Consider the following 56,609-nt stretch of genomic DNA (forward strand, 5'->3'; position numbering starts at 1 on the left):
TCGACTCGCTCTCCAAGTCGGAGCGCAAAGTCGCGCTGGCCGTGCTCGACCATCCCGGCCAGACCGTCAGCCAGAACATCACGGCGCTGGCCAAGAGCGCGCAAGTGTCGGAACCCACGGTGGTACGGTTTTGCCGCACGCTCGGTTACGACGGCTGGCACGAGTTCAAGCTGAAACTGGCGCAGGGCCTGGCGCTGGCCCTGCCTGGCCTGAACGAACAACCGACCCAGGACGATCTCGCGGCCGACCTGGTCAACAAGATTTGCAGCCGCTCGATCAACACCCTGCTCGACCTGCGCAACAATCTCGACCCCGACGCCATCCAGAAGGCGCTCGACATCCTGTCGAAAGCCAACAAGATCGAGTTCTACGGCCAGGGCACGTCCGGCATCGTCGCGGCCGACGCCCAGCACAAGTTTTTCCGTTCGGGCGTGCCCACGGTCGCGTACGCCGATCCGCACATCCACAGCATTGCCGCCGCCCTGCTGCGCACCGGCGATGCCGTGGTGGCCATTTCGCAGCGCGGCAACAGCCCGTCGCTGGTGCGCTCGGTCAAGCTGGCGCGCCGTGGCGGCGCCGACGTGATTGCGCTGGCGCCGTCGGGCACGCCGCTGGCCGACCTGGCCACGGTGCTGATTCCCATCGACCTGATCTTCAATATCGATCCCTATACGCCCATTTCGGCCCGGCTGGCCTACCTGGTGGTGATCGATGTCCTCGCTGTCGGACTGGCCCTGCAACGGGGTCCCGATTTCCGCAAAAAGATGCAGAACGCTCAGAAGGCTTTGCAAGAGTTCGACTTGCAATTCGACTCCTTCATCGGTTGATGTCATAATTTGACAAATCTGCACCGGTCCTGTGCGTCGGTGTGTTGTCGCACATGGCCACCGCCCCAGTACTCCTATACTTCCCTTATGCTACAGTGTGACTAATTCTCCAGGTGCAATATTGCATCTGGAGAATTTCATACGTGGCATGTAGTGCCCGTGAGAGTGGACATGACTACCTTTTCTGCCGCCAATTCTTCTTCCGATAACATCTTATCGGCCCGCATTCCGCTCTTGCAAACCGGCGTGCCGGGGCTCGACCAGATTTTAGGTGGCGGCTTTCCCTCGCACAGCCTGTACCTGCTGCAAGGCCTGGCCGGCAGCGGCAAGACCACGCTGGCGTGCCAGATCGGCTACCACCACGCGCACCAGGGCAAGAAAGTCCTGATCCTCACGCTGATTGCCGAAACCCACGGCAAGATGCTCAATCACCTGAGCAGCTTTTCGTTCTTCGACGAGCAACTGGTGGGCGACCGCATCGTCTTCATCGGCGCCTATCCCGACCTGCTCAAGGGCGGCTTGCGCCAGTTGCTCAAATCGATCGCCACCACGCTGGCCGCGCAGCAACCGGACATCATGATCATCGACGGTTTTCGCACCGTGCGCGACGCCAAGCCGTCCGACGTGGCGCTGTCCGAATTCATGCTGTCGCTGAACTCGCTGGTGTCCACCATGCGCTGCACCACATTTTTGCTCTCGCCCACCGAAGGCAATGTGGCAGACTCGGAAAACACCCTGGTCGATGGCTTGATCGAACTGAGCCAGTTCGAACACGGCCTCAACCTGATCCGCGAAATCAAGGTCTTCAAGCTGCGCGGCAGCAAGCACCTGCTGGGGCGTCACGTGTTCGAGGTGGGCGCCGATGGCGTTGCCATCTATCCGCGCCTGGAGGCGGTAAGCACGGTTACCGGCGCCACCCCGGTCGTGTCGCGCCAGCGGCTCGGCTTTGGCATCGAAGGCTGGGACCGCCTTACGCATGGCGGCGTAGCCAAAGGTTCGACCACCGCGCTGCTGGGGAACCCGGGCGTGGGCAAGACCCTGATGGGCATGCATTTCATTTACGATGGACTCAAGCGCGGCGAGCCTTGCCTGATCGTCGGCTTTTACGAGTCGCCCGAGGCTCTGCTGGAAAAGGCACGCAATGTCGGCCTCGACTTCCGCACCTACTACGACAGCGGCGCCCTGCAGGTGATCTGGAATCCGCCGCTGGAAATCCTGGTCGACAGCCTGGCCCACAGCGTGCTGCACAATGTCGGGGCACGCCAGGTGTCGCGCCTGCTGGTCGATGGCATCGACGGCCTGCGCGAAATCGTCATGCACCCCGGGCGCTCGCGCTCGTTCCTGGCGGCGCTGGTCAACGAACTGCGCTGCCGCAACGTCACCACGTTCTTTACCCAGGAACTGGCGTACTTCGGCCAGGCCCCGGGCGATGGCGAAATTGCCGCGTCGATGCTGTTCGAGAACATCATCCTGATGCGCTATGTGGATGTGAACGGCATCAACCGCCGCCAGATCGGCGTGCTCAAACTGCGCGAAAACGGCTACGACTCCGCCAACCACATCCTGCTCATTTCCGACCAGGGCATGAGCATCGAAGAAGCTGTCTCTGGCCCGGTCCACCTTACGCCGGCGCTATGAAGAGATGACATGAGCGACTTCCCCGCATATCCCGACGCACACCCGGATGGCAAGCTGATCCTGGTAGTGGACGACGAGTTCGACGTCCTGTCGGCCTATACCATGCTGTTCGAGTACCGCGGCTACCGCGTGCGCACGGCCGGCAATGGCGAGGAAGCGCTGGCGGTTGCCGCCAGCGAGCGGCCCGATATCGTGGTGTCCGACTACATGATGCCGGTGATGGACGGCGCCCAGTTGTGCCTGCTGTGGCGCAGCGATCCCGACTTGCGCCAGGTGCCGTTCATCCTGTGCAGCGCCGGCCTGCTGCGTCGCGACGAAGTGCTGCCCTACGACACTTTCTTCCGCAAGCCGGTGCCGTTCGAGGCGCTGGTGGCCGAGATCGTCCGCCTGATTGCCGCGCGCGACCAGGCCCAGCCCCGTGCATAAATAAGCGGTGTTGTACGGTGTTATCTTTCCGCTTTGTCCACGCTTGAGTACAATAAGGCAATCACTCACTCGGGCAGCGCCATGAACCAACTCGAACAACTCAAGCAATTCACCACCGTGGTCGCCGACACCGGTGATTTCCAGTCGATCCAGGCCTACACGCCACGCGACGCCACCACCAATCCCTCGCTGATCCTGAAGGCCGTGCAAAAGGACGAGTACAAGCCGCTGCTGGAAAAAGCCGTGCGCGACAACCTCGACCGCTCGACCTCGGACACGATCGACCACCTGCTGGTGGCGTTCGGCAAGCAGATCCTGCGCGTGATCCCGGGCCGCGTCTCCACCGAAATCGACGCTGGCCTGTCGTTCGACACCGAAGGTTCGATCGCCAAGGGCCGCGAACTGATCAAGCTGTACGAAGCGGCCGGCATCGAGCGCGAGCGCGTGCTGATCAAGATGGCCGCCACCTGGGAAGGCATCCGCGCCGCCCAGGTGCTGGAAAAAGAAGGCATCCACTGCAATATGACCTTGTTGTTCTCGCTGGGCCAGGCGATTGCCTGCGCCGAAGCGGGTGCACAACTGATTTCGCCGTTCGTGGGCCGCATTTACGACTGGTACAAGAAATCGACCGGCATCGAGTACACCCCGTCGGAAGACCCGGGCGTGCAATCGGTCAAGCGCATCTACAACTACTACCGCAAGTTCGGCTACAGCACCGAAGTGATGGGCGCGAGCTTCCGCAATACCGGCCAGATCCTGGAACTGGCCGGCTGCGACCTGCTCACCATCAGCCCCGACCTGCTGCAAAAGCTGGCCGACACCGACGGCAAGATCGAGCGCAAGCTGAGCCCGGAAAACGCGCCATCGGCCGGCGCCGTCAAGATCAGCCTGGACGAAAAGAAATTCCGCTTCCAGCTCAACGAAGACCAGATGGCCACTGAAAAGCTGTCCGAAGGCATCCGCGCCTTCTGCGCCGACACCGGCAAGCTCAAGCAAATCATCTCCGGCATGCGCTAAAGCTTGGCCTCGCCGATCACCATTCGGTTGGGCCGGCGCGCGCGTGAGCGCATTGCCGCCGAGGGCTTGCGGGCCAGCGATGTGGCAATCGTGCCCGCCGCTGCCGGCGGCCCCAAGGGGCTGATCCTCAATGGCCTCGACCTGTGGCTGTTCGGCAGTTTTCTCAAGGATGCGCCGCGGCCGCGCACGCTGGTCGGGGCCTCGATCGGCGCCTGGCGCATGGCCGCTTCGGCCTTCGACGATCCGGTCGCCGCGCACCGGCGCCTGGCGCATCTGTATGCGCACCAGCGCTATCCGGCCAAGGTAACCGCCGCGTATATCAGCGAAAACATTCGCAACCTGCTCGACGAACTGCTCGACGGGCGCGGCGCCGAAGTGATCGCTCACCCGCGTCACCACGTCAACATTCTTACCGTGCGCGGCACCGGTGCGCTCGGGCGCAGCAATGGCGTGCGCTGGCGCGAGATGGCCGGCTTTCTGATGGCGGCCGCCGGCAATGCGGTCGCCCGCAGCCGGCTGGCGGCGTCGATGGAGCGCGTGGTGTTTCATCCCGCGCAAGACGATGCCCAATGGCTGCGCCAGCCGTTCGACGCCTTTGCCGCCCACTTCGTGGACCTGGCCACCGACAACCTGCGCGACGCCATGCAGGCGTCGGGCTCGATCCCGCTGGTGCTCGAAGCGGTGACCGACATTGCCGGTGCACCGCCCGGTCCGCACTGGGACGGCGGGCTGATCGACTACCACCTGCACCTGCCCTACCAGCGCGACCCTGACCTGGTGCTGTACCCGCATTTCAGCGACCACATCGTGCCGGGCTGGCTCGACAAATCCATGCCGTGGCGGCGCGCCAACGACGCAGCGATGGACAATATGATCCTGGTGTCGCCGTCGGCCGCATTCGTTGCCACCCTGCCCAACGGCAAGCTGCCCGACCGCAAGGATTTCACCGCCTACGGCCAGCACCACGACACCCGCATCCGCCACTGGCTGCACGCCATTGGCGAAAGCGAGCGGATGGCCGAAGCATTCGCGCGCTGGTGCGAACAACCGGACCTGAAGGCAACATTGTCTTTTTAGGTACTTTACATTGCTGCCAAAAAGCAACACCTTCCACCGATGTTGATGACCTCCTCCGGCCCCGGGCGCATACTTGAAGCGTGCTAGCCGGCATCATAAAAATGGAGACCCCACCATGAATTTTCTTTCGCACACGCGCATCGGCACGCGCCTGGCCGCCGCCTTCGGCATCGTTTTATTGCTGGCCCTGGTCGCCACCACGGTGGGGCTGATGAACGCCCGCAGCCAGGCCACCGCCACCCGCGAGATGATGGAAAAACCGCTGGCCAAGGAACGCCTGGTGTCCGACTGGTATGTGCTGATGTACTCGGCCATCGCCCGTACCGAGCTGATTGCGCGCAGCAAGGACGCCTCACTGCCTACGGTCTTTGCCGACGTGATTGCCGCCAGCAGCAAGCGCGGCGCCGAGTTGATGGGCAAGGTCAAGGAGCTCGTCGCCAGCGACGAGGAGCGCGTCATGTTCGACAAGATCGTGGTCCTGCGCACCAACTACCAGAACCTGAAAACCGCCGTGGGCAACGCCCGCAAGGCCGGTGACGACGCCGCCGCCGAAAAAATCTTCACCGGCGAATTCACGCCGGCGGCCAAGGCCTACTCGGTGGCGGTCGAGGGACTGCTGGCGCACCAGCGCAAGGCCATCGACGATACCGCCCACGCCATCGATGCCGCCAACGACCGCGCCAACCAGTTGCTGCTCGTGCTCACGGTGCTGATGGTGACCATCGGCTCGCTGGCGGCCTGGATCATTTCACGCTCGATCACGGTGCCCTTGAAGTCGGCCGTCGATATTGCCGCCAAGGTGGCCGACGGCGACCTCACCACCCGCTTCGACACCCAAGTCCAGCGCTCCGAAATCGGCGCACTGATGACGGCACTGAAGGGCATGAACGATTCGCTGGTCAACGTGGTCAGCCAGGTGCAGACCGGCACCCGGACGATCGCCAGCGCCTCGCATGAAATCGCCGCCGGCAATATGGACCTGTCGCAGCGCACCGAGGAGCAGGCCAGTTCGCTCGAAGAAACCGCGTCGTCGATGGAAGAGCTGACCTCCACCGTGCGCCAGAATGCCGACAATGCGCGCCAGGCCAACCAGTTGGCCAGGACCGCGTCGGAAGTGGCGGAAAAAGGCGGCGCCATCGTCGGCCAGGTGGTCGACACCATGGGTACCATCAACGACTCGTCGCGCAAGATCTACGACATCATCTCCGTCATCGACGGCATCGCCTTCCAGACCAATATCCTGGCGCTGAACGCGGCAGTGGAAGCGGCGCGCGCCGGCGAACAGGGACGTGGTTTTGCGGTCGTGGCGTCCGAAGTGCGCAACCTGGCACAGCGGTCGGCCGGTGCGGCCAAGGAAATCAAGGAGTTGATCGGCAATTCGGTGGACCAGGTCGATATCGGCTCGAAGCTGGTGAAGGAAGCCGGCGCCACCATGGACGACGTGGTGGCCAGCGTGCGCCGCGTGACCGATATCATGGGTGAAATCACCTCGGCCAGCAGCGAGCAAAGCATCGGTATCGACCAGGTAAATACCGCGATCACGCAAATGGACCAGGTGACGCAGCAGAACGCGGCGCTGGTGGAAGAAGCGGCGGCAGCGGCAGCCAGCATGCAGGACCAGGCCGAGCGGCTGGCGGAAGTGGCGTCGTCGTTCCGGCTGGAGGCAGGCGCGGTGGCGACGCCGGTGGGGGCTACTGCTGCAGCGCGCAAGCTGGCGGCTGTAAAACCGGTGGCGGCACGCCGTCCAGCGCCAGCATTGAAGCCGGCAACCAAGCCAGCCCTGACCTCGGTGCCACGCAAGCCGGCGACGGTCGGTGGCGACAAGGACTGGGAAGAGTTTTAAGACGCTTCCGCAGCTCCGTCATCCCCGCGCAGGCGAAGATCCGGCGGTAGCCATCGCGGCCGGCCGCCTGGAGCTACGGTTCAGGAAGTATTCTGGCCTTCGGACATTTACGCCCCCAGGAACATCTCCTGCAAATCATTGAGGAACCGCAGCCCCAGCTCGGTCGGCCGGATCACCTTGTAATCGCGGTAGATCAGGCCCTTGGCTTCGGCTGCGTTCAGCGTTTTTTCAATCGCATTCATGCTCATGCCGGTGCGCTCGGCAAACAGGTTGGGATCGAAGCCGCCGCGCAGACGCAGCGTGTTGAGCATGAACTCGAAGCCCATGTCCTCGCGCGCGATCTCGTGCTCTTCCTGTACCGGCGCGCCGAGTTTGGCCTGGTCCATGTACGCGCGCGGCTGCTTGTACCTGGCCTGGCGCAGCACCCGGTGCGGGAACGACAGCTTTGAGTGCGCGCCGGCGCCGATGCCGAGGTAGTCGCCGAACTCCCAGTAATTGAGGTTGTGGCGCGCGCGCTTGCCCTCTTTCGCGTATGCCGACACTTCGTAGTGCTGGTAACCGTTGGCGGCCGTCAGTTCGGCGATCATGTCCTGCATGTCGGCGCTGGCGTCGTCGTCGGGCAGCGCCGGCGGGTACTTGGCGAACAGCGTGTTCGGCTCCATCGTCAAATGGTAGAGCGACAGGTGCGGCGGCTTGAACGCCAGCGCGGTTTCGATATCCTGGCGCGCCTCGGCCAGCGTCTGCGACGGCAGCGCGTACATCAGGTCGAGGTTGAAGTTGTCGAAGTTGTCGAGCGCAATTTCCACCGCGCGCCTGGCTTCGCCGTCGTCGTGGATGCGGCCCAGTGCCTTCAGGTGGCGGTCATTGAAACTCTGGATGCCGATCGACAGGCGGTTGATGCCGCTGGCGCGGTACGAGCGGAATTTCTCCGCCTCGAACGTGCCCGGGTTGGCTTCCATGGTGATCTCGGTATCGGCATCGAGCGGCAGCAGCGTGCGCACGTCCGACAGCAGCCGGTCCAGGCCAGCGGCCGACATCAGGCTTGGTGTGCCGCCGCCAATAAAGATCGTATAAATCTTGCGACCCCAGATCAGCGGCAGCGCCATTTCCAGGTCAAGGCGCAGCGCGTCCAGGTATTCCTGCTCGGGGAAGGCGCCGCCCTCCTTTGCTTCGTGCGAGTTGAAATCGCAATACGGGCACTTGCGCACGCACCACGGGAAGTGGATGTAGAGCGACAGCGGCGGCAGCGCGGTCAGGTTGAGCGCACCGCTTTTCAGGTACTTGAGGGCGACGCCGGCGGCGTCACCGAGGTCGGCGCCCCCGGCAACTGTACCGGTAGCTGTACTGGCTGTACCGGTAACCTTGCTGGTAGCACCGACGATCTTGATCGGTATCATTTCAGCTTCTCTACCAGCGCGCGCAGGGCCTGGCCGCGGTGCGACAGGGCGTTCTTTTCGTCGGACGTCAGCTCGGCGGCGCACTTGCCCAGTGCCGGGATGTAGAAATACGGGTCGTAGCCGAAGCCGCCGCTGCCGCGCGGGGCGTCAAGCATTTCGCCATTCCAGCGGCCGTCGGCAATGATCGGCTGCGGGTCGTCGGCATGGCGCACGAACACCAGCACGCAGTAGTAATACGCCGAGCGGTCGGTGTGTTGGGCCAGGTCGGCCACCATTTTTTCGTTGTTGCGGGCGTCGGACTTCGGTTCGCCGGCAAAGCGCGCCGAATATACGCCGGGTGCGCCGCCAAAGGCGTTGATGCACACGCCCGAGTCGTCGGCCAGCGCCGGCAGGCCCGTGATGCGGGCGGCGTGACGGGCTTTTTGCAGGGCGTTTTCCACGAAGGTGTGGAACGGTTCGTCCGCTTCCGGCACGTCGTACTCGCCCTGGGCGTGGACCGAGTAGCCCACGGTGGCGAGCAACTGGTTGAATTCCTTGAGTTTGCCGGCGTTGTTGGAGGCGAGGATCAGGCGTTGGGTCATGGCGATGGCGGCTTCAAAATCTGGGAAGCCGCCATTGTAAACCGTTTGCCGGGTTGGAAGCTCAGGCCAGGCCGAGCGCCTGCTTTTGCAGCACGATCAGGTCGGCGATGCCACCCTGGGCCAGGTCCAGCAGGCGGTTCATGCCGTCGCGGTCGAACGCCGCGCCTTCGGCCGTGCCCTGCACTTCGATGAAATGGCCGGCGTCGTTCATGACCACGTTCATGTCGGTGTCGCAGTTGGAATCCTCGATGTAGTCGAGGTCCAGCACCGGCGTGCCCTGGTACACGCCCACCGAAATGGCGGCAACAAAGTTTTTCAGCGGGATGGCCGGCACCGCGCCGCGCGCAACCAGCTTGGAAAACGCGTCGTACGCCGCCACCATGGCGCCGGTGATCGACGCGGTGCGGGTACCGCCGTCGGCCTGGATCACGTCGCAATCGAGATGCAGCGTGCGTTCGCCGAAGGCGTTGAGGTCGAACGCGGCGCGCAGCGAACGGCCGATCAGGCGCTGGATTTCCTGGGTGCGACCCGACTGCTTGCCGCGCGCCGCTTCGCGGTCCATGCGGGTGTGGGTGGAGCGCGGCAGCATGCCGTATTCGGCCGTCATCCAGCCTTGGCCCTTGCCTTTCAGGAATCCCGGCACCTTGTCTTCGATACTTGCGGTACAGATGACCTTGGTGTCGCCGCATTCGATCAGCACCGAACCTTCGGCGTGCTTGGTGTAATCGCGGGTCAGGCGCAGGGTGCGCAGTGCATCGACGGCGCGGCCGCTCGGGCGGAAGTCTGAAGTCATGGTGTAATTCCTGGCAGTTTGATGGTCCGGCAGCATAGACCACAAGCTGCGCTTGCACAACCGCGCCAGGGCCTCGTACTTCAGGTAAACAATACTGAACCCACCAGCCGCAATTTTCTTTACAATGCAATATCCAGCAATTTCCAGACCATCCGGCAATGGCAGTGTGGAGCGCAGCCACCAGACTTATTACCTTGATAACCGGATGTGTGGATAAATCACTGTTTTGTAAAAGATTAATCGGGGATATCCATTGAGCATTTCCAGCATGACGGGCTACGCGGTCGCCACCAGTGAGAGTGCGGCAGGAACACTGACCATCGAGATCAAGAGTGTTAACTCCCGGTTTCTCGACCTTCAGTTTCGAATTAACGACGATTTACGCGCGCTTGAACCCGATCTGCGCTCGGCGATCATGGCTGCCATCACACGTGGCAAGGTGGAGCTGCGCCTGAGCTTTGGCCGCAAGGCAGCCACCACCGGCGCCCAGGCGCTGAACATGCCGCTGCTCACCGAGCTGCAACGCTTGCAGGCCGAAGTGGGCGCGCACTTCCCCGGCGCCCAGGCGATGTCGGTGGCCGAGCTGTTGCGCTGGCCCGGCGTGATCGAAGAAGCGCAAATTGGCCAGGAATCGCTGCAGGCCGACGTCGCGGCGTTGACCGTGCGCACCGTGCAGGCGTTCGTGCTGAGCCGCCAGCGCGAAGGCGCGGCGCTTGAAACGATGCTCATTTCCCGCATCGAGGCGATGGAAGCGATCGTCAAGCGCATTACCCCGTTGATTCCGCAAGTGGTGGCGGCATTCCAGCAAAAGGCGGTCGAGCGCATGCAGGACGCGCTGGGCCTGGCCTGCCAGGGCTCGAACTCGTCGCTGTCGCGCCAGGATGCATTGGAGCGCATCCGCCAGGAGGTGATCTTGTACGGCATCCGCATCGACGTCGCCGAAGAACTGGGCCGCTTGTCGGCGCACCTGGGCGAAACCCGCCACATCCTGAAAAAAGGCGGCCAGGTCGGCAAGCGCCTGGACTTCATGATGCAGGAGCTGAACCGCGAAGCCAACACCCTGGGCGCCAAGGCGTCGGTCAAGGAACTGGCCGATGCGTCGATGGAATTGAAGCTGCTGATCGAGCAGATGCGCGAGCAGGTGCAAAACCTCGAGTAAGACGCTTTACAGCAGCTTGTCCAGTTTTAATACCTGCACGTCCACCTTGCCGCCCACTTCCTGCAACAGCGCCTGGAAGTGCGGCGTCGCTTCATGCTCGGTCAGCGCCCGCTGATCGCGCCACGTCTCGATCATCACAAACCGTCCCGCGTGTTCGATATCTGCGTGCAGCTCGTAGCGCGAGCAGCCGGCTTCGGCGCGGCTGGGCGGGACGATTTTTTCCAGCGCGGCTTTGAGGGTGGCTTCGTGGCCCGGCTTGGCGGTCAGCGTGGCGACGACGATGAGGTCTTTCATAAATTTCCCGGTAAGTAAAACGTCCCGTTAGTATTGGGTTCGTTTGCCAAAGGAAAAGAGCCCGGCTTTAAAAATCCCGCTATCATTTGAACTCAACTACGGCAGCTCAAATCGGGAGCGGAGCATGGCGACGTCAATTCGGGTGGGCATCGGCGGATGGGATTACGCGCCCTGGCGCGAGACGTTTTATCCGCCGGACGTGCCGCAAAAGAAGGCGCTCGCATATGCGAGCCGCCAGGTCACCACCATCGAAATCAACGGCACTTATTACCGCACCGCCAAGCCCGAACACTTTGCGTCGTGGCACGCGCAAACGCCGGACGACTTCGTCTTCTCCGTCAAGGCCAGCCGCTATGCCAGCAACCGCCGCGTGCTGGCCGAGGCCGGCGAATCGGTCGAGCGCTTCATCAATAGCGGCCTGGCCGAACTGGGCGACAAGCTCGGTCCCCTGCTGTGGCAGCTCGCCCCCACCAAGCAGTTCGATCCCGACGACCTCGAAGCCTTTTTCAAATTGCTGCCGGCAAAACTGGGCACGCGCAAGCTGCGCCACGTACTCGACACGCGCCACGACAGCTTCATGTGCGACGACTACCTGAAGCTGGCGCGCAAGTACAAGGTCGCCACGGTGTTTGCCGATGCACCCGATTTTCCATCGTACGCCGACCTCACCGGCGACTTTGTTTATGCACGGCTGCTCAATGCCCAAAGCGAACGCGTCACGGGCTACACCAAGCCAGCCCTGAAAAAATGGGCCGACGCGGCAAGCCAATGGCAGCAAGGCGCCGTTCCCGTCACGCTACCGCACGTCGGTGCAGCGAAAGAGAGCAAAAAGACGCGCGACGTGTTCATCTATTTCATCAACGGCGCCAAGGAACGGGCGCCGGCAGCGGCCCAACATTTGATCTGTCTTTTGTAAATTGGAGTGCGCTCGTTGCGCTTGGTAAAATACGTCTTTGGGCGTCCTCTTCGGCGCCTTTTACGTTTGAGAGATAAACATGAGTCTATCCCACGCTTTCGCCGGCAGTTTATTTGTGGTGGCCGCGCCGTCCGGTGCCGGCAAGTCCACGCTGGTCAATGCCCTGCTGGCACAGGAGCCGGCGATCAAGCTGTCGATTTCCACCACCACGCGCCAGCCGCGTCCCGGTGAAACCCACGGCGAGCAATACTGGTTCACCACCGCCGAAGATTTCGTCGCGCGCGCCGAGGCCGGCGAGTTCCTGGAATGGGCCGAAGTGCACGGCAATTACTACGGCACGTCGCGCATCATGGTCGAGCAGGAGATGAAAAAAGGCACCGATATTTTGCTGGAAATCGACTGGCAGGGTGCGCGCCAGGTGCGCAAGCAATTCCCGCAGGCGACCGGCATTTTCATCCTGCCGCCATCGATCGCCGCGCTCGAAGACAGACTGAAAAAACGCGCCACCGACGAGCCGCATGTGATCACCCGCCGGCTGCTTGCCGCAGGGGGTGAAATCGCCCACGCTCCCGAGTTCGAGTATGCTATCATCAACGAAGAATTCGCAATCGCGTTGTCCGAGCTTACCGCGATTGTCAGAGCGGCCCGTTGCCGGTTTGCGCAACAAGCGGCACGCAACGCCTCGCTATTTGCCCAATTGGGTATCCACGCTGAATAAAAGATTTTAGGAGCTATATCATGGCACGCATTACTATTGAAGATTGTCTCAAGAACATCCCTAACCGTTTCCAGCTGACCCTGGCCGCCACCTACCGCGCGCGCCAGCTGCTGCAAGGCCACACCCCGAAAGTGGAAGCCAAGGACAAGCCTACCGTTGTCGCCCTGCGTGAAATCGCCGCCGGCAAAGTCGGTATCGAAATGTTGAAAAAGGTCCCCATGTAAGGTGGACCCGCGTTCCCGAAGGTGGAGAATGCAACCTCAACACGACGGAACGCACACGTATGAATCTGATCCCTGCCGACCCGACACTGAACGCCACGCCCTCCCGGGCCAAACAGCCGGCTGCCACGCCGGCTGGTGCCACGTCGGGCACCCTTTCGGGTGCACATGCAGGGGATAGCACCGCCTCCACCATCGCAGCATCCTTGCCACCACCAGCTCCCCCCGTGATTTCCTCGTCGCCCCTGGCCACGCCTACCCTGACCGCCGGCGTTGCCTCGGTCACGCACCTGACCGAAAAACTGTCCGACTACATGACGGCCGCCGACCTGAAAAAGGTCAAGGAAGCCTATCGCTTCTCGGACGAAATGCACCTGGGCCAGGTCCGGAAATCGGGCGAACCGTACATCTCGCACCCGATCGCGGTGGCCGAGATTTGCGCCGACTGGAAGCTCGATGCGCAGGCGATCATGGCCGCGCTGCTGCACGATGTGATGGAAGACCAGGACGTCAAGAAGGACGAGCTGATCGAGCGCTTCGGCGCGCCGGTGGCCAACCTGGTCGATGGCTTGTCCAAGCTCGATAAAATCGAATTCCAGAGCCAGATCGAAGCGCAGGCGGAAAACTTCCGCAAGATGCTGCTGGCGATGGCGTCCGATGTGCGCGTCATCCTGATCAAGCTGGCCGATCGGCTGCACAATATGCGCACCATGGAAGTCATGGCGCCCAACAAGAAGGCCCGCATCTCGCGCGAAACGATGGAAGTGTACGTGCCCATCGCGCACCGCCTGGGCCTGAACAATATCTACCGCGAACTGCAGGACCTGTCGTTCTCGCACCTGTATCCGCTGCGCTACCGCACGCTGGCCAAGGCCGTCAAGGCGGCGCGCGGCAACCGCCGCGAAGTGGTCACCAAGATTCTCGAATCGGTGAAGAACACGCTGGGCATGGCCGGGATCGAAGCGGAAGTGTATGGCCGCGAAAAAACCCTGTTCGGCATCTACAAAAAAATGCGCAACAAGCACCTGTCGTTCTCGCAGGTGCTCGACGTGTATGGCTTCCGCGTGGTGGTCGATACCTTCCCCAACTGCTACGTGGCGCTGGGCACCCTGCACTCGCTGTACAAGCCGATGCCGGGCAAATTCAAGGACTATATTGCGATCCGCAAGCTCAACGGCTACCAGTCGCTGCACACCACGCTGATCGGCCCGTACGGCACGCCGGTCGAGTTCCAGATCCGCACCCAGGAAATGCATCGCACCGCCGAGTCCGGCGTGGCCGCGCACTGGCTGTACAAAAATGCCGATTCCAACCTGTCCGACATGCAGCAGCGCACCCATGCGTGGCTGCAGTCGCTGCTCGACATCCAGCAGCAGACCGGCGACTCGGCCGAGTTTCTCGAGCACGTCAAGGTCGATCTGTTCCCTGATTCGGTGTACGTGTTTACGCCCAAATCGAAGATCATCGCTTTGCCGCGCGGCGCCACGCCGATCGATTTTGCGTACTCGATCCACACCGGCATCGGCGACCATACGGTGTCGGCGATGATCAACCACGAACCGGTTTCCTTGCGCACCGAGCTGCGCAACGGCGACATCGTCGAGATCGTCACCGACGCGAATTCGCGGCCGAGCCCGAGCTGGCTGTCGTTCGTCCGTACCGGCAAGGCCCGTTCGGCGATCCGCCACCACCTGCGCACCATCAACCTGCCCGAATCGATCACGTTGGGCGAGCAGTTGCTGGCGCAGGCGCTCACGTCCCTGGGCATGTCGGCGCTGCTCGAAGAACACCTGACAGAGCGCCTGCTCAACGAATCGAGCGCCAAGTCGCTCGACGAACTGTATGCCGACATCGGCATCGGCAAGCGCATGGCGGCGCTGGTGGCGCGCCATATCTTCGGCTTGCGCGGCGGCGAATCGGCCAGCGCGCCGATCGACCACAACAGCGCGACCGAGCTCGACCCGGTGACGATTTGCGGCAGCGAAGGCGTCTCGGTGCAACTGGCGCCGTGTTGCCTGCCAATCCCGGGCGACTCCATCATCGGCCAGCTGCGCCGCGACCAGGGCTTGCTGGTGCACACCACCGACTGCACGATCGCCAAGCGCCAGAAGGCCAAGGAGCCGGACCGCTGGATCGCGGTCAAGTGGGGCACCGAGATGAACCGCCGTTTCGACTGTCGCATCAAGCTGCTGATCAACAACGAAAAGGGCATCCTGGCGCGCGTGGCGGCCGAGATCGGCGAATCCGACGCCAACATCACCTACGTGGGCATGGACGAGGACAAGGACAACGTGCTGCACCAGTTGCGCTTTACCATCCAGGTCAAGGACCGCGTGCACCTGGCCGGCCTGCTGCGCAATGTGCGTCGCGTGACCGGCGTCAACCGCATCCTGCGCGAACGCAGCTGAACCGCCCCGGCGCCCTACTGCGGCGCCGGCGCCGGGTAACTGACTGCCAGAATTTCCAGCTCATCGACGCCGTGCGGCGCCTGGAAGGTGATCAGGTCGCCTTCGCGCGCCTTGGTCAATGCCCGCGCCACCGGCGCCACCCAGCTGATCTTGCCATTCAAAGGATCGAGTTCGTCGATGCCGACGATGGTGATGGTGCGCTCGGCCCCATGCTGGTCGCAATAGGTGACGGTGGCGCCAAAAAAGATCTGGTCGCTGCCGTGGTGCACGCTGGGATCGACAATCGCGGCCGAGTCCATGCGCTTGGTGAGGAAACGGATGCGGCGGTCGATTTCGCGCAGGCGTTTTTTCCCGTAGATGTAATCGCCGTTCTCGGAACGGTCGCCATTCGACGCGGCCCAGTGGACGATACGCACCACTTCCGGCCGGTCAACGTCGATCAACTGGAGCAATTCGTCCTTGATGCGCTGGTAGCCCTCGGGGCGGATGTAGTTCTTGGAGCCGGCCGGGATGGCCAGCGCCAGCGCGGCGGCGTCCTCGTCGTCGTCCCCGTCGGATTCTTTTACAAAGGCTTTGTTCATGACGCCTATTGTACAGCGCTGCTTTTCCGCAAACGTTTTGTTTCACGTATCATGCAGCCAGAAGAACCACACGAGGCCCGATGAAACATTTCCGACGCTTGCACCGCTGGCTGTTCGCGCCGCTGGTCTACCTGGCGGCGCTGTTATTGCTGCTGGAAGACTGGCTGTGGGACCTGGGCGCGGCGCTGATGCGCCGCCTCACGGCGTGGCCGCCGCTGGCCCGCCTGGAACAGTGGATTTGCCGGCTGGGACCGTACGCCGCGCTGGTGCTGATGGTATTGCCGGCCGCGCTGCTATTTCCGGTCAAGCTGCTGGCGCTGTGGGCGCTGGCCAACGGCCATGCGCTGCTGGGCCTGACCGTGATCGTGCTGGCCAAGGTGGTGGGGGCGGCGGCCGTGGCGCGGCTGTACCTGCTCACCCGGCCGGTATTGCTCACCATTGTCTGGTTTGCCCGCCTGCTGGGCTGGTTCCTGGCGCTCAAGGCGCGCTGGATCGCGCGCTTGCAGGGCACGGCCGCCTGGCGTCAGGTGCAGGCGCTGGCCGGCCGCGTGCGGCGCTGGCGCCAGCGCGCCAGCAGCGGTCCGCGCAGCTGGACCGGGCGCTTTCGCCGCCTGCTCAAGCGCTTTCGGGCCCGCTGGCGCACCTGATTGCCATGCCAACCACCATGCCAGATCAACGATATCACCGAATCCACCGACCATTGCCATGAGTAGCCTCCCTGCCCCGCCCGACCTTGCCACCGAACTGGCGCAGATGCGCGCGCGTTTCGACGCCATCGTTTCCAACACCCCCGGCCTGGTGTACCAGTTCGAGCGCCAGGCCGACGGCGCGGTGTCGTTCCCGTACCTGAGCGATGGCTGCCAGGCGCTGCTGGGCCTCACGCCGGCCGCGCTGCACGCCGCGCCCGGCCGCTTCCTCGAACTGATCCTGCCCGAGGACCGCGACGCGTACCAGGATTCCATGCAGGCTTCGGCCAATGCGCTGTGGAGCTGGAACTGGGAGGGCCGGATCTGGGTCGATGCCTGGAAGGACGTCAAGTGGATCAACCTGCGCGCCACGCCGCACGCGCTGCACGGCGGCGCCATGCGCTGGGACGGCATGATGACCAATATCACCGAAAGCAAGCAGGAGCAGCAGGAGGTGCGGCGGTCGCGCGCACGGCTGGCCGAGCTGAGCGCGCACACCGACCGCGTCAAGGAACAGGAGCGCACCCGCATCGCCCGTGAAATCCACGACGAGCTGGGCGGCAACCTGACCGCCATCAAGATGGCGCTGGCCATGCTGGCCACGCGCCTGGACGGCATTGACCCGGCGCTGCGCGAGCGCACCGACTACCTCGATTCGCTGGTGGACCGCACCATCGACGCCGTACACCGCATTTCGCTCGACCTGCGCCCCGCCCTGCTCGACCTGGGCCTGGTGGCCGCGCTCGAGTGGCAGGTGCGCGAGTTCGACAAGCAGGCCGGCATCGACACCACGTTCAGCTACAACCAGCGCGACATGGGCCTCGACGAAGACCAGTCCACGGCGCTGTTCCGCATCGCCCAGGAAGCGCTGACCAATATCGCCAAACACGCCGAAGCGAGCCGGGTCAGCGTGAAGCTGGCGCGGCTGCGCCATTACGTCAGCCTGAAGATTACCGACGACGGCCGCGGCATCCGCCAGGCCGACCGCGCCAAGCCGGCGTCCTTCGGCCTGCGCGGCATGGTGGAACGCACCCGCGCGCTGGGCGGCACCCTGACGCTGAGCCACGCGCCGGGGGGCGGCACGGTGGTGGCGATCAAGATTCGCCACGAAAGCACGGGACAGGAGCCGGGACCGGGTCCGGAACCGGGTCCGGGGCTACAATAGGCGGATAGCCGGCTGGCTAAGCAACCGTGTCACATAATGCGCCACAGAGCGCTTGCAGAAAAAGTAGAGAAAACCACCATGAGCGAAAAAGCCATCATCAAGGTCTTCATTGCCGACGACCATGCCATCGTGCGCGAAGGCTTGAAACAAATCCTGGCCGAGACGCGCGACATCATCGTGGCCGGCGAGGCCGAGAACGGCCTGGAAGCCGTCAAGCTGTTCCGCAAGTCAGAATGCCAGGTCATGCTGCTCGACATTTCCATGCCCGACCGCAGCGGTATCGACGTGCTCAAGCAGATCAAGAAGGAAAAGCCGGACCTGGCCGTCCTGATGTTGTCGATGCACCGCGAAGATCAATATGCGATCCGCTCGCTCAAGGCGGGCGCGTCCGGCTATCTCACCAAGCAGAGCGCGCCGCGCGAGCTGGTCAATGCCATCCGCCAGGTGGCTGGCGGCCAGAAATACATCAGCCCGGCGCTGGCGCAGGAGCTGGCCAACCACGTGGGCGAAGACCACGAGGCGCCGCCGCACGATTCCCTGTCCGACCGCGAATACCAGACCCTGACCATGATTGCCTCCGGCAAGACGGTGGGCGTGATTGCCAAGGAATTGTCGTTGTCGGTCAAGACGGTCAGCGAATACCGGGCCCGCCTGCTGGTCAAAATGAAGCTCAAGAACAGCGCCGAATTGACACACTACGCCATCAAAAACCAGCTGATCGACTAGGTGAAGACGACGAACGGGCCCGACAGGGGTAAAATGACAACGATTAGTCCCATTATCGTTGTCGGATAGGACATCCTTGATGCAGAAATGAAAGACGTTTTTCCGCGCCTGCTCCGCGCAATGATGCATCCGGCATGGGCCTATCATGCTACAACCAAGTAAACCCATAGAGGTCGCTCGTTCATGTCCAGCAAACCCACCGTCCCCGAGCAGAATCCGGCCGAGATCGCACGCGAGGCGTTCAAACGCCTGGCGCTGCGCCGGATTTCCCCCACGCCCGAGGCCTACCGCGAGATTTACAACGAAATCGCCGGCATCAGCGAACCAGCAGTGGCCGCCGCGCCCGTCGTCAGCATCGACCCCGGCCCGGAATCGGTCCTGAACCAGTTTGCCACGCGCCTGGCCGACGGCACCGGCGACCTGGCCGATTTCGGCCGCCGCTTCAACCGCGCCGTCAAATCGCGCGACTGGGACGGCTATGCGCGCATGTTGTCGCAACTGGTGGAAAAACATTTTATCGCCAGAAAGCCTGGCATCGAGACAGCCGGCATGGCTGCAGCCACCGGCGCCGAGGACGAGCAAAGCCGCGCCCTGCGCGAACTGCTCAGCCGTACCCTTACCTTCGCGGTAGCGTCCTTGCTGGCCGGTGCGCCGGCCCTGGCAGCCGAGGCCGAATCACTGGGCACCGCCACCCGTGACGCCCACAGCGAGGAAGCGCTGACCGAGATCGGCCAGCGCCTCAAGCAACTGTGCTTCCAGATCGAAGTGCGTGGCGCCGACAGCGCCGAGCAGCAGGAGTTGCTGCTGCGCCTGTTCAAGCTGCTGCTGGAAAACGTCAGCGAGCTGCTCGAAGACGACAGCTGGCTGCAAGGCCAGATCGAAGCGGTGCAACACCTGATCTCGGGCCCGCTTGACGTCCGTGCGCTCGAGGACGCCACGCGCAGCCTGAAGGAAGTCATTTACAAGCAGGGCCAGCTCAAGCACAGCCTGTCGGACGTCAAGCTCACCGTCAAGAACATGATGATGACGTTTATCGACCGCCTGGGCGCGGTGGCCGCCTCCACCGGCGACTTCCACGAGAAGATCGGTGGCTATTCGGACAAGATCAGCAAGGCTGACAATATTTCCGAGCTCAACAGCATTCTCGACGAAGTGCTCAAGGAAACCCGGCTGGTGCAGGCCGAGGCGCTCAAGGCCCGCGACAAGATGGTGCTGGCGCGCCAGGAAGTGCAGGACGCGGAAAGCCGCATCCACGCGCTCGAAGCCAAGCTCCAGCACTTGAGCGAGCTGGTGCGTGAAGATCAACTGACCGGCTCGCTCAACCGGCGCGGCCTCGACGACGTGTTCGACCGCGAAACCGCGCGCTCCGACCGCCGTGGCACGCCGCTGTGCGTGTCCGTGCTCGACCTCGACGACTTCAAAAAGCTCAACGACACCTACGGCCACATCGCCGGCGACGCCGCCCTCAAGCATCTGGTGAAAATCGTCAAGGAAACCTTGCGTTCGATGGACGTGATTGCCCGCTTCGGCGGCGAAGAATTCCTGATCCTGATGCCCGAGACCACCATCGAGGCGGCAGCATCGACCATGACCCGCCTGCAACGCGAGCTGACCAAGCACTTCTTCCTGCACGATAACGAAAAGGTGCTGATCACGTTCTCGGCCGGCGTGGCGCTACGCCGCCCCAACGAAGAACAGACCGAGCTGGTCAAACGCGCCGACAAGGCCATGTATACGGCCAAGCAGACCGGCAAAAACCGGGTGGTGATGGCCGACTAGGCTAAAAACTTGGCGCGGTTGCCACAAAATCCATCCAGCCCGGCGCCTGTCGGGCTTTTTTTTTGCTTAAATCGCAGAGAAATAAATTATTTTTCGCCCTAAAGATTGGTCTTCAACGGTCGATTAAGCGGGTGCGAAATCTGAACTTTAGGCCATCAATGAAATTTAAAGTTCGTTTCCAGGCCTAAATTTTCCCGCTGGGCAACCGAAAATCATTACAACAGCGGTTTGATTGTCTCGGAACGCGGAGACAGACCAAAGTGAAATGAGCAGCTAGCCCACACCGTAGTAATCTGGAGAATCATCATGGCACAAGTCATCAACAGTAATATCCAATCGCTCAATTCGCAACGTAACCTGAGCAGCTCGCAAGCTAATCTGTCGACCTCGTTGCAACGTCTGTCCTCCGGCCTGCGCATCAACAGCGCCAAGGACGACGCCGCCGGCCTGGCAATTTCCGAGCGCTTCACGTCGCAAATTCGCGGTAACCAGCAAGCGGCCCGTAACGCCAACGACGGCATCTCGCTGGCTCAGACTGCTGAGGGTGGCTTGAGCACCGCTGGCGATCTGCTGCAACGTGTGCGCGAATTGGCGGTGCAGTCCGCCAACGGCACCAACTCGGAATCGGATCGCAAATCGATCCAGAACGAGGTAGCCTCCCTGTCGAAAGAACTGGACCGCGTGGCCAACACTACCCAGTTCAACGGCCAGAACGTGCTCGACGGCTCGCTGACCAACACCCAGTTCCAGGTTGGCGCGAACTCGAACCAGACCATCAACATCGGTGTGGCCAGCGCCAAGGCAGCCGACCTCGGTAACAACACCATCAAAACCACCGCCGGCGGCGCCACCATGAACGCCGCCGTCGCTACCGCGGCGAACGGCCTGACCGCCGCCGAACAGCTGACCATCAGCTCCGGCGCGGGCATTACCACCAAGGTGGAAGCGGCTGTGGGCGACAGCGCCAAGGCCATCGCCGCCAAGATCAATGCCCTGAGCAATAGCAGTGGTGTGTCGGCACAGGCCAAAACCACGGCGACCATCAAAGGCATCGGCCTCGATACTGGCGGCCTGCCTAGCGCAACGTCGCAGGCGGTCAGCTTTACGCTGAAAAGCGCCAATGCGGACCCTGTGACGATTTCGTCGTCGGTCAAGAACGGCGACCTGGCATCCCTGGCGCAGGCGATCAATGCCCAGAGCGGTACGACCAATGTTACAGCCAGTATCAAGGTCAACCAGACCACTAACCAGAAAGAGTTGCAACTCGATAACATCGCTGGCGACGATATCACCATGGTTAGCGGCACCGGTACCACCAATGTGGCCATGGCCAATGCCGAGATGCGCGGCGCGGATATCATCGACACCACCACCACCCCGCCGACCACCACGGCAGGTGCCGGTCAGCCGGCGACAGCTACCGTGACGGTCGGTGGTTCGATCGAGCTGTCGTCCGACAGCGGCTTCTCGATCAACGGCGGCGCTGTGAGCCTGGGTGCAGCCGATATCGGCAGCGAACTGGCGTCGGTGGACAAGATCGACGTCAGCACCGTGGAAGGTTCGAACGCAGCACTGAAAACCATCGACTCGGCGCTGAACCAGATCAACAAGAACCGCGCCGACCTCGGTGCGATCCAGAACCGCTTCGCCTCGACGATTGCCAACCTGAACACGACGACCGAGAACTTGTCGGCATCGCGTAGCCGGATCCAGGATACCGACTTCGCGCAAGAGACGGCCAACCTGACGCGCGGCCAGATCCTGCAACAGGCAGGTACTGCGATGCTGGCCCAGGCCAACTCGCTGCCGAATGGCGTACTGTCGCTGCTGCGTGGCTAATCCTCCGGGATGAGTTAGCTCAGAAAAAACTTGCGCTAACCACGCTCCCCGGCTGATTTGATCAGTCGGGGATTTTTCGTAAAGGACGCATCATGACTATCGACTCAATAGGTTCTGTCGCCACCGCTCGCCCGGCGGAACGTCAGATCGCGGGCGCCGACGCCGCTCCCGCACCGGGAGCGACACGCTCACCGGCCACCGCCGTCGAAACCGCCAACGCCGTCAAGGGCGCGCCTTCGCTCGAACAGGTCAACCGGGCAGTGTCCGAGTTGAACAAATCGCCGCAGGCAAAATCCCAGGGGCTCGAGTTTTCCATCGATACCGACAGCAAGCGCACCGTGGTCAAGGTTATCGACCAGAGCACCAAGGAAGTATTGCGCCAGATTCCCACGCCCGAAGCGCTGGAAATCGCCAAGGCCATGGAAGCGAAGTCCACCAAGGGCGTGCTGATCCAGCAAACCGCCTGAACCCGCAGCACCACGGCGCGCCTTGCGCGCGCCGTTTTTTTCTCCCGCATGGCAAGCTGTTTCAGGCATGCCGCCCTCCCCGCGCCGCAACGGCATCATCGTCAACCCCGACTTTCTTCCGCTAAGTGAGAACTGGCTGGTATTCTTCCCTCTCAAGTCCGGTTTGATTCTGCCGTTATTGCCTTATATTATGGGCTTACACAGGAGTACAACGTGGCTATCTCGACCCCCAACATTGGATCAGGGCTTCCGATCAACGACATCATCACCAAGCTGATGGCGGTGGAGTCGGCGCCGCTGGCGCAGTACGACAAAAAGTCGGCCAGCGCCCTGGGCCAGGTATCCGCATTCGGCAACCTGTCAGGCGCGCTGGGCACGTTCCAGGCGGCGCTGTCGGGCCTGACGTCGCTCGGCAGCTTTCAGACCATGTCCGCAATGCCCGGCGACGCATCGATCTTCAATGCGACCGCCAATGGCACGGCCAAAGCCGGCTCCTACAAAATCAACGTAACCCAGGTGGCGCAGCCGCAAACGCTGGCGTCCAACGGCTTCAAGTCCACCACCGCCGCAATCGGCGTAGGCGCCAAGACCACCATCAATTTCTCGCTTGGAACGGTCAGCAATGGCACGTTCGGCATCAATGGCACGGCACTGGGCGCCAGCCTGAGCACGGGCGGCTTGACGCCCGGTGCGCTGTCGATCAACGGCACCGCCATTGCCACCGACAATACCACGCGCAGCGCCCGCCTGCTGGCCGACGCCATCAACGCCAAGAGTTCGACCACCGGCGTTTCGGCCAAGGCGGCGCCCACCACCACCAGCGCCACGCTGTTCGGCAGTGGCGGTGCATCCACCTTCGGCAATGTCGACACCAGCGGTGGCGGCACCTATTCGCTGTCGGTCGGTGGTGTGGAAATCGCGGTCCAGGGCGAAAACGTGGCCGGGAGTGCAGCCGGCGCGGTGACCGCCGCCTCGATCGACGCCGCCCTCACCGGCAACACGTCGGTCGTGCGCGCGCTGGCTGACGCCAATATTACGGTAAGCGGCACGGCAGCCGATGGTACCTTGCGCTTTACCAATGCCGACGGCAGCAACGTGGCCGTCGCCGAAGCAGTCTCTGGCAGCGTCACGGGCGGCATCGGCAACAGCGGCCAGGCCAACATCGGCTCGAGCACCACGGTGGTGGGATCGATCTCGCTCATTTCCAACGACGGCAGCCCGATCAGCATAGCGGGCAGCAATCCGGCCGGCGCCGGCCTGACGTCAGGCGTGGGCGGCGCTTACCTGGGTGCCACTTTTACGCCCGACAGCGACCGCACCAGCGGCAACGTCGTCATCGACAGCACCAACAATTCGCTGCAGGAGATCGTGAATGCGATCAACAAGGGCGGCTTCGGCGTGACCGCCAGCATCGTCTCGGATGGCTCAAGCGGCACTGACGCCAAGCCCAACCGTTTGATCCTCACGTCAACGAGCACCGGCCAAAGCTCCACCATGAAGATCACGCTGGCGGGCACCGGCGGCGAACCGGCCGACCCGGCCCTGGTCGATTTGCTCAGTTACGATCCGGGCGGCGTGCAGAACATGAACCAGAAAATGTCCGCATCCGACACCAAGGCCACAGTCAACGGGATCGACGTGACCAGCTCGACCAATACCATTTCGGGCGCGATTACCGGGGTGACCATCAATGCGATCAAGACCGGCAATTCCACGCTGGCGGTCAACAAGGACACGGCGGCACTGACCACTTCTGTCAACGGCTTCGTCAAGGCGTATAACGATCTCAACAATCAATTCACGTCGCTGGGCGGCTACAACGAAGAAACCAAGACTGGCGGTCCGCTGCTCGGTGATTCGACTTTGCGCAACCTGCAAGCGACCATCCGCCGCCAGATGACGGCCAGCTTGACGGGGCTGCAAGGCACCAGCCTGACCAGCCTGTCGCAGATCGGCATCGCCTTCCAGAAAGACGGCAGCCTGGTGCTCGAAAACAGCAAGCTGCAAAAGGCCATCGACAACAACTACAACGATATCGCCGGCCTGTTTGCCGCCGTCGGCCGCAGCACCGATCCCGATATCAAGTTTGTCAGTTCCACCGCCAAGTCGGGAGCAGGCGACTACGCGATCAATATCACGCAACTGGCCACCAAGGGGACCTTGCAGGGGACCAATGTGCTGCCGGACGAGACAGTCATCGGTGCAAATACGACCTGGAGTGTCACTCTCAATGACACGGAGCCGACCTTGGCGTCCAACACGGCTACCATTACTATCCCGGAAGGTCGTTACAATCCATCGCAACTGGCGGCCGCACTGCAGTCGTCGATCAATGGCGTATCTGCTTTCTCGTCGAAAGGCTCGACAGTGGCAGCCACCGTGGGCACCGATGGCAAACTTAAACTGGAATCGACCAATTACGGCTCGAAGTCCAACATCAGCATCACCATGACCACCGGCACCGACACCTCGGCGGTCTTTGGCACCGGTACGTCAGTCAAGGGCAAGGATGTGGCGGGCACCATCGGCGAGTACGCAGCCAGCGGCGACGGTCAGACGCTCACCGGCATGCCCGGTGGTCCGGTCGAAGGCCTCAAGCTCACCGTGGAGGGCGATACCACCGGTGCGCGCGGCACCTTCGGTTTTTCCCAGGGCTACGCGTACCAACTCAATACATTGGCGTCCGGTTATCTCGGTGCCGGCGGGGCCATTACCAGCCGCACCAAGGGGCTCAACGACGCCGTCAAGGACATCACTACGCAGCGCGAGAAATTCGCGACCCGGCTGGTCGAAGTGGAGGCGCGCTATCGCAAGCAATATTCAGCGCTCGATACCATGATCGCGAACTTGAACAGCACGCAATCGTTCCTGACGCAGCAGCTCGCTTCGTTGTCCTCTTTAAAGTAACGCCCTATTCACAGGAGACAGAGTATGTTTGGATCTCGACAAACTGGCGTGCATGCCTATGCCAAGGTTGGCATGGAAACCGGCGTCGTCGCCGCCAGCCCCCACAAGCTGATCGTCATGCTGTTCGACGGCGCGCTGGTCGCGCTCAACAGCGCACTGGGCGCCATCCGCAGTGGCAATATTGCCGAGAAGGGCAAGTCGCTGTCCAAGGCCATCCTGATCATCGACAGCGGCCTGCGTTCCGCGCTCGATAAAAAGGCTGGCGGCGAGATCGCCGAGGGCCTCGATTCCCTGTACGAATACATGAGCGGGCGCCTGCTCACCGCCAACATCCAGAGCGATGCCGGCATCGTTGAGGAAGTCCAGCGCCTGCTGATCGAATTGCGCGACGCGTGGAACGCGATCGCCGACAATCCTGCCGTCACCGGCCGTCCCCAACCTGCCAACTTTGCGAGCGTTTGACCCATGATGACGAATCAAGAAGCTTTATCCGCCTACGCCGCCATGGCTGCCCTCACCGAACAAATGGTACAGGCCGCCAGCGCCAGCGATTGGGACACGCTGGTCGCGCTCGAACAGCGCGTGGCGGCGCACGTGCAGGCGCTGCGCGCCGAACCGAGCCAGCCGATGACGGGCGCCGACCGCGAACGCAAGATCGAGCTGATTCGCCAGATGCTCAACGCCGACCGCCAGATCCGCGACCTCACCATGCCGTGGATGGCGCAATTGTCCAAGCTGATCAGCTCTACCGGTACCGAACGGCGCGTGGTTAACGCCTACGGCAACGTCTAAAGCCGGGGCGCGCCATGTTGCCGCGCATTGACGCCAGCATCCGGCCGGTCGGGCCTTCCGACGGCGCCGGCACTGGCGCCGCCGTCGGCGACGCTCGCCAAGGCCAGGTAGCGCTGCAAAAGGCGCTGCAAGGGCTGGTCGGCCAGAACGTGCCGGCGGTCGTGCAATCGAAGTTCAGCGACGGCAGCGCGCTGGTCAAGGTCGCCGAGCAGAACGTGCGCATGATGTTGCCGACCGACGTCAAGGTCGGCGCCGAAGTCTCGCTGACCGTGCTCAGCGCCTCTCCCCGTCCCACGTTCCAGTTCGGCACCGGCACTGCCGGCGCCACCGTGGTCTATCCCGACGGCGGCGACGCCCAACCGGCCAACTTGCCCTCGCAGGCCCCCCCGCAGGCGGGTCTGGCGCGCGGCGCGGGTTTGTCGGCCGGCGTTGCCGGCAATGCCGCCGCAACCCTTGCTGCCAGCCTGCCCACCGACACGGACGCCGGGCCGGCTACCACCGCCGGCACCGCTGCTGCCCAGGGCGGCCGCGGTGCCGAAGCGGCGCGGCCGCAAAGCCTGGCGGCCGCCTTGCTGGGCAAGGCGCCGCTCACCGCCAGCGCCGACTTGCCGGGCCTCGACCACACCACGCCGCAATCGACCCTGAGCCCCACCGCGCGGGCGCTGGCGACGATCTTGCCGGCCGGCGGCCAGATGGCGCAACTGGCGCTGATCGGCAAGTCTGCGCTGTTCGGCAATGCCGCGCCCGACACCGACAAGCTGGCCCAAAAGCTCAACGACACCATCTCGAAGAGCGGCCTGTTTTACGAATCGCACGTGACCGAGTGGGTTAAAGGTGAACGGCCGCTGGCGGACCTGATGCGCGAGCCGCAAATGCAGCACATGCAGCAGTTGCAACGGCTGGCGCAGCAATCGGGCGAGTCGCTGGCGCGCCTGGGGCCGGGCGGCCCCGACCTGACCCCGGCGCAAATGGTCAACCAGCAGTTACACACCCAGGAGCAAGGCCGGGTGCAGTGGAACGGCGAAGCGTGGCCCGGCCAGCAGATGCAATGGGAGGTCAAGCGCGAGAAGCGCGACGGCAGCCACCAGCAGCAGGCGGACGACGGCCAGGAACAGGTATGGCGCAGCGGCGTGCGCTTCCGGCTGCCGATGTTGGGCAAGGTGGCCGCCACCGTGACCATGGTCGGCGACCAGGTCCACGTGCAGCTGCAAACCGACACCGATGATGCGGCCGCCACCCTGCGCGCCTACGCCGGCCAGTTCGAAGCGGCGATGGCGGCGGCCGGAGGCCTGCTGTCGTCGCTGGCGATCACCCAGCAGGACACCCCGGGAGCCGCCGATGGCCACTGAAGTGCGCAAGCCGCTGCAACAGGCGGTGGCCCTGGCCTACCAGGACGGCACGCCCGCGCCCAAGGTGGTGGCCAAGGGCCGTGGCCTGGTGGCCGAGCAGATCATTGGCGTGGCGCTGGAGGCCGGCGTGCACATCCACGAGTCGAAGGAACTTGTTTCTTTGCTCATGGACGTGGATCTTGATCAACAAATTCCACCCATGCTCTACCGCACGATTGCGGAACTGTTGGCGTGGCTTTATTATATTGAATCTGCGCAAAAGTCCGGCCAGCCGCTGCCGGCGGCCCCCGACACCAGCGCTCCCATCAGCGACACTTGACCCGACTGGCTTCGATGTACCCTCAATTTCAGGACGCGGCATTGGAAAACTGGCACGATTTCGAAATCGAATCGCGCAAGGAGATCGTGTCCCTGCTGCGCAACATCGGCCAGAAAAACCAGTTGATCCGCATGTTGATCAAGGGCGAGTCCGACGTGTGCGTGACCTCGATCCTGGCCGTGGACGACGTACGCGATACCGTTGTGCTCGACACGTCGATCGACGCCGAGCAAAACAAGCGCATTGCCAACGCCGAGCGGCTGTCGTTTGAAACCACGCTCGACAAGGTGCGCATCATGTTTGCCGCCGAGCGCATCGAAGCGATCACCCACGAAGGCGAACCGGCCTTCCGCATCAGCGTGCCGCCCACCCTGATCCGCCTGCAACGGCGCGAGTTTTATCGCATGAACACGCCCGTGACCAACCCGGTGCGGGTGGTGATTCCGTTGCCGGAAGAATTGGGCGGCAACACCAGCTTCCCGCTGGCCGACATCAGCTGCGGCGGCATCGCCATCCTCGACAACAAGATGTTGCTGGGCGACGCCATCGGCAAGGTATTCCCCGGTTGCCGCATCGACCTGCCCGAGATCGGCGCGGTCACCACGTCGCTGCAGGTGCGCAACTCGCTGGACATGACCCTGCTCAACAACAAGACCAACCGCCGCCTGGGCTGCGAATTCACCGACATCCAGCGCAGCATGCTTGCTTACGTGCAGCGCTATATCACCAAGCTCGAACGCGAGCGCAATGCCCGTATTGCCGGCATGTCGTAACGCAAACGCCAGTTAAATTCTGTATCCCTTGCGGTAAGCGGACGGCGACAACTGCAACGCCGCCTTGAAATGCTGGCGCAGCGACAGCGCCGAGCCGAACCCTGACTGCTGCGCTACCACCTCGATGGCAGCGTCGCTGCCTTCCAGTAGGCGGCGCGCCTGTGCCAGCCGCTGCGCCAGTAGCCACTGCTTGAAGGAACTGCCGGTCGCCTGGCGGAAGTGGCGCGTAAAGTGGCGCCGGCTCATGGCCGCGCGTGCGGCCAGCGCGTCGATGCTGTGGGCCTGTTCGAGCCGCTCCCCCACCCACGCCAGCACGTCGGCAAAGCGGCCGTCGCTGCGCGAGACCGGCAGCGGCCGCTCGATGAACTGCGCCTGGCCGCCCTGGCGGTGTGGTGCGACGACCAACTGGCGCGCCACCACGTTGGCCAGCTCGGCCCCGCACTGCTGGCGCAGCAGGTGCAGACAGCAATCGAGCCCGGCCGCCACGCCGGCCGACGTCAGCACCGTTCCCTGGTCCACGTACAAAACGTCACTGTCGACTGTTATCTCGGGAAACCGCAGCGCCAGCTGGTCGGCGTAGGCCCAATGGGTAGTGGCAGTTTTGCCGTTCAACAGACCCGCTTCGGCCAGCGGATAGGCACCCAGGCACAGCCCCACCACCCGGGCGCCACGGGCATGGGCGCCGCGCAGGGCATCAAGCAGCCGGGGCGGCGCCGGGCTGCAGTCGTCGTGCCACGAGGGCATGATCACCAGGTCGGCATCCGCCAGCGCTTCCAGACCGTGTGCGGTCGCAATAGCAAAACCGGCCGAGGTGGCCAGCGGCGTGCCGTCGGCCGCGCACACGCGCACGTCGAAGCGCCCGGCAGGCGCCGCGTCGAACACGAGGCATGGCACCGACAGGTGAAACGGGGTGATGCCATTGAAGGCAATCACGGCAACTTTTGTGGGCGCAGTCGTCATGGCCCGATTATATCGCAGACATGCCTTCAGGCCACTGGCCCGCGTGGCGCGCCCGGCCGACAATGGCTCTACCCCCACTTTCAAGGAAATCGCCATGACTGCCACTCCCCGCCGCGCCCTGCTCGTCATTGACGCTCAGAACGAATACTTTACCGGCACGCTGCCGATCGAATACCCGCCGGTGACTACTTCGCTGCCTAATATCATGCTGGCGATGGACACGGCCAGCGCCAACGGCGTGCCGGTGATCGTGGTGCAGCACGCCACCCCGGCCGGCGCGCCGGTATTTGCCACCGGTTCACCGGGCTGGAAACTGCACCCGGATGTGGCCGCGCGCAAGGTGGATCACCACCTGCAAAAAGCCCAGGCCAGCGTATTTGCCGGCACCGACCTGGCGGAATGGCTGCGGGCGCACCAGATCGACACCTTGACCATCGTCGGCTACATGACCCACAACTGCGATGCAGCCACGATCTACCACGCGGCGCATGCCGGCTTGAAGGTAGAGTTTCTGGCGGATGCGAGCGGATCGCTGCCCTATGAGAACGCGGCCGGCAAGGCCAGCGCGGAAGAAATCCACCGCGTGTTCAGCGTGGTGTTCCATTCGAGCTTTGCGGCGGTGGCAACCACCGCTGCGTGGGTGGCTGCCGTCAACGATGGCGTGGCGCTGGAGATGGACAATATCGTCATGTCTAACCAGCGCACAAGGTAATAAATTTCGCTGCGCCTGGTCCCGTGCGGCTGCTTGAAAGCGCCCGGCTAGGCGCAGCGGCGCAGACAGTGCGTTAGCACGGCAAGCCGCTGCAACAACGCCCCGGGCGCTTTAAAGCAGCCGCTATACTTGCATGTTCATGATGTCGTGGTATGCGGTAACGAGCTTATTGCGGACCTGAATCGCTGCCTGGAAGTTGATACTCGACTTCTGCATCGTGATCATCAAATCCGACAGGCTCACGCTGTCGTCGCCCATGGCGAAGCGCTTGCCCATCTCGCTCGACTTGACCTGGGCCGCGTTGACCGAGTCGAGCGCGGTTTTCAGCGCGTCCGAAAACTCGGCCTTCGGTGCGGCCACCGTTTCGGTCTGCACCACGGGCGGCGTCAGCTGCGGGCGCGTGGCGTGCGCCTTCAGCTGCGCGATCATCGACTGAATCTGGCTGCTATCGATTCCACCTGTTCTCATTTCCACTCCTGTTTATCTCGGTGTTGCTTTCACGAAACAAATTTCACGTTTTGTCCCGGTGCGGCGTTACAATAGGCATGCCGCTGTGGCAGAGGTTATTGCCTTTATTCAGAGCTGACAGATTACCAAGAGCCTGGCAAGCACTCTCGTCCGAGCAAGACCGGAAAGAGCGCTCTGTTCACGCGATTGAATTGCCGAGGGTCAAGCAATAATAGGCATCACTCCCACGTACCCGGAATTTAACGATCATGGCCGTAGCCGAACCACTCGACCCTACCAATGCGCCGCCTGCAGCCGACGACGGCGCCGAACGCCTGCCGTTCCTGCAAACGCCGATGGGCCGCAACGTGCTGCGCGGCGCAGCGGCGGCCGCGATCGTGGCGGTGCTGATCGGCCTGTACCTGTGGAACAAGGCGCCCGACTACGGCGTGCTGTTTTCCAACTACACCGACCGCGACGGCGGCGCCATCACGGCCGAGCTCGATAAACTGAACATCAAGCACAAGTTTTCCGAAAACGGCACGGCGATCCTGGTGCCGACCGAACAAGTCCACGATGCGCGCCTGAAACTCGCCGCACTGGGCTTGCCGAAAGGCGGCAACGTCGGCTTCGAGCTGATGGAAAATCAAAAACTGGGCGTATCGCAATTCCTCGAACAGGTGAATTACCAGCGCGCGCTCGAAGGCGAGCTGGCGCGCTCGATCCAGTCGCTGGCGGCCGTGGAAAACGCCCGCGTGCACCTGGCGCTGCCGAAACCGTCCGTGTTCGTGCGCGACCAGCAAAAGCCGACCGCGTCGGTGTTGCTGACCCTGCACCCGAACCGCATGCTCGACCCGCTGCAAACGGCCGCCATCGTCCACCTGGTGGCGTCGAGCGTGCCGGAACTGATGCCCGCCAACGTCACCGTGGTGGACCAGGCCGGCAACCTGATTTCGGACCAGAACAAGAAATCGGGCCTGAACGCCAAGAACATGGATGAAACGCAACTGAAGTATGTCAAGGACATGCAGACGCAGATCATCAAGCAGGTCGAATCGATCATCATCCCGATCGTCGGCGAAAACAATGTGCGCGCCGAAGCGACCGCCGACGTCGATTTCTCGCAGATCGAACAGGCCGCCGAAACCTACAAGCCGAACTCGCCGCCAGCCGCCTCGGCCATCCGCAGCCAGCAAAGCACGGAAACCAACGGCGGCGCCCCTGCCAACCCGGGCGGTATCCCGGGCGCGCTGTCGAACCAGCCGCCGGGCACGGCCACCGCGCCGCTCGACCAGATCGCCGGCGGCGCCGGCGCCGTGCCGCCCGCCCCCGGCACGCCGCCCGGCACCAACGCCAACACGGCCGCCTCGCCTACTCACAAGGAATCGACCACCAATTACGAAGTGGACAAGACCGTGCGCTACGAGTCGCGCGGCATGGGCGGCCTGCGCCGCCTGACGGTGGCGGTGGCAGTGAACTACAAGCGCATGGTCGATAAGGACGGCAAAGTCACGATCAAGGCCTATACTCCTGAAGAGATGGCCAAGATCAATGACCTGGTAAAACAGGCAATGGGTTACAACCAGGAGCGCGGCGATGCCGTGAGCGTGGCCAACTCGCCGTTCGATGGTGTCGATCGCCCGTTCGAGGCGCCGCTCGACTGGTGGCGCGATCCGGCCAATTTGCCGATGGCCAAGGACCTGGCCAAGTTCCTGATCACGGCCCTGATCCTGCTGTACATCGTGCTGCGCATCGTGCGCCCGATGATGCGGCCCGTGTTCAAGAAAATCGACGAGATCAATACGCCGGAGCCGGAGCCGGAAGTGCCGGAGGAAGTCATCGAGGAAGGCCCGGACGAGGCGCTCATTGCCGAAGAAGAATTGCGCAAGATGGAAGAAACCACCGTGCGCTCGTACCGCGAAAACCTCGCCATGGCGAAAAAACTGGCGGTCGAAGATCCCCGTATCGTTGCCAACATCATCAAGGAATGGATAGGCGCAAATGACTGAGAATACCGGACTGCAAAAAGCGGCGATCCTGATGCTGGCCATGGGCGAAAGCGAAGCGGCCGAAGTGATGAAATTCCTGGGGCCCCGCGAAGTGCTGAAACTCGGCGCCGCCATGGCCACCATGAAAAACGTGCCGCACGAAGAAGTGGTGGGCACGCTGGAAAACTTCCGCGACATGGTGGCGGCCGCGTCCACCGTGGGCCTCGATTCCGACGAGTACATCCGCCAGGTGCTGACCAAGGCGCTGGGCGACGACAAGGCATCGGTGCTGCTGTCGCGCATTTTGGGCGGCAAGGACGCGTCCGGTATCGAATCGCTGAAATGGATGGATTCGCAATCGGTAGCCGAGCTGATCCGCAACGAACACCCGCAGATCATTGCCACCATCCTGGTCCACCTCGAGCGCGACCAGGCCTGCGAAATCCTCAGCCACTTTACCGACCGCCTGCGCAACGACGCGGTGCTGCGCATCGCCACCCTGGACGGCGTGCAGCCGGCCGCGCTGCGCGAGCTGAATGACGTGCTGACCAAGCTGCTGTCCGGTAACGAAAACATCAAGAAATCGTCGCTGGGCGGCGTGCGCACAGCTGCCGAGATTCTCAACTTTATGAGCGGCGAGCAGGAAAGTTCGGTGATGGACAACATCAAGAACTACGACAACGACATGGCGCAGAAGATCATGGACGAGATGTTCGTGTTCGACAACGTGATCGATATCGACGACCGCGGCATCCAGCTGTTGCTGCGCGAGGTGCAGTCGGAAATGCTGATCATTGCGCTGAAAGGCGCCTCGCAGGAATTGCGCGAGAAGATATTCAAGAACATGTCGGCGCGCGCCAGCGAAATGATGCGCGAAGACCTCGAATCGAAAGGCCCGGTCCGGCTGTCGGAAGTGGAAAGCCAGCAGAAGCAGATATTGCAAATCGTGCGCCGCCTGGCCGACGAAGGACAGATCGTCCTCGGCGGCAAGGGCGAAGATTCATTCGTATAATTAATTCATGTCCACCATACCAAGAGAAAAGCAGACTGCATTCCAGCGCTGGGAAATGACGTCGTTCGGCGATGAACGCCCGAGCGTGGTCGCCGAGCGCGAGGCCGAACAGCGTGCGCACGCGGCCGAGCAAGCCCGTCACGACGCCGAGCAGCGCGTGTACGAACAAATCGAAGCGCAACAGGAACTGGCCGACATCGGCCCGCCCGTGCCGCCCCCCATCGTCTATCCCACCGTCGAGGAACTGGAAGCGATCCGCGAGGAAGCGCGCACCTCGGGCTACGAGGAAGGCCACGAAGCCGGCCACGCCGACGGCCACAAGGAAGCGCTGGAAGCCGGTAAAAAAGTCACCGACGAAGCGCTCGAACACGTGCGCGCGCTGGCCGACAGCTTTTCCACCGCGCTGCGCGAGGCCGATCAATTGATCGCCAACGACGTGCTGGAGCTGGCGCTGCAACTGGCCAAGGGCATGCTGAAAAGCGCCCTGCCCGCTAAGCCAGAACTGATCATCCCCATCGTCCGTGAAGCCATCGAATACCTGCCCGTGCTGCAACAGCCGGCGCTGCTGGTGCTGCACCCGGACGATGCCGAGGTCGTCAAAGCGGGCATTGGCGAGGAGCTGAGCAAGGGCGGCTGGCGCGTGGTAATCGACGCCAGCATCGGCCGTGGCGGCTGCAAGGTCGATACCGCCAGCAACCAGATCGACGCCACCGCCGCCGCCCGCTGGGAACGCCTGACCCACGCGCTGGGCAAGGACATCGGCTGGCTGGACTGACATGAGCGCCGACATTCCCACGCCCGATACCACCGACGCTGCGCAACATCCGGCCGAAGGCCTGATCCTGCCCCCTGACGAACTGCCAGCCGACTTGCAAACCCATCTGCAGCCAGGGCTCGAGCAATTGCTCGATGGCGACCAGGAAGATGACATTGCCCCGCCCGCTCCGCCGGCAGCGCCGCAGGCAAAAAATCCCCACGCCAGCCGCTGGCAAGCCTATCTCGGCGACTGCACCGCGCTGGTCAGTTTCGTGGAACCGATGCAGGTCTCGGGTCGCGTGACGCGCGTAGCCGGCCTGGTGATGGAAGCGGTGGGCCTGCGCCTGGCCGTGGGCGCCGCCTGCACCGTGCCGCTGCCGTCGGGCGGCAAGATCGAGGCGGAAGTGGTCGGTTTCGAAGGCGACAAATTATTCCTGATGCCGCAAAGCGATGTCGAAGGCGTGGTGCCAGGCACCCGGGTGTTCCCGGTGGAGCCGGCGATTCCGCGTCCCGGCACCGTCAATCACCCGCGCCGCCGTCCCAGCGACCGCGCCCGCCACCTGCCGGTCGGTCCGGAATTGCTGGGCCGGGTGCTGGACGCGGCCGGCCGCCCACTCGACGGCCTGGGTCCGCTCAACGCGTCCGACAGCGCGCCGATCAATACCCGCCCCGCCAACCCGCTCGGCCGCGCGCCGATTGTCGATACGCTCGACGTGGGCGTGCGCTCGATCAACGCCATGCTGACCGTGGGGCGTGGCCAGCGCATGGGCCTGTTTGCAGGTTCCGGCGTCGGCAAATCCGTGCTGCTGGGCATGATGGCGCGCTACACCGAGGCCGACATCATCGTCGTCGGGCTGATCGGTGAACGCGGTCGCGAAGTAAAAGAGTTCATCGAGCAGATCCTCGGCGCGGAAGGCCTGGCCCGTTCGGTCGTGGTGGCTGCCCCGGCCGACACGCCGCCGCTGATGCGCCTGCAAGGCGCGGCGTATTCCACCGCGATCGCCGAGCACTTCCGCGACAAGGGCATGAACGTGTTGTTGATCATGGATTCGCTGACCCGCTACGCCATGGCACAACGCGAAATCGCGCTGGCCATCGGCGAGCCGCCCGCCACCAAGGGCTATCCGCCGTCGGTGTTTGCCAAGCTGCCGGTGCTGGTGGAACGGGCCGGCAATGGCGAACTGGGCGGCGGCTCGATCACGGCGTTCTACACCGTGCTGACCGAGGGCGACGACCAGCAGGATCCGATTGCCGACTCGGCCCGGGCCATCCTGGACGGCCACATCGTGCTCAACCGCCGCCTGGCCGAAGCTGGCCACTATCCCGCCATCGACATCGAGCAATCGATCAGCCGCGCCATGCATTCGATCACGCCGCACGAGCACCAGCAGCGCGCGCGCCGGCTGAAACAGTTGTTTTCACGATACGAACGCAGCCGTGACCTGATCAGCGTGGGGGCGTATGCTTCGGGTACCGACCCGGTGCTGGACCAGGCCATCGTGCTGCACGACAAGATCGAGCAATTCCTGCAACAGCAGATCACCGAAAGGGTGACCATGGACGAGAGCTTGGGGCAACTTACCACGCTGTTCAACTGATTGACGGCTCCGGCCGAGACCTATAATCGGAGTCATTATGGCTTCCAAAGCACAACTCGAAACCCTGATCGACCTGGCCCGCCGCGAAACCGACGATGCCGCCAAGCGCCTGGGCGCCTCGCTCAAAGCGGTGGACGAGGCGCGGCAAAAGCACGAGATGCTGGTCGGCTACCGCGAGGAATACGTCAACCGCTTCCAGGAAGCGCAGGCCGCCGGCATCACGCCCATGGCTTACCGCAACTTCCAGGCCTTCATGGACAAGCTCGACGTAGCCGTCAAGGGCCAGCATGACGCGATCACGCGCGCCGAACAGCGCAGCAACCAGGAAAAGCTGGCCTGGCAGACGGCCGAGCGCAAGCGCGTCTCGTACTCGACCCTGAACGAGCGCGCCGATGCTGCCGCGCTCAAGCTGGAAAACAAGCGCGACCAGAAGCAGATGGATGAACACGCAGCACGCCAGGCGTTCTACAAGCGCTGATTTCTCACAATACCACCCGGTCCACCATGCAAAACGCCCCACTTCCGTCGGTCAATGCCAGCAAGGCGGCCAACCTGCCCAAGGTCAACCCCAATCCGGGCGTCGGCAGCAGCAACGATGCTTTCAAGCAGGCCCTGTCGCAACAGCTCGAACAGCGCCAGATCATGAAAAATGCCGAGACCCGGACTGCCGAGCGCCAGGCGACCGCCAAGCCGGCCCGGCAAGAGCAGTCGATCGACCACGGCGCGCCGTCCAAGTCGGTCGAGCATGCCACCCGGGCCGCCAACGCCGACCAGAAAGATGCCCCGAAATCCGCCAACAATGACGCCAACAATGACGTCAATGAGCGCGCCGCCAGCGATGCCGAGGCCGCGCACGCGGCCGATCCGGTGGCCGACATGCTGGCCCTGGTGGCAGCCTTCAACCAGCGCACCGATGCCAGTGCGGCCAGTGCCGACGCCGACGTTGCCCTGGCGGGTGCTGGTGGCGCGGCGGCAAGCGCCGTCGATGCCGCCACCCTGGCGGCACTGACCGCTGCCGAAGCCAGCACCGACACTGCCGAACAGTTGCCCGACACCGAATTCCAGGCTGCACTGGGCCGCGCCGCCGACACCTTGCCCGCTGCCAGCAGCGCCGACGCCGAAGCCCCGCTCACCGCCGGCAGCGCCGACGCCGAAACCCTGCCCGCTGCCAGCAGCGCCGACACCGACACCCCGCCCGCTGCCGGCAGCGCCGACGCCGCCAGTACCCCGATCCCGCCGCGTGCAGAACTGGCCGGCGACGCCGCGCCGGCCAAGCATGCCCAAGGCACCTCCAGGCCAGCAGTCGAAGCGAAGACCGATGCGTCCGCCGACCCGGCCACTGCTAGCGCCACCCCGCACGCGCCAGGCACCGAACTCCCACCAAAAGTCGAGGCCGGCAGCTTCGGCCAGCAATTGGCCACCGCCGGCGCACGCGCCGACGCCCATGCCGAAGCGGACGCAGCACTGGCGGCCAAGGATGCCGCATCAGCCACCCCGGCCACGCTGGCAGCGGCAAGCGCGGCCCCTGGCGCCAATGCACCGGAGTTGTCCAGGGTAGCCACACCGGCCACCACGCTGTATAGCCGCGTGGGCACGCCCGCCTGGGACCAGCAACTGGGCCAGAAAGTGATCTTCATGGCCGCCGGCGGCGAACAGAGCGCCACCATGGAACTCAATCCGCCCGACCTGGGGCCGCTGCAGGTGGTCCTGAGCGTGAACAAGGATCAAGCCACCGCTGCCTTCACCTCGGCCGCGCCGGAAGTACGCCAGGCGCTGGAAGCGGCCCTGCCCAGGCTGCGCGAGATGATGGGCGAAGCCGGTATCACACTAGGCAATGCCACCGTCTCGTCAGGCGCCGGGCAGCAGGCTGCCGACCAGCGCGCCGGTAACAGCGACGGCAATCGCGGTGGCAGTGGCCGGGGCGGCGTGGCCGGCGACGATGATGGCGCCGAGGTGGCGCGCACCGTCACCACCCGGCGCTTGCCGAGCGGCGCGGTCGATACCTTCGCCTGAACCCCGGTCCGGCGGTCCGGCAGTCCGCCATGACCGGTTTTGTTGCATGTTCCGCCATGGAAACACCGAGCAGGTGGGCGTTCGTCCCTCTTTTCGGTCGATCTTGCTGCGCAGGCACAACCGATAATGACATAATGGCGGAACCGATTTAACACCCAGGGGCAATTTTTTGAAAGCGAACCCAAAAATGAAGGCTGATCAGAAAGTGGATGCGCCGGCAGGCGGCGGCAGCAAGAAGCTGATCATCATCATCGTGGCGGTGTTGCTGGTGCTGGGCGCCGGCGGCGGTGGCGCAGCGTGGTATTTCATGCACAGCAGTGGCGATGCGCACGAGGAAGAAGCGCCGTCCAAGAAAAAGAAGAAGGAAAAGAAAGCCGGTCCACCGGAATATTTGCCGGTCGATCCGTTCACGGTCAACCTGCAACCGGGCGAAGACGGCGCCGAGCAATACCTGCAACTGGCGTTCACGCTGGAAGTGGGCAGTGCCGAGGAAAAGGAAAACCTCAAGGTCAACATGGCCAAGGTACGCAGCCGGGTGCTCTTGCTGCTGTCGAGCAAACGCGCGGCCGACATCAACACGCCCGAGGGCAAGATGCAGCTGGCCAAGGAAATCGTCGAGCAAACCAGCGAGCCGCTGGAGCAGCGCGGCGACAAGCAGGACGTTGTCGATGTGTTGTTTACCGCGTTCATCATTCAGTAAGTAGTGTCACCACAGCGAAGCAGGCAGTCACACCATGGCCGATAATTTTCTCTCCCAGGAAGAAGTCGATGCCCTTCTGAAGGGCGTCAACGGCGACCAGGACGATGCCCAGGCGCAGGAAGATGTCGCGGGCGTCCGCACGTACAACCTGGCCACCCAGGAACGCATCGTCCGGGGCCGCATGCCGACCCTGGAGATTATCAACGAGCGCTTCGCGCGCCTGTTGCGCGTGGGCCTGTTCAACTTCCTGCGCCGCAGCGCCGAAGTGTCGGTGGGCTCGGTGCGGGTGTCCAAGTACAGCGAATTCATCCGCAACCTGGTGGTCCCCACCAACCTCAACCTGATACACATCAAGCCGCTGCGCGGCACGGCCCTGATGGTGTTCGATCCGGGCCTGGTGTTCTTGCTGGTGGACAACCTGTTCGGCGGCGACGGCCGCTTCCACACACGCGTGGAAGGCCGCGACTTTACCCAGACCGAGCAGCGCATCATCCTGCGCATCCTCGACATCGTGTTCGAGGCTTACACCAAGTCGTGGGAACCGGTGTACCCGGTAGAGTTCGAATACATCCGGTCCGAGATGAACACCCAGTTCGCCAACATCGCCACCCCGAACGAGGTGGTGGTGGCATCGACCTTCACGGTGGAGCTCGGGTCCGTATCGGGCCAGATTCACTTCTGCATGCCGTACTCGATGATCGAGCCGATCCGCGATTCGCTGACCTCGAGCCTGCAGGGCGAGGCACTGGAAGTCGATAAGCGCTGGATCCGCCTGATGACGCAGCAAATCCAGATCGCCGAAGTGGAACTGGTGGCCTCGCTGGGCACGGCCAAGGTCAACTTCGACGAAATCCTGAACATGCGCGTGGGCGACATCATCCCGCTGCAAATACCGGAATTCATTTCCGCCACCGTGGACGGCGTGCCGGTCATGGATTGCAGCTATGGCGTGATGAACGGCCAGTACGCGCTCAAGGTGGAAAAACTGCTGGCCAATACCGATCACTTCAAATAACACACCATGCCGGCGCCCTGGCCCCTGGCCGCGCCGGTAACCGCTACACAGGAGAGCAACATGTCGGACAATCAAGACGACCAAATGGATGATCCATGGGGCGCGGCCATCGCCGAGCAGGCCGAGGCGGAAGCCGCGGCACTGGCGGCACAGCAGGCGCAACAGGCAGCCAGCGCGGCCGTCTTCAAGGATTTTTCTGGCACGCCCAGCAAGACCGAAACCCATAACGATATCGACTTCATCCTCGACATCCCGGTCCAGCTGACGGTCGAACTGGGCCGCACCAAGATCGCCATCAAGAACCTGCTGCAACTGGCGCAGGGTTCGGTGGTGGAACTCGACGGCATGGCCGGCGAGCCGATGGACGTGCTGGTCAACGGCTGCCTGATCGCCCAAGGCGAGGTGGTGGTGGTGAACGACAAGTTCGGTATCCGCCTGACCGACATCATCACGCCTTCCGAACGCATCCGAAAACTCAATAAATGAAGCAGACCTCCGTCTCGCCACTGGCATCCCTGATCTCGACAGCAACCCTGGCGGCACTGGTCGCCACGGCAGCCCTGGCCGGCGCACCGGCGCTGGCCCAGCAAGCGGCGCCCGCCACGACCAAACCGCCACCGGCGACTGCGCCAGCGGCACCAGCCATTACAACAGCCGCACCGGCCAACACACCAGCAACGGCCCCGGCCGCTACGCCAGCAGCAGCAACGTCCCCAGCCGCGACACAGGCAGCACCGGCCAGCACGGCGGCCACCACCCCGGGCAACGACACGGCTGCCGCACCGGCTGCCGATGCCGCCACCGCGCCTGTCACTGCAGCCAACGACACCACCACCGCCCCCAATCCGGCCCGCGCGCCGCTGGGCGTGCCGGCCGCGCCGTATTCCAACGCTGCTACCGGCGGCGGCCTGATGCAGACCACTTTTGCGCTGGCCTTCGTCATCGCCCTGCTGCTGGGCGGCGCCTGGGTGCTCAAGCGCTTCGGCCCGCGCAGCTTTGGCGGCGGCAACAACACGGTCAAGCTGGTGGGCGCGCTCAGCGTGGGCGCGCGCGAACGCATCATCGTGGTGGAAGTGGGCGAACAATGGATCGTGGTCGGCGCCTCGCCCGGCCGCATGAACGCGCTGGCCACCATGGCGCGCCAGGAAGCGCCGGAAGTCGCCCCCGGTAGCCAGCCGATGGCGGCGCCAGCCAATTTCGCCGACTGGATCAAGCACACCATCGATAAACGCAACAACAGCAAGCAATGATGCACTCCAAGCACAGCCGTAATCGCAACATCATCACCGGGCTGCTCGTGGGCGGCGCGCTGGCGCTGCCGCTGCTGGCCGCCGCGCAATCGAGCGTGGGCATTCCAGCCCTGAACGCCACCCCGGCGCCGGGCGGCGGCACCAACTACACGCTGCCGCTGCAGACCATGCTGTTGATGACGGCGCTGAGCTTCATCCCGGCCGCGCTGCTGTTGATGACCTGCTTTACCCGCATCATCATCGTGCTGTCGCTGCTGCGCCAGGCACTGGGCACGCAATCGGCGCCGCCGAACCAGGTAATGGTGGGGTTGGCGCTGTTCCTGACCCTGTTCGTCATGGGCCCGACCTTCGACAAGATTTACAACGAAGCTTACCTGCCGCTGCAAGAAAGCAAGATCAACATGAGCGAGGCGCTCGACAAGGGCGCCGCGCCATTGAAGGCGTTCATGCTCAAGCAGACGCGCCAGGCCGACCTGGCGCTGTTTGCCAAGCTGTCGCGCACACCGGCCATGCAGGGACCGGAAGACGTGCCGCTGCGCATCCTGGTACCGGCGTTTGTGACCAGTGAACTCAAGACCGCGTTCCAGATCGGCTTTGCCATCTTCATCCCGTTCCTGATCATCGACATGGTGGTAGCGTCGGTGCTGATGGCGATGGGGATGATGATGATGTCGCCGGCCGTGATTTCGCTGCCGTTCAAGCTGATGCTGTTCGTGCTGGTCGATGGCTGGCAATTGCTGCTCGGCTCGCTGGCCCAGAGCTTTTACTAGGGGAACGCGATGACACCGGAAAGCGTGATGACCCTGGGCCGCCATGCCATGGAAGTGACCCTGATGATTGCCGCGCCGATGCTGCTGGTGGCGCTGGTAATCGGCCTGATCGTCAGTATTTTCCAGGCCGCTACCCAGATCAATGAATCGACCCTCTCTTTCATTCCGAAGCTGGTCGGCGTGTTCGTGGCGCTGGTGGTAGCCGGGCCGTGGATGTTGTCGATCATGCTCGACTATATGCGCGAAGTATTCGGCGGCATTCCCAACCTGGTCGGCTAGCTTTTTGGCACACGCTTGACCACTCCATGATCACCCTTTCCAGCACCGACCTCAACATGTGGATCGCCGGGCTGCTGTGGCCGCTCACGCGCATCCTCGGCATGATCGCGGCCGCGCCCATCTTCGGCAACAGCGCGGTGCCGGCGCGCGTCAAGGTCATGCTGGGCGTGCTGCTGGCGATGATCATCGCCCCCACCGTGCCGGCCGCCCCGGCCGTGGAACCGCTGTCGTGGGCCGGCCTGTTGATCCTGGTGCAGGAAATGCTGGTGGGCGTGGCGATCGGTTTTACCATCCGCGTGATCTTCGCAGCAGTGGAGATGGCCGGCGAGATTTCCAGCCTGACCATGGGCCTGGGCTTTGCCACGTTTTTCGATCCCAACACGCGCGGGCGCTCGTCGGCGATCAGCCAGTTCCTGTCGCTGGTGGCCACCTTGGCCTTCCTGTCGGTGAACGCCCACCTGGTGCTGCTGTCGGTGCTGGTGGAAAGTTTTTCCACCTTGCCGATCTCGGCCACGCCGATCTATAGCGGCGGTTTTAAACAGATGGCCGACTGGGGCGGGACCGTGTTCAGTACCGGCGTGCAACTGTCGATGCCGATCGTGACGGCGCTGCTGCTCACCAACGTCGCGCTGGGCATCCTGACGCGCGCCGCGCCCGCCTTGAACCTGTTCGGTATCGGCTTTCCGATCACGCTCGGCGTCGGCCTGCTGGTGGTGGCGATGACCCTGCCCTACCTGGTCATGCCAATGCAAAACCTGTTCTTGAACGGCATCGAACACGCCCGCCTGATGCCGCGCACCTGGCACGAACGGGTGCCGCCGGTAGTGCCGGTACCGCCAGCGCCGGTAATGCCAGGGCCGCAAATACCGGCCCCGGCCAACCCGGCGGCGCCTACCGCGCCAGCACCTGCGCTTCGATAGGAGTAACCCGGTTGTCCCGGGCCCGCTTCTTTCGTAGACTGGCTGCACATCCACTAGCAGCCACGAGCATGCCCACCCGCCTTCTCCAGTTCGACGGCCAGACCGTGCGCCTCGACGCCCGCGCCGACCGCCTCGATCGGCGCGACCGTCCCTACGCGCCGCCGCTGGCCGCGCTGCCGCCGCGCTGGCCCGAAGACGCGCGGCTGCGCCGCCTGCTGCCGGCCTACGTCAGGCAGGGATTGGTGCTCGATCAGAGCGCGCACGGAGAACATGGCGCATGTACCGGCTACGGCCTGGCCGCCGTGGTCAACTTCCTGCTGTGGCAGCGCGACGGTGCGCACGCTGCACCGGTCAGCCCGCACATGCTGTACGACCTGGCGCGCTTCTACGACGAATGGCCGGGCGAGGAATACGAAGGGTCGAGCTGCCGGGGCGCCATCAAGGGCTGGAGCAAGCACGGCAGTTGCCTGGCGCCGCTGTGGCAAGCCAGCGTCCACGCCGATCCGCACGCCGCTGTCGGCTACCGCCCTGATCCGCGCTGGGCCGCCGACGCCGCCACCCGCCCGCTCGGCGTGTATTACCGGGTGGACCGCGACGCCATCACCGACATGCAGGCCGCCTTGCACGCGATCGGCGCGCTGTATGTGTCGGCCAGCGTGCACGCGGGGTGGCTCGCGGTTGCGGCCGGCAGCGGGCTGGCGCAAGGCCACGATGGTCTGCCGGTGATCGGCTATGACGGCATGGCGGCCGACGCCGGCAGCCACGCGTTTGCCATCGTCGGCTACAACGAGCACGGCTTCGTGGTGCAAAATTCCTGGGGCAAAGACTGGGGCGCAAGCGGCTTTGCCGTGCTGCGTTACGACGACTGGCGCAACAACGGCCTCGACTGCTGGGTGGCGGCGCTGGGGGTGCCGCAGATGATGGCCGCATCCGGTACCCAGGCAGTCTCCGCTCCCGGCGCCCCGCCCGGCGCGGCGCTGGCTAACGTCGCCACGAGCGCCGGCGACGTCAGGCACGCCGGTCGTAACCGGGCCGTCGCTGGCGCCAGGAGCGTCGATGGCACCGGGGCCGCCGGCGACTCAACAAAAGTCGGGGATGTCGAGGGTGCCGGTCGAGTCGGCGTTGCCACGGCCGCCGCCAAGTCGCGACGCATCGGCATTTCGCTGGCTGCTGCCGATCCTCCCGTGCTGGCCAATCCTGCACTCGCTGGCGCCCGGACGTGGTCCACCGATACCGCTTACGCTCACACGCTGGTGAGCGGCAATAACGGCGTGCTGCGCAGCAGCCGGCCCGACATCGGCCGCGCGGCCGACCTGGTGGCGGTGGCGGTAGGCGAACGCCTGGGGGCCTGGCTACGCAGCGGTAGCGGAGCCAACGGCAGTGGCAGCGGCGGCCGCAAGAAAGTGGTGATTTACGCCCATGGCGGCCTCAACACGGAGTCGGCGTCGCTGCGCCGCATCCGTGTGATGGGACCGTACTTTGCCGCCAACGGCATTTACCCGCTGTTCTACACCTGGCGCACGGGCGTACTGGAAACCTTGGGTGGCCTGCTGTACGACGCCGTCGGCGACGTGGCGGCGCCAGCCCTGGCCGGCCGCACCTTCAGCGATGCCAAGGACGGCCTGCTGGAAACCGTGGCCCACCAGGTCCGGTGGGCGTGGCGCGAAATGCAGGACAATGCAGCGCGCGCCGCGCAGGACGGCGGCGCGCTGGCCTTGCTCGCTGCTGCACTGGTGCGGTTGTGGCAAGAGCACCCGGCGCTCGAAATCCACCTGGCCGGCCATTCCGCAGGCGCCTTCGTGCACGGCCACCTGCTCGAACTGTGTCGCGCGGCCAGGCTGCCGGTGGCGTCGGTCACGCTGTACGCGCCAGCCTGTTCGCTGGCGTTCGCCCGGCGCTGTTTTGTGGCGGCGGTGACGGCCGGCGTGGTGCCGCGCGACCGCTTCTGGCTGCACCTGCTGTCCGATGCGGCCGAGCGCGACGATACGGTGGGACCTTACGGAAAATCCTTGTTATACCTGGTGGCGCGCGGTTTCGAGGAGGTACGCAAGACGCCGCTGGCCGGCTTGCAACGGACGGTCGATGCGACCGCGCTGCAACCGGACGACGACCTGTGGCGCGCGGCCGACTGGCCGCAGGTGCGTGCCTGGCGCGCCTGGGTGGCAGCGCTGCCGCCCCAGGCCGACGGCGTGCCGGCCTGCGAGGTCACCGGCATGCGCATGCCGGTTTCGTTGCAGCGCGCGGTCAAACCGGCCCACAACGCTTTCGATAACGATATCGTGATACTGACCCGCACCATCAACCGTGTGCTGGGACGGTCGCCGGGCACGGCACTTGATGCGCCCGTAACCGATCTGGATTATTAGATGTAATTGAACAGTGACAGTCCCGACAAGGATTTGAACGATTTCTGCGCCGCGTCGAGGTTGGTCGATTGCTGGGTGAACATCGAGATCGCCGCCACGTAATCGACATCCTGCAACTCCGACAGCACGGTCGCGTATTGCAGCTTGAGGTCGTCGCCGGCGCTATCGAGCGAATCGAGTTCTTTCAACCGCGAGCCGACCGCCGCCTGCACCGACAGGATGTTATCGGCAGTGTTGTCGATGCTGTTCTGCGCCTGGTTCAGCGCATTGCTCAGGCTAGCCTGGCCGGCAGCGCCGGAACCGGGTGCGCGCAAGGCCTTGATCATGTCGTCGATGGCGCTGAACACCGATTTCTTGGTCGAAGGCTCCACCGAGAACTGGTCGCCGTCGGCCGGTGCGCCCTTGATGTCGAAGGTCATGCCGTCGAACGCAATCGCCTGGCCGCTCACGTACGGCACCGGCACCGCCGGCACCGGCGTTGCTGGCACCGGCTGGTTCAGGGTCAGGTCGGTGATGGTGTAGGTGGTGGACGCCGGCGTGCCGGGCACGGCTGGCGTGACCTGGAAATCGATCTGGTACTTGTTGCCGGTGAGCTTGGTGGCATCGGCCACCGAGCCGGGACCGATGATGCCGGTGCCGCCGCGACCGTAGTTGTCCGCCGACGCGCCGGTGGCGAAACGGCCGTTGCCGGTCATATTGTTCTCGAACACCGAGGAACCGGAATCGCTGATCGCCACCTTGCGGGTGGACGCCACCTGCAACTCGCGCTGGCCCTGGTCGCCGTTGTACACCACGCCGTTGGCGGTGGGCGTGAACGGCTGGGTCGTCGATTTATAGCCGGAAAACACGTAGCCGCCCACGCCATCGGACGTGTTGGCCTGGCCCAGCAAGTCGGCCATGCGGCCTTCGAGCTCGACCGCCAGCGATTCGCGGTCGGCCTGCGACAAACTGCCGGCGCCGGCCTTGACTGCCAGCGTCTTGATTTCGGTCATCAGGTTGGTGGAGCTTTGCAGGGCCACGGTTTCCAGCGATAACAAGCCCTTGGCATTGCTGCGGTTGGTGACCATCTGTTCGTTGATACCGGCCGATTGCGTCACCTCGAGCGCGCGCGCGCTGGCGATCGGATCGTCGGCGGCGGTGAGGTTCTTGCGGCCGGTCGAAAGCTGTTGCTGGGTACGGGCCAGCGACGACTGCAGCGTGCTGATCTGGCCAACGCCGACGTCGTAAATGGTTTTGGTACTGATGCGCATGACCATGGGGCTACCTCGTCAAATAATCTGCTACGGGAACGAACATCAACGGCCGAGGCTGAGCAAGGTGTCGAACAATGTGCTGGCGATCTGCATGACCTTGCCTGCTGCCTGGTAGGCCTGCTGGTAACGCAGCAGGTTGGCCGCCTCCTCGTCGAGGTTCACGCCCGACACGCTCTGGTGCGCCTTGGTCGCTTGCACCACGGCGGCGTCGGCCGCGTTCATGCCGATCTGCGCTTCGCGCGCCTTGTTACCGACCACGTTGACCACCTGGGCGTAGGCGCCCTGGAACGTCGCGGTGCCGCCGTTCATGACATTCTTGGCCTGCAGGCCGGCCAGCAAGGCGCCGTTGCGGCTGTCGCCCACGCCGCTGGTGTTGGGGCCGATGGTGAAGGTATCGGTATCGCCGGGCGTGCCCGTGATATTGAAACTGACGCCGCCAAAACTGATGGCTGCGCCATCGGTAAACGGTACGGCGGTGCCAGCCGGATACGTGGTGCTGTTGCCGTTGGCCGTGACCGTGACATCCTGGCCGGCCGGGAAGCCGGTCAGCGTGCCGGCCGCCTTGTCGAAGGTCAGCGTGACCGGTGCGGTCAAGGCATTGCCCGGTGTCAGGTAGTTCTGATCCACCGTACCGGCCGAGATCTTGGCGGTGCCGGTGTTGGCGATCGGCGCGGCCGTGGTGATCGGCGCGGCCAGGGCGATCTTGGCCGGGTCCTTGATCGCCACCGTCAAGTCCTTGGCCGCGCTGTAGGTCGGGCGCACCAGGAAGTTGTCGTTTTGCGCCGGGGTGCCGGTGATGCTGTAGGCCACGCCGTCGATCACCTGCGGTTCGGTCTGCGGGAACGGATTGATTTGCGTGACCTGGCCATCGGTCAGGCGCTTGACGTTGAAATTGGTGCCGTCGAAATCGACGCTGTAATCGCTGGCGGTCAGCTTGCCGGCATCGACCACCGTGCCCTTCACCTCGGCCGTGCTTTGCGGCGCATTGTTGGTGTTGGGATTGACGTAAGCCTGGATCGCGTTGAAGAAGGTGCCGCCGGCCACGCTGTTCTGGTCCTGGCCCAGTTCGTGCTGAGCATTGAAACTGGTGGCCAGCGACGCCGCCACCTGGCCCAGCTGATTCTGCGCGCCGTTGAGCGCGGTATTGCGGAACTCCAGCAAGCCACCCAGTTGGCCGCCGTTGAGCACCTTGTCGGGCAACGGCGTGAATTTGCCGTTCGCGGTCTGGTAGCCGACCGTCATCTTGGACGGATCGTTGGCCATTTGCGACGTGCCCAGGGTGAACGCGTTATTGCCCACGACCAAAGGCTGGCCGGTGCCCATTTGCACGGTCAGCATATTGTTGTCGCCAGGCACAACGGTAGTCTTGACCAGCTTGTTCAACTCGGTGATCAGCTGGTCGCGGTGGTCGAGCAGGTCGTTGGGGGCATCGCCGCCCGAGCTGAGGCCGGCGATGGTGTTATTGAGGTCGGCGATCTGGCGCGCAAACGAGTTGATCTCGCCCACGTTGGAGACGATCTGGCTGTTGACGCCATCGGAAATCTCGTCCAGGCGCGCGCTCATCCCCTGGAAACGCGCGGCCAGCGATTCGGACGTGGACAACATCGATTGCCGCGCCGCAGCCGAGGCCGGATTGGCAGTGGCATTCTGCACACCGTTGAAGAAATCCTGCATCACCGGCGACAGGCCGGCGGTGGGGTCGGCCAGCAGGTTGTCGATCTGCGAAATCTGCTTGTAATAGGTTTCCAGCGACGCCTGGTTGGTCTCGGCGCCGCGCAGCTGGTTGGCCAGGAAATTGTCGTAGTAACGGCGGACGGTGGACACTTCGGTACCGGTGCCGACGAAACCCGCACCGCTGTTTTGCGAAGGCGTGTCGGTCTGCACCACGCCCTGGCGGGAGTAGCCCGGGACGTTCGCGTTGGTAATGTTGTTGCCGGTCGTGGACAATCCGACCTGGGCCGCCAACAAACCACTTCTGCCGATGCTCAGTAGACTCATGATGGTTTCACTTTATGTTGTTATGGTTTACGGCTCTGTAGCCATAAACTTGAGCGACCGCTTTTAGCTAGCCCGCCAGAGAGCGTTTTATGATGCTAGTCAATTTATTAGCGTATTGGGGGTCGGTGGCATATCCCGCCTTCTGCAGCCCCTGGGCAAACGCGCTGGCGTCGCCGGCGCTGGCCAGTACTTTTTCGTAGCGCGGATTGCTGGTGATCAGGCGCGCATAGTCCTTGAAGCTGTCCGCATAGCTGTCGTAGGCGCGGAAGCGTTCCACCTTGGTCTGGGCCTTGCCGTTGACGTACTCGGTCGTGGTCGCCTCGACCACCTTGCCTTTCCAGTCAGCCGTAGCCTTGATGCCGAACAGGTTGTTGCTGTTGGTGCCATCGCGGCCCTTGATTTCGCGTTTGCCCCAGCCGCTCTCGAGCGCGGCCTGGCCCAGCATGAACTTGGCCGGGATGCCGGTGGCGGCGCTGGCCTCGTCGGCGTGCGCCGACAGTTTTTCCTGGAAGCTCACCACGTGCGGCGCCTGCGAACCGCGCCGCGCCGGTGCGGCGGTCTTGGCCTCGGCAGTGGCTTCGGCCTTGGCCGTAGCGTTGCCGCCGGCAGCGGCGATGGCTTTTTGCAGCCTGGCGTCCATCAGGCTGGCCATGCCGGCAAAGCTGCCGGCGTTGGCGCCGTCGGTGGGGTCGCCAGCGCCGCCCACGGCCAGCGCCTGCTTGTCGTTCTGGCCCAGCTGGCGTACCAGCATGTCGGCCAGGCCGATGCCCTTCTTGGCGATGCTCTGGGCGGTTTGCTGGTCCTGCATGCCGGTAAACATCTTGGTCTGGTCGCTATTGGTGAGACTGTCCTGCGGCGACGCCTCGCGCATGGTCTTCAACATCATGTTGACGAACATCGCTTCGAATTGGGTGGCGGCGCCCTTGAGCGCTTCGGGCGTGCCGGCCCGCGCACCCTGGCGCAAGCTGCCCATGTCCTTGACATCGAGCGCGAATTTTCGGGAGAGGTCGTTACCGACGTTGGAGGTGTTTTGGCTGGCCATGGCGATAGTCCCGCAATCTGCTTAAATGATTTCCAGTTCGGCGCGCAGCGATCCTGCGGCCTTCATGGCTTGCAGGATCGACAGCAAGTCCTGCGGTGTGGCGCCGATGGCGTTGAGGGCCTTGACGACCTCGGCCAGCGAAGCGCCGCCCTTGACCATCATGACCTTGCCACCGTCTTTTTTGATGGCCACGTTTTGATTCTGGGTGACCACGGTGGAACCGCCCGAGAGCGGATTAGGCTGGCTCACCTGCGGATCGGACGAGACCGATACTGACATATTGCCGTGCGAAATGGCGCACGTCTCCAGCGTTACCGCGCGGTTCATCACCACCGAGCCGGTGCGCGCATTCATGATCACCTTGGCCGGCTGTTCGGCCGGGTTGACATTCATATCCTGCAAGGTGCCGATGAAGGTCACGCGCTGGTCGCTGCTGCTGGGCGCCTGCACTCGGATCACGCGGCCATCGAGCGCGTAGGCAATGCCGGCGCCGTATTTGTCGTTGATGGCGTCCACCACGCGGCTTGCAGTAGCGAAGTCGGCGGTGTTGAGTTCCAGGCGGATCATGTTGCCCTCGCCCAGGCTGGAAGCGACGGCACGCTCCACCGTGGCGCCGGCAGAAATCTTGCCCACGCTCAAGTGATTGATGACCAGCGAATTGCCGCCACCGCCACCACCGGCCTGCACCCCGACGCCGCCCACCAGCACATTGCCTTGCGCCATGGCATAGACCTGGCCATCGGCGCCTTTCAACGGCGTCATCAACAAGGTGCCGCCGCGCAAGCTCTTGGCGTTACCCATCGACGAGACGGTGATGTCGAGCGTCTGGCCCGGCTGCGAAAACGGCGGCAGCGACGACGTGACCATCACGGCCGCGACGTTTTTCAGTTGCAACTGGGTGCCCTGCGGCAGGTTCACGCCCAGTTGCTGCAGCATCGACACCACGCTTTGCACGGTGAACGGGGTTTGCGTGGTCTGGTCGCCGCTGCCATCGAGACCTACCACGATGCCGTAACCGATCAGCTGATTGTGGCGCACGCCGGCAATGCTGGCCAGGTCGCGCAGGCGCTCGGCCTGGGCCGGTGGCGCCATCAGCAGCGACAGCACCACGGTGCCGACGATGATGCCCACCACCACCGCTGCGCGCTTGCAGGCGGCGACAGCACGCTCGGCGCTGTGGGCTTTCGGGATCGATGGAAAATGTTTCATGATCGGCCTCAGAACGGCAAGATGCTCTGGAAGAAGCGCGACACCATCGACGCCACTTCCGCCTTGTCCACCTGGCTGCTGGTGCGGTACTCGACGCGAGCATCGGCCACGGCGGTGGACGACACGGTATTGCCAGTGACAATATTGTCGGGATTGACCATGCCGGAGAAGCGGATGAATTCCACGCCCTTGTTCATCGCCACCTGCTTTTCGCCGGCCACGATCAGATTGCCGTTCGGCAGAACTTCCACCACGGTGATGCCCATGGTACCGGTGAAGGCGTTGCTGGCGGTCTGGTTGTCGGCACCGGAAAAGCTGTTTTCGTTGTTGATCGCCAGCGGGTTGCCGAACGTGCCCTGCAACGGTTTCGGCAGGCCGATGCTGACCGCGCTGGTCTTGTTGGCAGAATTGGTCCCGGCCTTGTTGGCGGTGGTGCGTTCGGTGATGACCAGGGTCAGCACATCGCCCACCTGGCGCGCGCGGCGGTCCTCGAAGATCGGCCGGAAATTGCCGCCCTGGTAGATGGCGCCGCTGGTCGGCTTGACCTGCATCTGCTCGGTCGTCAGCGGGCGCGCGGTGCGCGGCGAATCGACGATCGACGTGGGCGTGACATTGGCGCAGCCGGCCAGCATGGCGGCGACAGCAAGGACGAGGGAGGCGAGTTTCATGGCGTATTCCTTACAGCTGCGACAAGCGGGCCAGCATCTGGTCCGACGTGGTGATGGCCTTGGAATTGATCTCGTAGGCGCGCTGGCTCTGGATCATGTTGACCATTTCCTCGACCACGTTGACGTTCGACGATTCCACGTAGCCTTGCAGGATGGCGCCGAGGCCGTTGGTGCCCGGCGTATTGGTTTGCGGTGCGCCCGACGCGCCGGTCTCAACGTACAGGTTTTCACCCTTCGATTCGAGCCCGGTCGGATTGATGAAAGTGGACAGTTGCAGCGCACCCAGCTGCTGCGGCGCCACCGTGCCCGGCACCAGGGCCGAGACCGTGCCGTCGCGGCCGACGGTGATGTTTTGTGCTTCGATCGGGATGGTGATCGGCGGTTGCAGCACGAAGCCGCTGGAGGTGACCATCTGGCCGTTGTTATCGCGCTGGAACGAGCCGTCGCGGGTGTAGGCGGTGGTACCGTCTGGCAGCAGCACGTTGAAGAAGCCGGCGCCGTTGACCATGATGTCCTTGTCGTTGCCGGTCGCCTGCGGATTGCCCTGGGTGTGGATGCGTTCGATCGCGACGGGACGCACACCGGTACCTTGCTGCATGCCCGATGGCAGGTTGGTCTGTTGCGACGACTGGCCGCCGGGCTGGCGGATGTTCTGGTACAGCAGGTCCTCGAAGACCGCGCGCGATTTCTTGAAGCCGGTGGTGCTGACGTTGGCCAGGTTGTGCGAGGTGACGTCGAGCTGCGTCTGCTGCGCCTCCATGCCGGTCTTGGCGATCCAAAGTGAACGTATCATGATCCTTCTCCCGTAGCTTGGATGGGCGTTCGCCACAGCGGCAAACGCTCATCCCACAACAGCATTATGCGGGAGTCGGGGTCAACCCAAAGCGAGGATCTGGGTGGCTTTTGCGGCGTTATTCTCGGCGTTCTTCAGCAAGCTCATTTGCATGTCGAACTGCCTTGCCAGGCTGATCATGTTGACCATGGAATCGACCGGGTTGACGTTGCTGCCCTCGATTACGCCATCGACAATGCGCACGGCCGGGTCGTTCTGCGCCGGCGTGCCGTCGGCCTGGCGGAACAGGCCGTCGTCGCCGCGCAGCAGGCCGGCGGTCGGCGGATTGACCAGTTTTAAACGGCCGAGCACGTTCGACGGGCCCGGCTGGAATTCGTTGGACACCGTGCTGACCGTGCCGTCGCTGGCAATCGTGATGGTGGTGTCGGGCGGCACCGCGATGGGGCCGCCGTCGCCGATCAAGGTCTGGCCGCTGGTGGTTTGCAGCAAGCCGTTTTCGTTCACGCGGAGGCTGCCGTTGCGGGTATATGCCTCCGAACCGTCGGCCGACTGTACCGCCAGCCAGCCCTGCTCGCGGATGGCGATATCGAGCGCGCGACCGGTGGTTTGCATCGGTCCGGCCGTGAAGTTGGAGCCCACCGTGGAATCGACCACGAAGGCGCGCGTGGGCAGGCCGTCCGACATGACCGGCACCGCCCGGAAGGAATCGAGCTGGGCGCGAAAACCGTTGGTGGTGGCGTTGGCCAGGTTGTTCGACACGGTGGCTTGCTGCTCCATCACGTGCCGCGCACCGGTCATCGCGGTATAGATCAGACGGTCCATGGCTTACCTCATCAACGCAGGTTGACCAGCGTTTGCAGCAGCGAGTCTTCGGTCTTGATGGTCTGCGCATTGGCCTGATAGACGCGCTGCGCGGTGATCATGTTGACCAGTTCCTCGGTCAGATCGACGTTCGAGGTTTCCACCGAACTCGAACGCAACTGCCCCATAGAACCGGCATTCGGCACGCCGATCATCGGCTGGCCGGACGCGGCGCTTTCGGACCACGCATTGTTACCGAGCGGGGTCAGGCCATCGACGCTGGCAAAGTTGGCCATGGCGATCTGCCCCATGGCGCGCGACTTGCCGTTGCTGTACTGGCCCAGGATGATGCCGTTCTCGTCGATCGACAAACGCTGCCACGAGCCGGCCGAGTAGCCGTTCTGGACCGAGCCCAGGTCGTTGGTGGCGCTGCCGTACTGCGTGGTGTTCTCGAACGTGGTGGCAACCGTCAGCGGCTGCAGCGAGCCGGTGTCCGGGAAGATCGGCAACTGGATCTGGAACGGCAGCGTTTGCGGCGGCGTGCGCAAGGCCATGGCGCCCGGGTCGAGGTTGCCGCTGCGGTCGAATTGCAAGGTGCCGACCTTGATTGCCGGCACCGTGATGGCGTCGGCCAGCTTGGCGCTGATTTCGTCCGGCGACTGGCCGGTAATGCTGCCGGAATTGGTCGGATCGAGCGCGGCGTACGCGGTGTCGAGCGCAGCAAGTTGGGCAGCGCTGGCCTGGGCTGGCGCGGTGGACGCGGCCGTGCGCATCACCTGGTAAGCGGCCGTGGCGTAGGTCTTGGCAGCCTGGGCAATAGTGGCGGCATCGGGCGGCGTGGCGCGGATGGCATCGTTGTAGGCGGTGCGTGCCGTGGCCACGCCGGCATCGGAATTGATGGCGGCGGCCACGCCGGCAGAAATGACTTCCTTGTTGTCGGCAGCGGCGTACACGTCCCAGACGTTGGCATCGGTCTTGACATAGTACGTGGTCATGATGTGCTGGGTGCCGAGGCTGTCGTACACGTCCAGCACGGTCTGCTTGTTATAGGTTTCCGGGTCGTTGGCGTTGAACGGGTTCTTGGCAGGCACTTTCTCGGCCGAGCTCAGGTTCAGGTGATAGTTGGCCTCGGTGGTTTGCACCGGTTTCAGATCCGACTTGTCGAGCACCAGCGGTACCGGCGCACCGAGCTGGATCACGCCGGCGGTGTTGGCCAGGTAGCCAGTCAGCACCGCACCCTGCGCGTTGACCAGCGTGTGCTTGTTATCTTCGTGGAACTGGCCATTGCGCGAGTACTGCACCGCGCCATTGACGGTCATGCGGAAGAAGCCGCCGCCGTTGATCGAGACGTCGAGCGGGTTGTTGGTGGTTTCGATATTCCCTTGCGTGAACTGCTGGGCAATCTTGGAGGTCATCACGCCGATGCCCGGATTTTGACCGGCCACGCCGTTGAGCGAATTGGCATACAGGTCGGCAAACTGCGCTTCCGAACTCTTGAAGCCGACAGTGCTGGCATTGGCGATGTTGTTACCGATCACCGACAGCGATTTCGATGCAGCGTTCAGGCCGCTCAGTCCTTGTTGGAACATGGTATTCCCCTAGTTAAAGTACTTCTTTAATTTCAGCCAAGGTGAAGTGGCCGAGCGATGTGTTGAGTTTGACGCCGGCGCTGCCGGTGGACACGCTGGCCACGGCCGCCAGTTGCAGCGGGGTCGCATTGTCGAGCGCCTTGCCGCCGGTGGTGGCCTTGACCGTGAACGTGTAGCTGCCCGCTTCGGCTGCCGTCTTGTCGTCCTTGGTGCCATCCCAGGTGATCGGGTAAGTACCGGCATCCGCGCTTTTCATGCTCATGGTGCGTACCGTCTTGCCGGTCTTGTCAACGATGTTGATATCGACCACGTCAGCCGCCGAGCCCAGCTCCACGCCAAACACGCTGCTGCTGGACTTGGTGCCGTCGGCGGCGGTGGCGGTGCTCAGTTCGATGCCCTTGCCGGCCACCAGTACGCCTTTGCCGATCAGGTTGGTTGCCGTCATCGACTGGGCGCTGGCCTGGTCGGCCCGCAGGGACTCCAGCGTGGCGTTGACCTTGTTGATGCCGGTAACGGTGGACAGCTGCGCCAGCTGGCTGGTCATGGCGGCGTTGTCCATCGGGTTGAGCGGATCCTGGTTCTTCAGCTGGGTCACCAGCAGCAGCATGAACTTGTCCTGGTCGGCCTGCACGCTGTCGGTGGAGGTGGTGCTGGTGCTCGAGCTGGTGGCCACCGAGTTGGTGGTCACGGTCTTGGGGGTATCGATAATGCCGCTGACTGCCATGATGATTCTTTCTATCAGTTCTGACCGATGGTCAGGGTTTTGTTCAACATCGACTTGGCGGCGTTCATCACTTCCACGTTGTTCTGGTAGGAACGCGACGCCGACAGCATGTTGACCATCTCGTCAACCGGATTGACGTTGGGCATGGTCACGTAGCCCTTGTCGTCGGCCAGCGGGTTTTGCGGGTCGTATTTCATTTTCATCGGCGACTGGTCTTCCACCACCTGCTTGACGCGCACGCCGGTCGAGGCGCCGCCATTGGTGGGCGGCGTCGCTTCGAACACGACCTGGCGCGCACGGTAGGCTTCGCCGGTGGAGCTGGTGCCGCTGTCGGCATTGGCCAGGTTGGAGGCAGTGACGTTGAGGCGCTGGGCTTGCGCGCTCATGGCCGAACCGGAAACATTAAAGATGCTGAAGAGGGACATGATCAGGCTCCTCAGTTACCGGACTGCAGGGCGTTCATCATGCCCTTGATCTGCGAATTGATCATGGTAAGGCTGGCCTCGTAGCGCACCGCGTTGTCGGCAAACTGGTTGCGCTCGACGTCCATGTCGACCGTGTTGCCATCGACCGCGCCCTGGACCACGCCCCGGTACAGCAGCGGCGTGCCGTCGGCCAGCAGGCCGCCATCGGACGGCGGGTTCGGGAAGTGGCGCGCGGCGGTCGTCTTCATGCTGGCGGCGGCGGTCGGGCTGGCCTTTTCCACGGCTGCCTTCATGGCGCTGGAAAAATCGATGTCACGCGCCTTGTAATTGGGCGTGTCGGCATTGGCGATATTCGAAGCGAGCACGGTCTGGCGCTTTTCGCGCAAGTTCAGGGCCGATTCGTTAAAGCGCATGTAGTCGTCGAGCTTGGAAAGCATGGTGGCCTCCGGGTGTATTAACAGGATCGATGATACGGAGTTGCTCCAGCGAACCATCAATCGAGCAGCAGCGGCTTTTCCACCTTATTCCACGCTTCAAGCGCGGCGCGCTTCTCTATCATGGCAGCATTGAATGGAAGGCCTGCGCCATGACCCCACGTCTCGTTACACTGTTAATTTCCGCCG

The 56,609-nt window shown here is 63.5% G+C and carries 57 protein-coding genes (2 of these 57 cut by a window edge); 39 read left to right on the forward strand and 18 right to left on the reverse strand.

The genetic code is table 11. The annotated features are described in order from the left end of the window. From F8197_RS09440 to F8197_RS09465, 6 genes are all read left to right on the forward strand, one after another. Positions 1-827, forward strand: the 3' portion of a protein-coding gene (locus F8197_RS09440) for an SIS domain-containing protein (RefSeq protein WP_019922793.1). 28 nt of this gene lie to the left of the window's left edge; the window shows 827 of its 855 coding nt (coding positions 29-855); its start codon lies off the left edge, out of view; its stop codon occupies positions 825-827. 171 nt (positions 828-998) lie between these two features. Further along, the gene (locus F8197_RS09445) at positions 999-2,465 is read left to right on the forward strand and encodes an ATPase domain-containing protein (RefSeq protein WP_152881645.1); all 1,467 of its coding nucleotides are present in this window, start codon (positions 999-1,001) and stop codon (positions 2,463-2,465) included. 9 nt (positions 2,466-2,474) lie between these two features. Continuing rightward, entirely contained in the window at positions 2,475-2,891 is a 417-nt protein-coding gene (locus F8197_RS09450) for a response regulator (protein WP_152881646.1), read from the forward strand. Between the two features lie 81 nt (positions 2,892-2,972). Then, the gene (tal, locus tag F8197_RS09455) at positions 2,973-3,908 is read left to right on the forward strand and encodes a transaldolase (protein WP_056140631.1); all 936 of its coding nucleotides are present in this window, start codon (positions 2,973-2,975) and stop codon (positions 3,906-3,908) included. Between the two features lie 3 nt (positions 3,909-3,911). After that, positions 3,912-4,985: a patatin-like phospholipase family protein gene (locus F8197_RS09460; protein ID WP_193333382.1), complete on the forward strand. Its 1,074-nt coding sequence runs from the start codon at positions 3,912-3,914 to the stop codon at positions 4,983-4,985. 115 nt (positions 4,986-5,100) lie between these two features. Next, the gene (locus F8197_RS09465; RefSeq protein WP_152881647.1) at positions 5,101-6,828 is read left to right on the forward strand and encodes a methyl-accepting chemotaxis protein; all 1,728 of its coding nucleotides are present in this window, start codon (positions 5,101-5,103) and stop codon (positions 6,826-6,828) included. Positions 6,829-6,935: 107 nt separating this feature from the next. Here the strand turns inward: F8197_RS09465 and hemW are convergent, their stop codons facing one another. From hemW to rph, 3 genes are all read right to left on the reverse strand, one after another. Then, the gene (hemW, locus tag F8197_RS09470; protein WP_152881648.1) at positions 6,936-8,225 is read right to left on the reverse strand and encodes a radical SAM family heme chaperone HemW; all 1,290 of its coding nucleotides are present in this window, start codon (positions 8,223-8,225) and stop codon (positions 6,936-6,938) included. Beyond that, positions 8,222-8,806, reverse strand: a complete 585-nt coding sequence (gene rdgB / locus F8197_RS09475; protein ID WP_056140640.1) for an RdgB/HAM1 family non-canonical purine NTP pyrophosphatase — start codon at positions 8,804-8,806, stop codon at positions 8,222-8,224. The genes hemW and rdgB overlap by 4 nt, the downstream gene beginning before the upstream one ends. Positions 8,807-8,867: 61 nt before the next feature. Continuing rightward, positions 8,868-9,599, reverse strand: coding sequence for a ribonuclease PH (gene rph / locus F8197_RS09480; protein WP_152881649.1), 732 nt, complete (start codon positions 9,597-9,599; stop codon positions 8,868-8,870). 268 nt (positions 9,600-9,867) lie between these two features. On the opposite strand from rph, the gene F8197_RS09485 reads away from it, so the two are divergent. Beyond that, positions 9,868-10,758: a YicC/YloC family endoribonuclease gene (locus F8197_RS09485; RefSeq protein WP_152882024.1), complete on the forward strand. Its 891-nt coding sequence runs from the start codon at positions 9,868-9,870 to the stop codon at positions 10,756-10,758. A gap of 6 nt (positions 10,759-10,764) precedes the next feature. On the opposite strand, the gene F8197_RS09490 is transcribed toward F8197_RS09485, so the two are convergent. After that, a complete protein-coding gene (locus F8197_RS09490; RefSeq protein ID WP_056140645.1) occupies positions 10,765-11,052 on the reverse strand; it encodes a putative quinol monooxygenase in 288 nt (95 codons plus the stop codon). Between the two features lie 124 nt (positions 11,053-11,176). Between F8197_RS09490 and F8197_RS09495 the strand changes: the two genes are divergently transcribed. The 4 genes from F8197_RS09495 (at position 11,177) to F8197_RS09510 (ending at position 15,315) form a co-directional block, all read left to right on the forward strand. Further along, the gene (locus F8197_RS09495; RefSeq protein ID WP_152881650.1) at positions 11,177-11,968 is read left to right on the forward strand and encodes a DUF72 domain-containing protein; all 792 of its coding nucleotides are present in this window, start codon (positions 11,177-11,179) and stop codon (positions 11,966-11,968) included. A 79-nt stretch (positions 11,969-12,047) separates the two neighbouring features. After that, positions 12,048-12,686 (forward strand): guanylate kinase, encoded by a 639-nt coding sequence (gene gmk, locus F8197_RS09500; protein WP_056141914.1) that lies wholly within the window; start codon positions 12,048-12,050, stop codon positions 12,684-12,686. A 20-nt stretch (positions 12,687-12,706) separates the two neighbouring features. After that, positions 12,707-12,910 (forward strand): DNA-directed RNA polymerase subunit omega, encoded by a 204-nt coding sequence (gene rpoZ, locus F8197_RS09505; protein ID WP_019922806.1) that lies wholly within the window; start codon positions 12,707-12,709, stop codon positions 12,908-12,910. Positions 12,911-12,969: 59 nt separating this feature from the next. Continuing rightward, the gene (locus F8197_RS09510; RefSeq protein WP_152881651.1) at positions 12,970-15,315 is read left to right on the forward strand and encodes a bifunctional (p)ppGpp synthetase/guanosine-3',5'-bis(diphosphate) 3'-pyrophosphohydrolase; all 2,346 of its coding nucleotides are present in this window, start codon (positions 12,970-12,972) and stop codon (positions 15,313-15,315) included. 14 nt (positions 15,316-15,329) lie between these two features. Here the strand turns inward: F8197_RS09510 and greB are convergent, their stop codons facing one another. Next, a complete protein-coding gene (gene greB / locus F8197_RS09515) occupies positions 15,330-15,896 on the reverse strand; it encodes a transcription elongation factor GreB (protein ID WP_152881652.1) in 567 nt (188 codons plus the stop codon). 80 nt (positions 15,897-15,976) lie between these two features. Here greB and F8197_RS09520 point away from each other — a divergent pair, with 80 nt between their 5' ends. The 12 genes from F8197_RS09520 to F8197_RS09575 all read left to right on the forward strand — a co-directional run bounded on the left by F8197_RS09520 (position 15,977) and on the right by F8197_RS09575 (position 28,698). Further along, positions 15,977-16,543, forward strand: a complete 567-nt coding sequence (locus tag F8197_RS09520) for a hypothetical protein (protein ID WP_152881653.1) — start codon at positions 15,977-15,979, stop codon at positions 16,541-16,543. 58 nt (positions 16,544-16,601) lie between these two features. Continuing rightward, the gene (locus F8197_RS09525; RefSeq protein WP_152881654.1) at positions 16,602-17,747 is read left to right on the forward strand and encodes a sensor histidine kinase; all 1,146 of its coding nucleotides are present in this window, start codon (positions 16,602-16,604) and stop codon (positions 17,745-17,747) included. Positions 17,748-17,825: 78 nt separating this feature from the next. After that, positions 17,826-18,473, forward strand: a complete 648-nt coding sequence (locus F8197_RS09530; RefSeq protein ID WP_056140665.1) for a response regulator transcription factor — start codon at positions 17,826-17,828, stop codon at positions 18,471-18,473. 183 nt (positions 18,474-18,656) lie between these two features. Next, on the forward strand, positions 18,657-20,252 hold the full coding sequence (locus tag F8197_RS09535; protein ID WP_152881655.1) for a GGDEF domain-containing protein: 1,596 nt from the start codon (positions 18,657-18,659) through the stop codon (positions 20,250-20,252). 306 nt (positions 20,253-20,558) lie between these two features. Then, positions 20,559-22,091 (forward strand): flagellin, encoded by a 1,533-nt coding sequence (locus F8197_RS09540; RefSeq protein WP_152881656.1) that lies wholly within the window; start codon positions 20,559-20,561, stop codon positions 22,089-22,091. A 92-nt stretch (positions 22,092-22,183) separates the two neighbouring features. Continuing rightward, complete coding sequence (locus F8197_RS09545) at positions 22,184-22,558, forward strand: flagellar protein FlaG (RefSeq protein ID WP_152881657.1); 375 nt, start codon at positions 22,184-22,186, stop codon at positions 22,556-22,558. Positions 22,559-22,771: 213 nt separating this feature from the next. After that, positions 22,772-25,465, forward strand: coding sequence for a flagellar filament capping protein FliD (gene fliD / locus F8197_RS09550; RefSeq protein ID WP_373996826.1), 2,694 nt, complete (start codon positions 22,772-22,774; stop codon positions 25,463-25,465). A gap of 24 nt (positions 25,466-25,489) precedes the next feature. After that, positions 25,490-25,927, forward strand: coding sequence for a flagellar export chaperone FliS (gene fliS, locus F8197_RS09555; protein WP_026637452.1), 438 nt, complete (start codon positions 25,490-25,492; stop codon positions 25,925-25,927). A gap of 3 nt (positions 25,928-25,930) precedes the next feature. Next, positions 25,931-26,257 carry a flagellar protein FliT gene (locus F8197_RS09560; protein ID WP_056140682.1) on the forward strand — a complete coding sequence of 109 codons (327 nt, stop codon included), beginning with the start codon at positions 25,931-25,933 and terminating at the stop codon, positions 26,255-26,257. A gap of 14 nt (positions 26,258-26,271) precedes the next feature. Beyond that, complete coding sequence (locus F8197_RS09565) at positions 26,272-27,606, forward strand: flagellar hook-length control protein FliK (RefSeq protein ID WP_152881658.1); 1,335 nt, start codon at positions 26,272-26,274, stop codon at positions 27,604-27,606. Further along, the gene (locus F8197_RS09570; RefSeq protein ID WP_056140689.1) at positions 27,596-27,925 is read left to right on the forward strand and encodes an EscU/YscU/HrcU family type III secretion system export apparatus switch protein; all 330 of its coding nucleotides are present in this window, start codon (positions 27,596-27,598) and stop codon (positions 27,923-27,925) included. The genes F8197_RS09565 and F8197_RS09570 overlap by 11 nt, the downstream gene beginning before the upstream one ends. Before the next feature lie 14 nt (positions 27,926-27,939). Then, on the forward strand, positions 27,940-28,698 hold the full coding sequence (locus tag F8197_RS09575) for a flagellar brake protein (RefSeq protein ID WP_152881659.1): 759 nt from the start codon (positions 27,940-27,942) through the stop codon (positions 28,696-28,698). A 12-nt stretch (positions 28,699-28,710) separates the two neighbouring features. On the opposite strand, the gene F8197_RS09580 is transcribed toward F8197_RS09575, so the two are convergent. Beyond that, on the reverse strand, positions 28,711-29,658 hold the full coding sequence (locus tag F8197_RS09580) for a GlxA family transcriptional regulator (protein ID WP_152881660.1): 948 nt from the start codon (positions 29,656-29,658) through the stop codon (positions 28,711-28,713). A gap of 94 nt (positions 29,659-29,752) precedes the next feature. Between F8197_RS09580 and F8197_RS09585 the strand changes: the two genes are divergently transcribed. Beyond that, positions 29,753-30,370: a cysteine hydrolase family protein gene (locus tag F8197_RS09585; RefSeq protein WP_152881661.1), complete on the forward strand. Its 618-nt coding sequence runs from the start codon at positions 29,753-29,755 to the stop codon at positions 30,368-30,370. A 123-nt stretch (positions 30,371-30,493) separates the two neighbouring features. Here the strand turns inward: F8197_RS09585 and fliE are convergent, their stop codons facing one another. Beyond that, entirely contained in the window at positions 30,494-30,838 is a 345-nt protein-coding gene (gene fliE, locus F8197_RS09590; protein WP_026637454.1) for a flagellar hook-basal body complex protein FliE, read from the reverse strand. Between the two features lie 248 nt (positions 30,839-31,086). On the opposite strand from fliE, the gene fliF reads away from it, so the two are divergent. From fliF to F8197_RS09660, 14 genes are all read left to right on the forward strand, one after another. Further along, complete coding sequence (fliF, locus tag F8197_RS09595; protein WP_019922824.1) at positions 31,087-32,826, forward strand: flagellar basal-body MS-ring/collar protein FliF; 1,740 nt, start codon at positions 31,087-31,089, stop codon at positions 32,824-32,826. Further along, positions 32,819-33,817, forward strand: a complete 999-nt coding sequence (gene fliG / locus F8197_RS09600) for a flagellar motor switch protein FliG (protein WP_019922825.1) — start codon at positions 32,819-32,821, stop codon at positions 33,815-33,817. Before fliF ends, fliG begins: the two co-directional genes overlap by 8 nt. 7 nt (positions 33,818-33,824) lie before the next feature. Beyond that, entirely contained in the window at positions 33,825-34,592 is a 768-nt protein-coding gene (locus F8197_RS09605) for a flagellar assembly protein FliH (RefSeq protein WP_193333383.1), read from the forward strand. A 1-nt stretch (position 34,593) separates the two neighbouring features. Further along, positions 34,594-36,171 (forward strand): flagellar protein export ATPase FliI, encoded by a 1,578-nt coding sequence (gene fliI, locus F8197_RS09610; protein WP_373996827.1) that lies wholly within the window; start codon positions 34,594-34,596, stop codon positions 36,169-36,171. Positions 36,172-36,208: 37 nt separating this feature from the next. Then, positions 36,209-36,649 (forward strand): flagellar export protein FliJ, encoded by a 441-nt coding sequence (gene fliJ / locus F8197_RS09615; RefSeq protein WP_019922828.1) that lies wholly within the window; start codon positions 36,209-36,211, stop codon positions 36,647-36,649. Between the two features lie 26 nt (positions 36,650-36,675). After that, positions 36,676-38,184 carry a flagellar hook-length control protein FliK gene (locus tag F8197_RS09620; RefSeq protein ID WP_152881662.1) on the forward strand — a complete coding sequence of 503 codons (1,509 nt, stop codon included), beginning with the start codon at positions 36,676-36,678 and terminating at the stop codon, positions 38,182-38,184. 187 nt (positions 38,185-38,371) lie between these two features. After that, positions 38,372-38,884 (forward strand): flagellar basal body-associated protein FliL, encoded by a 513-nt coding sequence (gene fliL / locus F8197_RS09625; RefSeq protein WP_056140709.1) that lies wholly within the window; start codon positions 38,372-38,374, stop codon positions 38,882-38,884. Between the two features lie 34 nt (positions 38,885-38,918). Continuing rightward, positions 38,919-39,899, forward strand: a complete 981-nt coding sequence (gene fliM, locus F8197_RS09630; protein ID WP_019922831.1) for a flagellar motor switch protein FliM — start codon at positions 38,919-38,921, stop codon at positions 39,897-39,899. A 60-nt stretch (positions 39,900-39,959) separates the two neighbouring features. Continuing rightward, the gene (gene fliN / locus F8197_RS09635; protein ID WP_019922832.1) at positions 39,960-40,385 is read left to right on the forward strand and encodes a flagellar motor switch protein FliN; all 426 of its coding nucleotides are present in this window, start codon (positions 39,960-39,962) and stop codon (positions 40,383-40,385) included. Beyond that, positions 40,382-41,149, forward strand: a complete 768-nt coding sequence (gene fliO, locus F8197_RS09640; protein ID WP_152881663.1) for a flagellar biosynthetic protein FliO — start codon at positions 40,382-40,384, stop codon at positions 41,147-41,149. The genes fliN and fliO overlap by 4 nt, the downstream gene beginning before the upstream one ends. Next, positions 41,149-41,919, forward strand: coding sequence for a flagellar type III secretion system pore protein FliP (gene fliP / locus F8197_RS09645; RefSeq protein ID WP_056140713.1), 771 nt, complete (start codon positions 41,149-41,151; stop codon positions 41,917-41,919). The genes fliO and fliP overlap by 1 nt, the downstream gene beginning before the upstream one ends. 9 nt (positions 41,920-41,928) lie before the next feature. Then, the gene (gene fliQ, locus F8197_RS09650) at positions 41,929-42,198 is read left to right on the forward strand and encodes a flagellar biosynthesis protein FliQ (RefSeq protein WP_026637458.1); all 270 of its coding nucleotides are present in this window, start codon (positions 41,929-41,931) and stop codon (positions 42,196-42,198) included. 26 nt (positions 42,199-42,224) lie between these two features. Continuing rightward, the gene (gene fliR, locus F8197_RS09655; RefSeq protein ID WP_152881664.1) at positions 42,225-43,118 is read left to right on the forward strand and encodes a flagellar biosynthetic protein FliR; all 894 of its coding nucleotides are present in this window, start codon (positions 42,225-42,227) and stop codon (positions 43,116-43,118) included. A 68-nt stretch (positions 43,119-43,186) separates the two neighbouring features. Then, positions 43,187-45,484 carry a C1 family peptidase gene (locus F8197_RS09660; RefSeq protein ID WP_152881665.1) on the forward strand — a complete coding sequence of 766 codons (2,298 nt, stop codon included), beginning with the start codon at positions 43,187-43,189 and terminating at the stop codon, positions 45,482-45,484. Here the strand turns inward: F8197_RS09660 and flgL are convergent. The 11 genes from flgL to flgB form a co-directional block, all read right to left on the reverse strand. Continuing rightward, complete coding sequence (gene flgL / locus F8197_RS09665; RefSeq protein WP_082488675.1) at positions 45,481-46,740, reverse strand: flagellar hook-associated protein FlgL; 1,260 nt, start codon at positions 46,738-46,740, stop codon at positions 45,481-45,483. The genes F8197_RS09660 and flgL overlap by 4 nt on opposite strands. 39 nt (positions 46,741-46,779) lie before the next feature. Next, a complete protein-coding gene (flgK, locus tag F8197_RS09670) occupies positions 46,780-48,735 on the reverse strand; it encodes a flagellar hook-associated protein FlgK (protein WP_152881666.1) in 1,956 nt (651 codons plus the stop codon). 67 nt (positions 48,736-48,802) lie between these two features. Beyond that, on the reverse strand, positions 48,803-49,777 hold the full coding sequence (gene flgJ / locus F8197_RS09675; protein WP_152881667.1) for a flagellar assembly peptidoglycan hydrolase FlgJ: 975 nt from the start codon (positions 49,775-49,777) through the stop codon (positions 48,803-48,805). A gap of 21 nt (positions 49,778-49,798) precedes the next feature. After that, entirely contained in the window at positions 49,799-50,986 is a 1,188-nt protein-coding gene (locus F8197_RS09680; RefSeq protein WP_082488676.1) for a flagellar basal body P-ring protein FlgI, read from the reverse strand. Positions 50,987-50,994: 8 nt separating this feature from the next. Next, positions 50,995-51,654 carry a flagellar basal body L-ring protein FlgH gene (locus F8197_RS09685; RefSeq protein WP_056140726.1) on the reverse strand — a complete coding sequence of 220 codons (660 nt, stop codon included), beginning with the start codon at positions 51,652-51,654 and terminating at the stop codon, positions 50,995-50,997. Positions 51,655-51,664: 10 nt separating this feature from the next. Next, entirely contained in the window at positions 51,665-52,447 is a 783-nt protein-coding gene (flgG, locus tag F8197_RS09690) for a flagellar basal-body rod protein FlgG (protein ID WP_019922843.1), read from the reverse strand. An 81-nt stretch (positions 52,448-52,528) separates the two neighbouring features. Then, complete coding sequence (flgF, locus tag F8197_RS09695) at positions 52,529-53,269, reverse strand: flagellar basal-body rod protein FlgF (protein ID WP_019922844.1); 741 nt, start codon at positions 53,267-53,269, stop codon at positions 52,529-52,531. An 11-nt stretch (positions 53,270-53,280) separates the two neighbouring features. Next, positions 53,281-54,837: a flagellar hook protein FlgE gene (locus tag F8197_RS09700; protein ID WP_152881668.1), complete on the reverse strand. Its 1,557-nt coding sequence runs from the start codon at positions 54,835-54,837 to the stop codon at positions 53,281-53,283. A 13-nt stretch (positions 54,838-54,850) separates the two neighbouring features. Next, positions 54,851-55,561, reverse strand: coding sequence for a flagellar hook assembly protein FlgD (locus tag F8197_RS09705; protein ID WP_152881669.1), 711 nt, complete (start codon positions 55,559-55,561; stop codon positions 54,851-54,853). 14 nt (positions 55,562-55,575) lie between these two features. Further along, the gene (gene flgC / locus F8197_RS09710; protein WP_019922847.1) at positions 55,576-55,986 is read right to left on the reverse strand and encodes a flagellar basal body rod protein FlgC; all 411 of its coding nucleotides are present in this window, start codon (positions 55,984-55,986) and stop codon (positions 55,576-55,578) included. Positions 55,987-55,997: 11 nt separating this feature from the next. Next, positions 55,998-56,423 carry a flagellar basal body rod protein FlgB gene (flgB, locus tag F8197_RS09715; RefSeq protein WP_056140737.1) on the reverse strand — a complete coding sequence of 142 codons (426 nt, stop codon included), beginning with the start codon at positions 56,421-56,423 and terminating at the stop codon, positions 55,998-56,000. A gap of 149 nt (positions 56,424-56,572) precedes the next feature. Between flgB and flgA the strand changes: the two genes are divergently transcribed. After that, positions 56,573-56,609: the start of a flagellar basal body P-ring formation chaperone FlgA gene (flgA, locus tag F8197_RS09720; RefSeq protein ID WP_152881670.1), read on the forward strand. 665 nt of this gene lie beyond the right edge of the window; 37 of the gene's 702 nt are visible here — the first part of the coding sequence; the start codon lies at positions 56,573-56,575; the stop codon falls past the right edge of the window.

The organism is Duganella sp. FT27W, from assembly GCF_009295655.1.
Classification (GTDB): Bacteria; Pseudomonadota; Gammaproteobacteria; order Burkholderiales; family Burkholderiaceae_D; genus Rugamonas; species Rugamonas zoogloeoides.

Bases quoted from the DNA above. Each gene is read 5' to 3' on its own strand.
- F8197_RS09540 (WP_152881656.1), top strand. From the start codon at position 20,559: ATGGCACAAGTCATCAACAGTAATATCCAATCGCTCAATTCGCAACGT.
- rpoZ (WP_019922806.1), top strand. From the start codon at position 12,707: ATGGCACGCATTACTATTGAAGATTGTCTCAAGAACATCCCTAACCGT.
- F8197_RS09535 (WP_152881655.1), top strand. From the start codon at position 18,657: ATGTCCAGCAAACCCACCGTCCCCGAGCAGAATCCGGCCGAGATCGCA.
- flgJ (WP_152881667.1), bottom strand. From the start codon at position 49,777: ATGGCCAGCCAAAACACCTCCAACGTCGGTAACGACCTCTCCCGAAAA.
- F8197_RS09445 (WP_152881645.1), top strand. From the start codon at position 999: ATGACTACCTTTTCTGCCGCCAATTCTTCTTCCGATAACATCTTATCG.
- tal (WP_056140631.1), top strand. From the start codon at position 2,973: ATGAACCAACTCGAACAACTCAAGCAATTCACCACCGTGGTCGCCGAC.
- rdgB (WP_056140640.1), bottom strand. From the start codon at position 8,806: ATGACCCAACGCCTGATCCTCGCCTCCAACAACGCCGGCAAACTCAAG.
- fliR (WP_152881664.1), top strand. From the start codon at position 42,225: ATGATCACCCTTTCCAGCACCGACCTCAACATGTGGATCGCCGGGCTG.
- F8197_RS09545 (WP_152881657.1), top strand. From the start codon at position 22,184: ATGACTATCGACTCAATAGGTTCTGTCGCCACCGCTCGCCCGGCGGAA.
- F8197_RS09565 (WP_152881658.1), top strand. From the start codon at position 26,272: ATGTTGCCGCGCATTGACGCCAGCATCCGGCCGGTCGGGCCTTCCGAC.
- fliL (WP_056140709.1), top strand. From the start codon at position 38,372: ATGAAGGCTGATCAGAAAGTGGATGCGCCGGCAGGCGGCGGCAGCAAG.
- F8197_RS09510 (WP_152881651.1), top strand. From the start codon at position 12,970: ATGAATCTGATCCCTGCCGACCCGACACTGAACGCCACGCCCTCCCGG.
- flgK (WP_152881666.1), bottom strand. From the start codon at position 48,735: ATGAGTCTACTGAGCATCGGCAGAAGTGGTTTGTTGGCGGCCCAGGTC.
- F8197_RS09575 (WP_152881659.1), top strand. From the start codon at position 27,940: ATGTACCCTCAATTTCAGGACGCGGCATTGGAAAACTGGCACGATTTC.
- flgB (WP_056140737.1), bottom strand. From the start codon at position 56,423: ATGCTTTCCAAGCTCGACGACTACATGCGCTTTAACGAATCGGCCCTG.
- fliO (WP_152881663.1), top strand. From the start codon at position 40,382: ATGAAGCAGACCTCCGTCTCGCCACTGGCATCCCTGATCTCGACAGCA.
- F8197_RS09520 (WP_152881653.1), top strand. From the start codon at position 15,977: ATGAAACATTTCCGACGCTTGCACCGCTGGCTGTTCGCGCCGCTGGTC.
- F8197_RS09605 (WP_193333383.1), top strand. From the start codon at position 33,825: ATGTCCACCATACCAAGAGAAAAGCAGACTGCATTCCAGCGCTGGGAA.
- F8197_RS09585 (WP_152881661.1), top strand. From the start codon at position 29,753: ATGACTGCCACTCCCCGCCGCGCCCTGCTCGTCATTGACGCTCAGAAC.
- hemW (WP_152881648.1), bottom strand. From the start codon at position 8,225: ATGATACCGATCAAGATCGTCGGTGCTACCAGCAAGGTTACCGGTACA.
- fliG (WP_019922825.1), top strand. From the start codon at position 32,819: ATGACTGAGAATACCGGACTGCAAAAAGCGGCGATCCTGATGCTGGCC.
- F8197_RS09705 (WP_152881669.1), bottom strand. From the start codon at position 55,561: ATGGCAGTCAGCGGCATTATCGATACCCCCAAGACCGTGACCACCAAC.
- rph (WP_152881649.1), bottom strand. From the start codon at position 9,599: ATGACTTCAGACTTCCGCCCGAGCGGCCGCGCCGTCGATGCACTGCGC.
- F8197_RS09660 (WP_152881665.1), top strand. From the start codon at position 43,187: ATGCCCACCCGCCTTCTCCAGTTCGACGGCCAGACCGTGCGCCTCGAC.
- F8197_RS09620 (WP_152881662.1), top strand. From the start codon at position 36,676: ATGCAAAACGCCCCACTTCCGTCGGTCAATGCCAGCAAGGCGGCCAAC.
- F8197_RS09485 (WP_152882024.1), top strand. From the start codon at position 9,868: ATGACGGGCTACGCGGTCGCCACCAGTGAGAGTGCGGCAGGAACACTG.
- F8197_RS09570 (WP_056140689.1), top strand. From the start codon at position 27,596: ATGGCCACTGAAGTGCGCAAGCCGCTGCAACAGGCGGTGGCCCTGGCC.
- F8197_RS09465 (WP_152881647.1), top strand. From the start codon at position 5,101: ATGAATTTTCTTTCGCACACGCGCATCGGCACGCGCCTGGCCGCCGCC.
- fliS (WP_026637452.1), top strand. From the start codon at position 25,490: ATGTTTGGATCTCGACAAACTGGCGTGCATGCCTATGCCAAGGTTGGC.
- F8197_RS09450 (WP_152881646.1), top strand. From the start codon at position 2,475: ATGAGCGACTTCCCCGCATATCCCGACGCACACCCGGATGGCAAGCTG.
- F8197_RS09525 (WP_152881654.1), top strand. From the start codon at position 16,602: ATGAGTAGCCTCCCTGCCCCGCCCGACCTTGCCACCGAACTGGCGCAG.
- F8197_RS09530 (WP_056140665.1), top strand. From the start codon at position 17,826: ATGAGCGAAAAAGCCATCATCAAGGTCTTCATTGCCGACGACCATGCC.
- fliP (WP_056140713.1), top strand. From the start codon at position 41,149: ATGCACTCCAAGCACAGCCGTAATCGCAACATCATCACCGGGCTGCTC.
- fliM (WP_019922831.1), top strand. From the start codon at position 38,919: ATGGCCGATAATTTTCTCTCCCAGGAAGAAGTCGATGCCCTTCTGAAG.
- flgC (WP_019922847.1), bottom strand. From the start codon at position 55,986: ATGTCCCTCTTCAGCATCTTTAATGTTTCCGGTTCGGCCATGAGCGCG.
- flgG (WP_019922843.1), bottom strand. From the start codon at position 52,447: ATGATACGTTCACTTTGGATCGCCAAGACCGGCATGGAGGCGCAGCAG.
- F8197_RS09580 (WP_152881660.1), bottom strand. From the start codon at position 29,658: ATGACGACTGCGCCCACAAAAGTTGCCGTGATTGCCTTCAATGGCATC.
- greB (WP_152881652.1), bottom strand. From the start codon at position 15,896: ATGAACAAAGCCTTTGTAAAAGAATCCGACGGGGACGACGACGAGGAC.
- gmk (WP_056141914.1), top strand. From the start codon at position 12,048: ATGAGTCTATCCCACGCTTTCGCCGGCAGTTTATTTGTGGTGGCCGCG.
- F8197_RS09685 (WP_056140726.1), bottom strand. From the start codon at position 51,654: ATGAAACTCGCCTCCCTCGTCCTTGCTGTCGCCGCCATGCTGGCCGGC.
- fliF (WP_019922824.1), top strand. From the start codon at position 31,087: ATGGCCGTAGCCGAACCACTCGACCCTACCAATGCGCCGCCTGCAGCC.
- fliE (WP_026637454.1), bottom strand. From the start codon at position 30,838: ATGAGAACAGGTGGAATCGATAGCAGCCAGATTCAGTCGATGATCGCG.
- fliJ (WP_019922828.1), top strand. From the start codon at position 36,209: ATGGCTTCCAAAGCACAACTCGAAACCCTGATCGACCTGGCCCGCCGC.
- fliI (WP_373996827.1), top strand. From the start codon at position 34,594: ATGAGCGCCGACATTCCCACGCCCGATACCACCGACGCTGCGCAACAT.
- F8197_RS09495 (WP_152881650.1), top strand. From the start codon at position 11,177: ATGGCGACGTCAATTCGGGTGGGCATCGGCGGATGGGATTACGCGCCC.
- flgL (WP_082488675.1), bottom strand. From the start codon at position 46,740: ATGGTCATGCGCATCAGTACCAAAACCATTTACGACGTCGGCGTTGGC.
- fliN (WP_019922832.1), top strand. From the start codon at position 39,960: ATGTCGGACAATCAAGACGACCAAATGGATGATCCATGGGGCGCGGCC.
- F8197_RS09490 (WP_056140645.1), bottom strand. From the start codon at position 11,052: ATGAAAGACCTCATCGTCGTCGCCACGCTGACCGCCAAGCCGGGCCAC.
- flgF (WP_019922844.1), bottom strand. From the start codon at position 53,269: ATGGACCGTCTGATCTATACCGCGATGACCGGTGCGCGGCACGTGATG.
- F8197_RS09700 (WP_152881668.1), bottom strand. From the start codon at position 54,837: ATGTTCCAACAAGGACTGAGCGGCCTGAACGCTGCATCGAAATCGCTG.
- F8197_RS09560 (WP_056140682.1), top strand. From the start codon at position 25,931: ATGATGACGAATCAAGAAGCTTTATCCGCCTACGCCGCCATGGCTGCC.
- fliQ (WP_026637458.1), top strand. From the start codon at position 41,929: ATGACACCGGAAAGCGTGATGACCCTGGGCCGCCATGCCATGGAAGTG.
- F8197_RS09680 (WP_082488676.1), bottom strand. From the start codon at position 50,986: ATGAAACATTTTCCATCGATCCCGAAAGCCCACAGCGCCGAGCGTGCT.